We start from the raw sequence: 57208 nt of genomic DNA on the forward strand, positions 1-57208 counted from the left end.
CTGGATCATCGAAGTGGTCGATGGTCTGGCCGCCAATGGCGAAGACGGCAATGGCGCGGTTGAAGCCAAGGTCAAAGCCGAGGTTGCAGAGCTTTGCGCTAAATTCCCGATCTATCCAAACCTGTAAGACGAAGGATCCCAAAACCATGAGCTTTCACAACATCGACCAAGCCCCCGCACGCCTGAACCGCAGCGAGCTGGCCGTTCCGGGCAGCCAGCCCGGAATGTTCGAAAAGGCAGCGAAATCGGATGTGGACGTTATCTTCCTTGATCTGGAAGACGCTGTTGCACCGGACGAAAAGGAACAGGCGCGCAAGAACATCATCGAAGCGCTGAACGATATCGACTGGGGCAACAAGACCATGTCGGTGCGGATCAACGGGCTGGACACGCACTACATGTACCGCGATGTGGTGGATGTGGTCGAACAGGCCGGTGATCGCCTGGACCTGATCATGGTCCCCAAGGTTGGAACCGCAGCTGACGTATATGCGGTCGACATGCTGGTGACGCAGATCGAGGACGCCAAAGGTTACAAGAAACGGATCGGATTCGAACACATCATCGAAACCGCGCTTGGCATGCAGAACGTCAGCGAGATTGCGGCCGCATCCAAACGCAACGAAAGCCTGCATTTCGGGGTCGCCGATTATGCGGCTTCAACCCGTGCCCGGACCACCATCATCGGCGGTGTAAACCCCGACTATTCCGTTCTGACCGATGCGGATGCACATGGCGGACGCATGACGCATTGGGGCGATATGTGGCACTATGCGCTAGCCCGCATGGTTGTCGCCGCCCGAGCCAACGGCCTGCGCCCGATCGACGGGCCCTTCGGTGACTTTCAGGATCCAGACGGGTATCGCGCGGCAGCGAAACGCGCGGCCGTACTGGGATGTGAAGGAAAATGGGCTATCCACCCCAGCCAGATTGTCCTGGCCAATGAGGTCATGTCGCCATCAGATGCCGAAGTCACCAAAGCACAGCGCATACTCGTAGCCATGTCCGAGGCTGAATCGGCTGGCAAAGGCGCTGTGTCTCTGGATGGTCGCCTGATCGACTATGCCTCGATCCGTCAGGCCGAAGTACTGGTCGAAAAGGCTAGTCAGATCGCAGCGGCGTGAACCTGTAGTGCCGGGCCATTCAACGACAACGCTTCGCACCACTGCTTCGGCTATCTTTGCCGAGGCAGTGTCGGCAGCGGACCCAGCTACTGCCCTGCGCCGCAAGTTATGCGTCGCTCCACTGCCAACACCTGCAAGTGGCGGGCGCAGCGTCCTGATTGCGGTCGGGAAGGCTGCGCCCAAAATGCTGTCAGAGGCGTTGCGACGCGTTGAAGGCCCGCATGTAGCTTTGGCTGTAACGCATGCTGAAAACCAGACGGATGTATCCGGCGCGACTGTCTTAACAAGCGGGCATCCCATCCCCGATGAGCGTGGGTTGAAAGCCGGGCGACAGATTGTGTCTTTGCTCAGCGAAGCATGTGAACATGATCAGGTCATTGCGCTAATCTCGGGCGGGGGATCAGCACTTATCCCCGCCCCCGTCAGCGGCCTGACCCTATCGGACAAGATAAGGGTTAACGAAGTGCTTCTATCCTCGGGGTTGGGTATCACTCAGATAAATCTGATACGCCAGCAACTCAGCCAACTTAAGGGCGGCGGGTTTCTGAAACATTCGGCTCCTGCGCCGGTCACGGCTTACATTCTTTCGGATGTAATCAGGGATGACCTGCGGGCTGTTGCCAGTGGCCCGACCGTTTCCCCTATCGGCAGCCATGCAGACGCGCGCAGAACTTGCATCGAAAACGGCCTATGGCATGAGTTGCCCAAAGCAGTCCGCACGTATCTGGAACACAGTATTCCTGATCAGAGGCTTAGTGCTCAAGCCACCAACCACCTGATCGGATCTAATCGGATAAGCCTGCAGGCTGCACACGGCTGCGCGTCTCGATCATTCGACGCCGAGATCGTCTCAGATGCGTTGACCTGCAATGTGGACGATGCCGCAGAACAAATTTTGCATGCGACCCGATCCGTGACCGTGGATCGTCCGAAAACCCTGCTGTTTGGCGGTGAGACAACTGTCCGACTGCGTGGCTCAGGGTGGGGCGGTCGAAATCAGGAAATGGCATTGCGTCTCGCCTATTTGACTCAGGAACAGAAAATACCGGGCAACTGGGTTTTTCTCAGCGGTGGCACGGATGGCCGGGATGGACCAACCACAGCGGCGGGAGCCATAGTAGATGCTGGCACTGTCTGTCGGATACGTAATGCCGGGAAGGATCCAGTGGCTTTACTGTCCAACAATGACAGTAATTCCGCTTTGTCATTAGCAGGTGATCTCCTGCAAACCGGGGCGACCGGAACCAATGTGGCGGACATACAGATTATGCTGCTGGTACCATAAACCTGAGACTATTCGTTACACTCGGTCCCGCGTTTGGATCTGACAAAAGCTGCAGATGTCGGGTTCAGCAGGGAACTGTTACAGGGTTTCTTGCTAGCCGAGGAGATTACGGCGCGGTTGCCGGTTAAGGCGCCAGTTATGCGAATTCCTTGAAGAGGCAGAATCTGGGCTCGAAATAACCCTTGCCCAGCAAGGCCCGTGTGCCGATGAAGTCGTTAACTTATCCGGCGGTGGTGAACAAGTCGAGCGATCCGCCCTGACTAACGCAGAAGGCGTGAAGTTTCGTCTTCATGCCTCCCTTGGTTCGTCCGATCAGATGTCCACGCCCCCTATTTTATGCCCATTCTGCTCGCTGTTTGGTGGACTTTCAGATACTTTGCATCGATCCTAACGGTCTTCTCTTCACTGTGACTGGCAACCAGGCCAACCATCATTTGAGCGAAAACACATTTTTCACTTCAGCGCTTCCACCGAGTGTAGAGCGTCTTGTTAGGGCCGTATTCAACAGGCGCATTACGCCATCTTAAGCCATTACGATTGATAACTACTATTCCGATTAACACACGCCGTCCGTCAACTCGCGGTTTACGGTGGGGCTTCCGGGAGAAAGGGCTAAGTTTGGTCATCTAATCGTCAGCCAGCCGATATAGATCACTCATGTCACCGCTCCATTTGCGAGCGGTGAATCACGCCAAACAGCGGAAATCAATGCATCCTGACACTAGTCACGCGTAGGAGCAAAGCTTCGAGGTCGTAAGCTTGGCTTTCACCAAAGCTTCTGCAAAAGTGACGGAGCAGGCGACACCATCGACGACCGGCAGGCCGAACTCTTCTGAAAGTTGCAACATGAGGTCCCTCATCCCCGCGCAACACAGAAGGATGGCTTCAGCCCTGTCTTCATCAAACGCCGCCCGAATTTCAGCCCGTATCGTGTCGACGGTCTTCGGGTCGTTTTCCTCAAGCTTCAGAACCGGCACGTCCGAAGCCCGCACCCGAACACAACGGCGGTCCAGACCATAGCGCAACAGATTTGCCTCCAACCCTCAAGCGACCGGGACAATGTTGTAACGACGCTGAATGTTGGACTGATCATGGATGCGGCGTGATAGGCCGCTTCACCAACGCCAATCACTGAGGCAGACGTAACGGAGCGCACCACATCAACGCCAGTGTCGTCGAAACAGGCAACCACGATTGCATCCACGTCCGGATATTGCGAAACGACGTCCATTAGGCCCGGCACGCAGGCCGAAACATCTAGGTATCCCTGAATACTGGCCGGGCCATCTTGACAGTTGACGGCCACAATCTCAGTAGCGGCATGCGCGACCGCCCGCGCCGCTGCCTCGATCTTTCGGGTCATGGAATTTGTGGTGTTGGGGTTGACGACAAGCTGCTTCGCAACATCCTCACACTTCTCCGCCCAGATAGGCAGTTTTGATCCTCGGATCGGTCAGAATTTCCTTGGAATTTCCTGATATCACGACATTCCCGGTGGTCAGTTCGCGCGCCCAGTGCAAGATCGACAAAACCATTTGCGAGTTCTGTTCGGCCAGCAGCACTGAAACGCCCTCGTCCCGATTGATAGCCACGATCGAACGAGCGATGTTCTGTACCAGTTTGGGCGCAATGCCCAGCGATGGTTGATCCAGCAATAGTGGGGATCTGTTGCAAACTTTGGCCATTGACCTTCATGGCGTTAGCGCCGGTGTGGCGAACGGCATTTTCCATTTGAAGTTTGGTCCATGATTTCTTTCAAACGTGCGCTGTATCTGAAGGACGTGATCCTGTTCGCAGTTTTTCTATGTTCGATACGGTGTCTCCTATCGGAATCTGGAAGATATCATGCACGAGCGAGGCGTTTCTGTTGATCACACTACGTAGAACCGTTGGGTTACACGATATTCCGGCGCGATCGCCGAAACGGCGCGTCGTTGAAACGCGCCATGTGATTGTTCTTGGAGAACGGACGAAACTTACATCAAAGTTAAACGCGCGTGGGTTCACATCTATCGAGCCGTCGACAAACACGGCAAGATCCTCGATTGCATGCTTTCACGACTTCGAAACAAAACAGCCTCCACCAAGTTCTTCGCCAGGATGTTGAAAGACGAACCCGTCCGATGCTCGGCTTCAAGTCCTTGGCGGCAGCTTCAGCCACCCCCACAGGCTACGAAGTCGCATACATGATCCGCAAGGGCAAATTCACGCCCGGACTCTGTCCCTTTCAACAATTCAAAGGACTGGCCGCTTAACACCGCAAGTCAGAAGCATTTCTCCGAACTGCAGGAAACTTCGCAACAGAACCACCCGAAAGAGCCGCACAGTTTGCGACAAACCCTATGAATGATGCCGCGAAAACATTGGCCTTCGCTCCTCTTTGTGCGCAATAGTCAGCCTTTTTGCGCGTTACTTGCTTCACGCAAGAAAATTGAGATCACATCTGATAAGTATCCCTTATCAAGTGTGATTGATTTCGTCTCGAAATGAACGTAGTTTGGCAACCAAGAAGGTTATGTCGCAAACTTTTACCCACCCAAAGAACATCCTCGCGACCGAGCACAGTTATCCGGCGAGAGCAGCAAACTGCGCAATAGCATAACCCTCCAGTTTGAACTGTTTCCTTCGGGTCATCTGAGCGAACTCGAAGCCTGTGAGAGTGGCTGAAGCTGCCGCCAAGGACTTGAACTCACGCATCTGGCGCGCTGGTCTCTTGATAAAACGATGGTCTTTCTCATTTCGATTACTCAGGTTTTTGGATCTCACTGTCATGATCTTGGCTGGGCAGCCATATCGCTTGAGGATCTTGTTCAATTCCTAGATTCCAACAGCATTTGCTCCACTCCTGTCAATCGCGATCCGTAACGGAATGCTGCTATTGGAGAATGCCTTCGCAAAGAATTGCTTTTCCGCTCCAATGTCGCGACATTCGGATAGCATGAAATCAAGGGTTTTCCCTTCGCGAACAACCGTACGATATAGATACTTCCACTTGCCGTGCAATTTGAGATTAGTTTCTTCCATGCGCCAAGAAACAGCGCAGGGATTCTTTCCCTTGTGCGCTTCGACAGTGACGATGGGGGATTTCACCACCCATCTACTTGGCGTCGCATAGTCAACCACGGAGCCGTGCTCGACGAGGATTTGCTTCAGATCTCGTAGAGGGACCGATTTGCGCAGGTAGAAATTGACTACGTGAAGAGTCGCATGTTTTGGGAACCGGTGCCCTTTGAACGAGATCATACTGGGCACCAGCTCGATAAGTTTCGCTCGTACATCAAATCAACCGAGGGTCTTTCAGGCAATCATGTCAAAATGTTTGCGACACAACCATGTTGACCTGTCATTAGAAAACTTTAACATCGTCCGTCTTTCTCGGTTTCGCCACGAAACTAACATAGGTGGCGTGCAATCTGTTCTATCAGTTCCTGAGCATCCTCCTCTGACAATCCCTGCAACCGTACCCGAATACGAACTTCATCTGGTGAGAGTTCGGCCTGTAGTGTCCCTCCGTCAGCCAACTTAACCGTTGTCAATGGTTTCACTAGCTGGGGGCGTCCCCCACGAGTCTTATTGGCAGTCGGCGACGGAGACGATTTCATCGCATTTTCCAGAGCATCCCATTCGGTTTTAGGGTCAATAACCTCTGCCTCTGCCAGTGCACGACGAAGCTTGCTCTGAGCCCCCCCTCTCAGCGCCGATGCGAGTTTCAAACCCGCCTTCTCCGAAAGCGCCACAGGATGTTGCAGCAGGTCACCGAGAGCTTCATGGACCATAGCAAAGCTGCGAACTTTTGATCTCTTGGCTTTGGAGGCAGCTGCAAACAAAACATCGACTGCTGCCTCGGTAGACTCGAATATCCCCTGCCCTACTGCCAGAACTGCGATACGTCCACGCTCGTATGGGCTTAGGTTAGTGCGTAGCTCATTTTCCTCGACCATCGATACGTAAGCCCCCTGCCCCGAACCGGCACCTCTCACGAAGGCAGGAATGGTTGCAAACCGATCATCAGTTTTGGACAAACGTCTAAAAGCGTCTAAGCGCCTGAACCCCGAAATAAGACCATAGCTTTCGCCTTCACGCGTCACTTCAATAGGTGTACGCAACCCGTTTGTTCTCAAAGACTCCAAAAGCTCCGCCATAGCATCTTCGTCTTCGACCATCCGATCTCGACGAATATACTCAGCATCAATCGACTCAATCGGTAGCATTTCAGCCACCAAACCCGCATCCTTTGCGTCTCGCCACCTTGTTGCGTCGCTTTGATCCTTGGCTAATTCCACACGGTCCGTGACAGTCGCCATTCCGCTTAAGGATGCAGCCTCACCTGCTACTTTCGCAATCGGGGGTGTAGACGTTGTACCTTCAAACGGATTCAATGAAGGTTTCGCCGCGAAACCCGCCTCCAACTTTTCCAATTCTGCAGTGTTTGGAACATCAAGTCTTCTACGCTTAGCCATTCGACTCTCCCCCCAATTGGGCATCACGCCACCAACAACCTATTAGAACTTCTTTGAATTCAGCATAGGTACGATCAAAAGTTTCGCGTCCACGGACATAAGTTTCACGGTTAAAATCGCGGTAGTCGGCCTCATAAATCCCGTTAACCTGTTCTCCTGCCTGCCCTACCAAAGCAGTGAAATCTTGTCGGTAAGCATTCATGAAATCGCCAAAATACGCCTGAATCACGTTCGCCATATCCGTCTGTTGGCTGGCATCAAATCGGGTAATGATTGCCCGCACGACATCCCATTCGAACTTCAACTCTGGCAATCCGGCTGCTCGTTGGGCGGTGTTTTCTCCATCTTCAATACTTGCGAATGTCGTATAAAGCATGTCAAAGAAACGGCCGGTTGAATCGAACTCCAGGAACGACGCTCCAAGCGGAACCAAGAGGATGTCCGCTGCAGCCAATGCGTTGATCGTTAGGTACCCAAGTGCAGGAGGAGTATCAATGAAGACGATATCGTAATCGTTGAGAACACCTTCAGTCTCGAGAAAGTTGGTCAGACCATCCCACAATGGCCAACTTTTTAATCCCATACGCCACACAGGGATTTGGAACTCTGCCCAATACAAATTCAGTTGGGCACCAATAAGGTCGATATTGGGCCAATGCGTTTTCTGAATGACGTCAGTTGAGGTTGTATTTAGCGCCTCTTGCAGTGTTTCATCCAAGGGGATTTCGGCCTGTCCTCCAACCTGCCTGACGCGGTTTTCCTCTTGAACAGCTTTCGCGTAATCTTTGGCTAACAGCGGAAACACGGTTTGCCACTCGTCCGCAACTGTTCCGCCAAGAATTGACGTCATCGATCCTTGGCTATCCAAATCGATTACAAGAACTTTATACCCATCCAAGGCCGCAGACATAGCGAGGTGAGCAGCAGTTGAAGTCTTGCCAACACCTCCCTTGAAATTCGCTACAGATACAACTTTCGCAGGCAAGCCTTCCGGGCGATAAGGTAGGTATTCCTTGGTGCTGACACCCTCTGCTGCGAAGTGTTTTCGAAGGGTCAAAACCTCTTCAAGAGTAAACCACTTCGACCCTGCTTCTCCCTCTCCTTGTGGAAGGTCCATATTTGCCTTTAGGACACGTCTTAGGTGGGCGGGTGCTACTGGAATTAGGTACTTGGTGATTTCCCAGATGGAGAAACGGCGTAATCGTTTTTCCCCATCGGGAGCGTACCCTCTCCGAGCCAAGTCTTCGCGTCCTTTTGCACAGAAAGTGGCAGCTTTAGCGAATCGTGAAGTTCCAATAGGATCAGGTAACTTTGCCGCTGCTTTTTCCGGATCGAGATTAAGATAAGGGGGCAGGGGAGGTTGGTTGGTCTTATTCACTGTCGGTACCTCAGGTAATGTTCGCCTTGGCGGCGTATATAGCGCAATGTAGCGAACATTTGGATGAGAGGCTATCCTTCCTCTTTGTTTTTTCCACTGAAGTTGTAGTTGCCACCAGGTTTCGCGACGAAACTTGAACAATCAATAGAATAGAACGCAACAAATTGTTTAGTTTTTTTGTATAATTTAGAATCTTTGCGGTGGAAAACTGTATTAACTACAATAGTTTACATATTGATGAGTAACCGTTTACAGGGTCGAGGGGACCCGCATACGGGATTATAAGTACCCAAGTACAGGATGTATGGCGCCAAGTTACGGTTAGATGGGTCCCGATTCTCAGGACGCCAGTAATTACCTTGAAAAAGGCTCTAAATTGGGGTTCAGGGCACACGAGTTTGCGTGTTCTTTGCTTCGTGCGAATCTTTCGCATGCGTTTCTGTGGATAACTTTTGGGCCTACTTAGAAAGGTACCCATCCACGGGATTGGCGTCATCCTGTATATAGGCACCTAAAATAGATTGCAACTCAGGTACCTATCATGCAAATAATGAGCAAACGAGCAGCCAGGCAGAATCATGCCGGATACACAAGTTAACATGGACAACCTCTCAGGCGCGTTGCGTCGGGAGACAGTTAAGAAAAACGTCGCCGCGATTCACATCAGCGGGAAGTTGACGCTGTTGCAACGCAAGTTGTCGAACGTTTTGTTGTTGAATGCATATGACGCGCTGACGTCCGCCCCGACCCATACAATTGACGCCCGGACGTTGGCGATGATGGTTGGATATAACTCAAACGACTTTGACACGTTGCGAGCAAGCTTGCGCGCTCTGGCTGAAACGGTCGCTGAATGGGACATGTTGGATGAGCAGGGACGCCAGGAATGGGGTGTTTCATCTTTGTTGAGTTTTGCAAAGTTGAAGAATGGAATCTGTGAATACGCATATTCACCAGCATTGGCGCAGAAACTTTATGATCCGAAAATCTACGCGTTAATAAATGTTCAGATTCAGAGAAATTTTAGTTCAGGTCACGGCTTAGCGCTTTATGAAAATTGCTATCGATTTGTCCGGACAGGATCGACGGGTTGGTGGGCGCTGGATGTCTTCAGAAAGCTCATGGGTGTCGACGGAAGCGATTACTATGGCAGCTTCAAGCACCTAAATGCCAAGATCATTAAACCAGCTGTCGCCGAAGTTAACAAAAGCTCTGATATTCTCATTGAGCCTGAATTCCAGAAGAAAGGCCGCACAGTTACAGATATCCGGTTCCTGATAAAGGGTAACCCGCAGAAAGCGATGTTTGAGATTGATGATGAAGATGGCGTTCGCAATCTGACAATCTACAAGACGCTGCGCCAGCAAGGTGTGTCCGACAGGTTGGCGCGACAGTGGATTTCTGAACATGGCGAAGACTATGTTCGGGAAAAGCTCGAATATGCCAAGGGCAAAGATGGAGTTAAATCGACTCTTGGTTTCCTGTCCGCTGCCTTGCGGGACAACTATCAAGCGCCAGAAAAGAAGACGTCGGCGGTGCCAGGCCCATCAGTGGGTGAAGCTGTAAAACGCAGGACCGCCGAACAAGAGCAGCAGGACAAGGAATACGAAGCAAGAACTGTAGAGCGGACCGAACGTGCGCGGCGATTGGCAATTGTTGAGGACCTGGTTTCGCGGCGAAACCCAACGCAACGCGATGCCGACAAGCGGCTCTTTCTATCGGGCCTTGATAATGATCTCGACCGAGAACATTTCAGAGCTCATGGGTGGCGATCAGGGTTGAACGCCACAAAGATATTTGAATTCTGGGAGGAGCTTGAACCGGAAGCTTTCACCTGAGCGTTGTTTCAATAACGTCCATCCAGGGCTATTGCTTTTTGAGCGCAGATTTTAGGGCATCACCAAGCGCGCTGTGGTGCGCATTTTCTTTAGATTTTGCGTATTGCGCCTGTTTCCCTTTTGGGAAGTATGGACGTTTTTCTGAACCCTTGCCGTTCTGTTCTTGACGCGCCGAGGCTCCGCCATCCTTTCGCATTGTCAGAGCAATACGTTTGCGTTGCACGTCAACCTCGACCACAGTGACTTTGACCACGTGGCCCGTTTTCACCACTTCATGCGGGTCTTTGACAAACCTGTCCGCTAGCTGACTGACATGGACCAAACCGTCCTGATGCACGCCCACGTCGACGAAAGCGCCAAACGCGGCCACATTGGTGACTGTCCCTTCCAGCACCATTCCAGGTTTCAGATCGGTAATCTCTTCGACCCCATCAGTAAACGATGCGGTCACGAAACTAGGGCGGGGATCACGACCTGGCTTTTCCAGCTCTGAGAAAATGTCTTGCACAGTCGGAAGGCCAAAATCTTCATTCACGAACTGTTCTACGCGCAGCCCTTTCAAGGCACCGTCATGCCCCATGATTTGGCGAATATCACGACCACAGGCAGATACGATCCGTTTCGCAATTTTGTATGCTTCTGGATGCACCGAGGACGCGTCCAAGGGTTCCACGCCATCCCGTATCCGCAAAAAACCTGCGCACTGCTCATAGGCGCGCGGCCCAAGACGCGCGACGCGCAGCAACTCCTTGCGGGATTGGAACGCGCCGTTGAGATCACGATGCATAACAATAGCCTCTGCAAGGCCGGGCCCAAGACCAGAAACGTGTGAGAGTAGGGGGGCAGAGGCCGTATTCAGATCCACACCCACAGCATTCACAACGTCTTCGATTACGGAAGCGAGCGACTGTGACAGGCGATGTTGATCAACGTCGTGCTGGTATTGACCGACGCCAATGGATTTTGGTTCGATTTTTACCAGTTCCGCCAGCGGATCCTGCAAGCGGCGGGCAATCGAAACAGCGCCACGCAGCGATACATCCAGGTCTGGAAATTCACGCGCGGCCAATTCTGATGCCGAATAGACCGAAGCTCCGGCTTCTGAAACGACAACCTTGGTTGGGGCTTTGACGCCCTTTGGCAGCAGTTTTATCGTGTCGGCAACCATCTTTTCGGTCTCGCGGCTCGCCGTGCCGTTGCCGATAGCGATGAGGTCAATCTTATGGGCTGAGATCAAGCGCAGGATCGCCGCCTGCGATCCGCGCAAATCATTCTTGGGTTGGAATGGGTACAAGGTTTCGGTCGCAACCACCTTGCCTGTTGCATCAACGACTGCGGCTTTGACGCCGGTTCGGATTCCAGGGTCCAACCCCAAGGTAGCCCGCGCGCCGGCAGGTGCGGAGAATAGTAAGTCTTTGAGGTTGCGGGAAAAAACGTGAATTGCTTCGTCTTGCGCACGGCTACGTAAATCGGCCATCAGCTCGACCATCATCGAAAGGGACAGTTTTACCCGCCACGTCCAGCCGGCAACTTTCCGCAGCCATTTATCACCGGGTGCATCGCTGCGTGTCTTCAGATGAGCAGCCACCATAGCTTCGGCTCGCGCGGCGCCAGCTTCGGGCTCGGGGGCGATGTCCAGCGTCACGATCCCCTCTTTCGAAGCTCGTAACATTGCCAGGGCGCGGTGCGATGGGGTCTTGGCCCAAAGCTCCGAATGATCGAAGTAGTCGCTGAACTTGGCGCCTTCTTGCTGTTTACCCTCGATCACTTTCGAGGTCAGCAAGGCCTCGCGTTGCATGAAATTCCGCAATTCACCCAGAAGGGCGGCGTTTTCAGTCAACCGTTCAGTGATTATGTCCCGAGCGCCATTCAATGCGTCCTTTGTCGTGGGAACCGCTTCACTAATGTAACCCTTTGCCAGCCCTTCGGGATCTGCGGAACGGTTCGATAGAATTGCATCGGCAAGCGGTTCCAGCCCGTTTTCGCGCGCAATCATCGCCTTGGTGCGGCGCTTGGGTTTATAGGGCAGGTAGATGTCTTCCAGTTGGGCTTTGGTGTCTGCCTGCGCGATGGATTTCGCCAACTCGTCGGTCAACTTGTCCTGATCCTTGATTGAACTCAGGATGGTTGCGCGCCGCGCCTCTAGTTCGCGCAGATAGGTCAAACGGTCCGACAAAGTTCGAAGTTGCGTGTCATCCAACCCGCCAGTCACCTCTTTGCGGTAACGCGCCACGAATGGAACCGTGGCCCCTTCGTCCAGCAATTTTACCGCTGCACCGACCTGTTCGGCGCGGGCGTTGATTTCGGTGGCGATGGTGCGGGCGATGCGGTCCAAGGGGGCCTCCTGAATTCAATTGGGAGGAACTTCTTAGCCAGCCGCACCGCTAAGGGAAAGAGAAGATCGCGGGCCTTACACCTATTCGGCCAAAACCAGCAAATCTTCGTACAGGGTTTTCGCGATCTCAACGTGTCCACGGGCGGTGTTGCGTGCGCGAGCAGCGAAACGTCTTTGCGACGGCAGGCGCGCACCCTGATCGACGATGTCGGCAAACAAGCGTTCGGCGCGCTCATCATTTGCTGCGGCACGACCACCGCTGAACTGGGCGGGGTCAAAAGCCAGAATGATCTCGCCGTGATAGGGCGCGCCGCCTTGGCCCTCGGCAAACTCCATGCTTTCCAGGCTGGTCAGGTCGTCGATCAACGGACCGGCCAACAGCTCGATCATGATCGACAAGGCCGAGCCTTTGTAACTGCCGAAGGTGAGCATCGCCCCCTCCATCGCGGTCTGCGGATCAGTGGTCGGATTTCCATATTTGTCTATGGCGACGCCTTCGGGCAGGGGCTTACCCGCCCTGTGATAAAGCTCAATCTCACCACGGGCAAAGGCGCTGGTGGCAAAATCAAACGTGAATGGGTCTTTGCCCTGACGCGGCCAGCTGAAAGCCAGCGGGTTCGTACCCAAACTACCCCGAGTGCCCCCAGCCGGTGCGACCCAGCTGTGGCTGGGCACCATCGCCATCGCGGCCAGACCTTCTGAAGACAGGCTTTCCACTTCGGGCCAAAGGGCCGAGAAGTGAAAACAGCGGTTGATTGCCATTGCAGCGATGCCGTGGGTGCGGGTCTTTTCGATCAGCACAGGCAATGCTTCGCGAAAAGCCAGCAAAGACATGCCTCCGCGCGCATCGACACGAACAATGGCATTATCCGAAGGCGCAACAGCCGGGGCCACATGCCCGTCAATCTTGCCGGTCTTCATGGTGTCATTGCACATGAACAGGCGGAACAACCCATGAGATTGGCAATCGTCGACCTGGCAGGTCGTCAATACATCGGCAATGGCGGCCGCGTGTTCCGGGCCAAACCCCGACTTGGTCAGGATGGACAGGCTGAGGTTTCGGATCTCGTCCAGTGTCAGTTTGACCGTGTCGCTCATGCCGCGCGTCTCCCTTGTCTGAGGTCAGACAAGGGATAGCGTGGCGGTGCGTGTAAAGGGAACCCGCTTTATTGGATTGGTTCAGGTTTAACCCTGTGCTTCGGCTTGCAAATAGGCGATCACATTCACGATATCGGCTTCCTTTTTCAGGCCGCGAAACTGCATCTTGTTGCCCGGAACTGTGCCTTTGGGATCCGCCAGAAAAGCAGTCAGGGTGTCAGTTGTCCAGACGATACCCGACCCCTTTAGAGGTTCCGAGAACTTAAATCCGTCAGCCTGACCCGCCGTAGCGCCGATAATGCGGTGAAGCGATGGGCCCACCGTATGGCGGTTTTCGTCCAACTTGTGGCAAGCGCTGCATTTGCGGAAAACCTTCTTACCTGCTTTGACGTCACCTTCGATAGCAACCGCAGCAGTTACGGCGGTGGCGGAAGGTTCCGCTTGGGCTTTCTTTTCGTCCAGGTTGAATATCAGACGCGCTGTAATGGGTACGGTTCGGGTGATGCCGGGCAGGTCGGCCAATTCCATCAACTTTTCCACACCAGCATCGACGCCTGCATCTTCTGTACTGATGAACACCATGTCATTTGTTGAAACCATGACTGATGTTTCAGACAGGCGCGCCACAAACATCTCGGCATCAAATGCTACATCTGTGCCTGCCAGCGAAAGCATCGCTTCGACATCGACAATCGTGGTTTCGCCAACGCTCAGGGCCGTTACATCTGCCATGTCGAACTGCGCCGTCAGCGATGCGCTGCCAGCTTTGCGGAACACGTATTCAACCATTCGTTCGTTGCGAATGTCGATATTGGTTTCCACCGATGACAGGTCAATTTCAATATCGGCTTTCCCGTCCGGTCCAACCTGACCGGAGAGACCTGTGAAAGAGTTTACCTCACCCACGGTGTCTTTTTTGATCGACCCATAGGCCAGATGCGAGCCTTCAGGGTCCAGCGTCCAAGTTTGCGCAAGAACCGGGGTTGCAACAATTGCCGACGCAATCGTGACTGCCTTCAACAGAAGTTTCATTTCTTTCCTCCTCGGGTTATGTCAGTCCTGACCTCGCGGGCCCGGTCCGTGAATGACAAACACACACAGGTCGCGATTTATTCGATGGGTCCCGATATTTCCTCCGAACAGGCCGTGCGCGGCGCAATCCAGACGCATTCCAAACGGGTCTGGCGGTTTGGTCTTGCACTTTCGGGGGCGTCGGATGTTGCCGATGATTTATTGCAATCGACGTGTCTGCGTGCGTTGGAGCGTCATCATCAGGTTACATCGTATGATCGGCTGGACAGTTGGCTGATGACGATTTGCCGCTCGATCTGGCTGAATGAGGTGCGGGCACGCTCTGTGCGTAAGGCCCAGGCGCTGTCCGTTACACCCGAAGCCGAATTAATTTCGACCGGACCGGATGCAGAAACGAATATTTTCGCCGCTGAGGTGTTTACACAAGTGATGGAGTTGCCAGAAGCGCAGCGGGAGACAGTCATGCTTGTGTTTGTTGAAGGATACAGCTACCGCGAAGCCGCCGCGTTGCTGGAGGTGCCAATAGGCACTATCATGAGCCGGTTGTCCAACGCCCGGCAGAAACTGAAAAACGTGATGCAGCATGATGCGGCAGACACCGTTCGACGGAGTGGCAAATGAAGTTTTCCGACGAGACGCTGAGGGCGTATCTGGAAGGCACTGCGGATGCGGCCGAGGCCGCTGCAATTGAAGCGGCGATCGAAACCGATCTTGCGCTGGAACAACGCCTGATGACACTGGACCCGCTGGCACCTGTGGTGCAATCAGTGTTCGAAAACATTCCTGCGGATGCGCCGCAGCTTGAATTGCCGCAGCCAATGCCGGTCAGTACGGCCGACACCTCAGGCGGTCTCTGGCGCTTGATGGCAGTTGCCGCGTCAGTTTCTGTCGTGGCCGTATCCGCAACTTTCTGGGCGACACGCCCAGAGCCAATGGGTTGGGCCGAACAGGCAGCTATCTATCAGTCTCTTTATTCGCCGGACACGATTGAATCGTTGGACAGTTCTCCGGTTGCGCTGGATGCGCAATTTGCGCGGGCTGAGGCACAGTTGGGTCGGTCGCTTAACCGGGACACACTTGAGACGCTGCCCGGGCTGGAATTGAAGCGCGCTCAGGTACTGTCCTTTAAGGGGAAACCTCTGATCCAGGTGGTTTTTGCGGATGATCAGGGCCAGCCGCTGGCCTTCTGTGTGATCCGCCAGGGGGAAGGTGCGCCGGCAAAGGATGTCAAACTTGCGGCGATAAGTGGTGTTGCCACTGCGACATGGGCGCAGGATGGATATGGCTATATGCTAATCGGCAGCAGCGAGCAGACCGATCTTGACCAGCAACTGCACATTCTGACCACAACATTCGCCGGTTGACCGGGGGCAGGGCGGAATACGTCTTGTGGACCGCACGAAATGTCCGAAATATAGCGGGCATGACGATGAAACCTGTGATGCCGGACCCGGATGAGGACGACGACGCGATCGGTCCTCCCAGCATCTATGACACCGACCCGGTTGAGGAAGATGATCTTTGGTTCCTCCCTCCCGATGAAGGTATGGCACAGGACGTATTTCTGCCCCCCGGTCCGGCGGTCGATCGCCGCCTTCTGTTTGACCCAAGGGATTGGCGCGCGGCCCAGGCCGAGCTGTCTTATGAACTGGCGGAACTGGCGGCCACGTTCGGGGCGTTGGACGAACGTTTGCGCGCAGGGCCGACAGGGTGGGGACACCGGTTGGCGCTGATGGATGTGTCTGATCTGGGTTGGTGGACAGGGGATAGGATCGGTGTCGACCGGCTTGCGTTGTGGGTCGGATTACGGATTGGCGCAACCGGCGATGATGTCCAGGCGATGTTCCGGGCAGGCTGGGCTGTGCGCCGACTAACTGCAGGGGCTGGGCCATCAGAGGGCGGCTGGGCGACTGGCCTGACCGCGTTTCTTGATCGCATGGCACAGGGCATCGAAGACATGCCAGAGGCCGTCGCCGATTTGGCTGAGATTATGCAGAATGCGGAAGGCTTGCATCCCGTCACGCAGGCCGCAATCGGGTTTCATGCCTGGCGCGCCCTTTCGGAAAGCCCTGGTCAGGACACTGAGGCAGCGATCATTGCAGCCCGACATGCTGCGTCGATGGGGCGGGGTGGGGCGATCTTCATGCCGCTGGCGCTGTCGGGTCCGGGGGCGTTGCGCGGGGTTGGCGAACCGCAGGAAAAACTCTCGGCCTGGATCAGGGGGGCAGGGCAGTCGATATTGGCGGCTTTGTTGCACCTGGATCGGGTCAGCGCCTGGGATCAGCGTGCCCGCGAGGCGACAAGTGACCTGAGCGGCCGCACGCCACCGCGCCTGATCGACGCGCTGACCGCATGGCCCATGGTGTCGGCGCCGCTGGCCGAGGACCTGACACAGGCTTCGCGCGCTGCGGTGCAACGCAATATCGACCGATTTATGAACCGGGGTTTGATCCGAGAGGTAACGGGGCAGGGGCGTTATCGGGTCTGGACTGCTGCTCTGTAGTCGGTCAAAAGTGTGTGAAATGCCCGGGTGGCAGAACGTGAATCCCAAATCATGTCGACTTTGCATTTCTGACGGACAACAAAGCCCGCGGTGCCTTTGCCGGGAGGTTGGGGGATTAAGTGGTGAGGCTGGAAGCGGCTCAGACTAATAGGCCGGCTCAGTTTTCACTTTATGCGCAGGCCGATCATGAACGAACATTCAAACTGGCCCACGCAAGTGGGGCTGATCGGGCGGTATCGCGGACCATATCGGCCGCCTGTATCGCCGCCAACTTCCGCCCCACGTATTCCCTTCCATCTAATGAATACCTTTCGCGGGGCGAAATGACCACGAGAAACTGAAACACTCAGTCTGGGCGGTTGCAGTAATGCCCGCATTCAGTGAGTTCACTGGTGTCCAATTCTTGTGCCGACAGGGAATATCGGCAGAGAGCCCAAAACCGATTAGTGTCACATCCAGTCACAATCACACAGCGACCAAAATTTCAAACGTCCGGTCGGTTTCACCACTGCAGCAGGCCCGGTTTTTGGGCCTCGAAGCCTTTTGTGGTTGGGAAAAGCGAGCGCATCCGAGCAATAATTTTGATGTCACCATCCAGCATTGTTTGGACCGTGTTCAACCAGTTCTTAAAAGCTACAGAGTCCCAGTGATCCTGAATGGCTGCTTCGTCCCGGAACACTTCGTAGAAATAGAACCGATTGGGATTTGCCATGTCCACCATGATCTGAAACTGGAAAACCTCTGCCTCTTCGCTTACAACACTTTGCGCTTCGAAGATGCTGGCGTTCAAAAAAGACTGCCGGTGCTCAGGTTTGACATTAACTGCGAAGAATCCTCCGCGCATTCCATCGTCCATACTTATCCTCCTTGGCCGCCCGTAAACCCGCCTAATGGCATCAAACGTTTCGACGCTGCCTGATGACGTGAACCTTCTCCACTGCTTTAGCCAACACTAACCTAGGCGGATTTCATATTCGCGTCTGCGCCATCCCATCCTAGGGCAGATGATAACTCATGCGACATTTCGATGAGTGCTTGGCCGATTTTGACCCGTATTGGAGGCGTAAACACCCGAACGGAAGCTGTGGCGCCAATGGACAACGTCGAACCAACACCTGTTTTGCCCAGTGTTGTTGCAACAGAACTTATACCTCTTTCCAGCTCCTCGATACATTCGGCGTATCCTTTGGCCCGAATGACATCGAGTTCTTTTGCCAGATCTTTTCCGCTGGTAATGGTGTGCTCGGTGTACCGCTTGAGCTGCCCGTTCAATTCGCCATGAGACAGCAGCTCTGGAGAAACGGCGGCAATTGCCTTGGCGCAAGAGCACGCGTGCATAGGCCGTTTGCCCACACCCGGGTGAAGATATGACACGCCCGTTTCTGGCGTGGCCACGTGAATAATCTCGACCCAGTTGCCGCGCAGTCGGGAAAGAAAGAACGCAGCCCCGTAGTTTCTGGCGCCGGTGGCCAGGATCGGCGCAATCACTTCCAGAAGCGCAGGATCAGAATGATCACTCCGGGTGATACGCTTCAATCGGGTTCCAATGGCAAACTCCCCTCGCGCAGATGTCTGCAACAGTCCGGACGAAACAAGATCCTGAACCAACCTATAGGCTGTTGGCTTAGGGAGATCGGATTGTGCACAAATGTCCGCGACAGTCGCATGCCCTTTTTGACCTACGACTTCCAATATCAGCGCTAAGCGTTCTAGATGCATTTTTCTCACTATACGATAATAGTATTTTCGATATACGATACCGTAATCGTGATCAAGGGAGGGTTCAACGATGGATGGTGCATGTTGCGGACCGGGCTACGCCAGCCCGCAAGAGGCAATCCAAGCCCCCCGTGAGAAGCTTCTTTACACGATTGCCATTTATACAGGCACGGGCATTCAGAAGCCCGACTATCTTGCGACAGTGGATGTAGACCCGGAAAGCCCAACTTATTCTCAGGTGATCCACCGGCTGGAAATGCCGGGGATCGGGGATGAGCTTCATCACATGGGCTGGAATGCTTGTTCGTCCTGCCACGACGACGGCTCAATGTCGCGAAAATACCTGATCCTGCCCGGTGTGCGTTCCAACAACCTACATATCGTCGACACGGCCACTGACCCACTCGCACCGCGGCTGCACAAGGTTATCGACGGGGCCGAGATTAAGGCCAAGGCCGATCTGTCAGGGCCGCATACAGTGCATTGTCTGGGTTCGGAGATCATCATTTCCTTCCTTGGAAACGCCAAGGGTGAAGCTCCGGGCGGCTATCTGCATCTCGATAAAGAATTCAACATCGTCGGCCGCTGGGAGAACTCGATGGGCGGCATCAAGTTCGGTTATGATTTCTGGTACCAGCCCCGCCACAACGTGATGGTGAGTTCCGAATGGGCCGCGCCCAACACCTTTATGCCGGGCTTCGATCTGGAAGAAGTGGGCCATCTGAAATACGGGCGCGAACTGCACTTCTGGGACTTTGAAAAGCGCAAACCTGTTGAAAGCTTCTATCTGGGTGAAGACGGGCTATTGCCCTTGGAAGTCAAGTTCCACCATGACCCAGACAGCACGCATGGGTTTTGTGGGGCAGCGCTGTCGACCAACGTCATTCACTGGTGGAAGGACGGCGCTAATAAGTGGCAATGGGAAAAGATCATCGACGTCGATAACGAAATGCATCCCGAATGGCCAATCCCATTGCCGGGAGTGATGTCGGCGATCCTGATCTCGATGGATGACAAATATCTCTATCTCAACAATTGGCTTCATGGCGACATGCGCCAATACGACATCACCGACCCGCATAATCCCAAGCTGACCGGCCAAGTATACATGGGGGGGCTTTTGGGCAAGGCGCCAACCATTAATGGGGTTGAGGTCGCTGGCGGTCCACAGATGTTCCAACTCTCTCTCGACGGACGCAGACTCTATGTCACCACCTCACTGTTTTCGACTTGGGACAACCAGTTCTATCCCGAGATCCGCGAAAAGGGCGGAGTAATGGTCATGATTGATTGCGATCCCGAAAACGGCGGCATGAAGATCAACGAAGACTTTATCGTGGACTTTGGGAAAGAGCCAAATGGCCCCTCGCGCTGCCACGAAAGCCGGTATCCAGGCGGTGATTGCACAAGCGACATTTGGCTATGACAACGCATACTGTGACGATCGCCAACAGGGATGGCGCGACATATGAGGTGGACGCACGACGCCCACTTCTGGACACGTTACGCGAACAGGGTGTTGATCTGCCCTTCGGCTGCAAATACGGCGGCTGCATTACCTGCGCCGCGAAACTTAAAACAGGCACGGTGGATCAGCGCCGACAGGTCGCGCTGAACAATAGGCAGATCGCCAACGGCTACGTAATCCTCTGCGTGGCACGTGCGACGTCAAACATCACGTTGGAGATTGGGGTTGAGAGCCATGACAAGCTTTACCGCAATCCGTTCCTCGATCCGCTCAAACCCCACGAACTCAAGGCAGACATTGCGACGCCGAAGGAAGGTTAACCGATGCCCGAAGCAGATATCGACCGTATGTATGAATACGACCCCAAGTATCTCGCCGAGATCTTGAAGTCGGTCAAAACCATTGCAATGGTTGGTGCAAGCGCCGACAAAACGAAATTTAGCTACGGCGTTCTGCGACAGCTCAGCGAAATTGGCTACGACATTCTGCCGGTAAACCCTAACCCGAACGTCAAGGAAATCAGGGGCCTGAAGGTCTATCATTCACTCGAAGAAATCGACAAACCCGTTGATATGGTGGATGTCTTCCGTCCCAAGGAAGAACTCTTTGGGTTTGCCGAGAAGGCCATTGCGATCGGAGCCAAAGTTCTTTGGGGACAGATTGGCGTCTACGACGACAAAGCAGCACAGCTCGCCGAGGATGCGGGCCTCAAAGTTGTGATGAATCGATGTCCGAAGATTGAACTCTTCCGGCCGTTTTGGAAGCCCCGCCTCGATCTGAAGATATGACGGGTTCTAATGGAATGTGGTTTGCTGAGTAGCCAAACAGGCGACCAGCTAAGCCAGTGCTCTTCCAAAAGATCAGGAAAGAAGTTCTGCACGTCCGCTATGAAGGGGTGTTCGTTCTCAACGTCAATATGGCTGCTTTAGTCTCGCGTTGTGTGAGTTCGTCGAGCCCAGTGTTTTGCCAGTTCCGCGACGTCGGCAAAGCAGGCTTTGCTGCCGTTGGTCACTTGCATTCAAAAGCCGCTCTCGTTGTAAAGCGGAACTTCGGCAAGTTTATTGTACTCAGGCAAATAGCTTAGTTTGAGCCACAAAACGTCTCAATCGGACACCTTTAGATGACTGACGTCACCGGCCCCGAAAATTAGCAAGCTCACTCCAGAACAATTCAAGAGCATCCGATGTATTCTGCGACTTGCGCGCAGCGCAAATGTTCCACGTAAGATTCTGTTTCATTGAAACGGGTTTGACTGTCTTTGCACGGAACAGTTCTGCGAACGTGCCCGGCATCCCTCCCACGATGAAGTCAGGTTCCGCCAACAATCCGGTCAGGAGGTTGTAGTCGTCGCATTCGATATGCGGCTGGGCATTGACCTTTTCGACTGCCTCGGCATCGCCACCAAGTGACTTTACAAGGTTGCTTTCCAGTGCTTGTGAAGATGCGGTGAAGCAAAGGGATATTCGAAAATACCGGCCATCGTTTGCGCGCCGCGCTGATGAATCTCATGATCTCGATGAGCAACAAACAGGATTTCCTGCTTTTCCATCACCATGATCTCGACATCTTCGGCGTCCGGAGTGTAAGTCAGATCGCCAAGGAATACATCGAACTCCCCCGCCTGCAACAAGTCGAGCGGGCGGGCGTAGGCACTCACCAGAATTCGGAAGCGCAGGTCAGGCATTACCTGCCGTACAGCACGCAACACGGGCAGGATCAGGGTTCTCGTGGTCAGCGGCCCGCAACCGACCAGCAACGTGCCCGGCCCGGTTTCGCGCAAACCGGCCACACGCGTCGCATATCGGTCCAGGTCTTCGCGCAGCGCTTGGGCGATTGGTAAGAATTCCTGCCCTGCGCGTGTCAGTGTGCTGCTGTTTCGGCTTCGATGAAACAAAACAAATCCCGTATAGTCCTCGGCCTGCCCGACATAGCGGGACAATGACGCGTTGGACACACCCATCGCACGGGCTGCATTTTGGAAGCTGCCGGTTTCAGCCAATGCAAGAAAGGCGGTCAATACGTTTTCGTTCATCATGTGGTCAATTTCATTTCAGGTTTCGTTTTTTAGATTTCACAATATGAAATCCTGGTAAAGCTCTGTTGCGACGCGAAAGTTTCGACCGCTATCCCTGATGGACCCTTCGAAATTCCCACCATCGTTATCGTCTTGTACGTCCACAGAGGTAAAAATGTTCATTCTTCGATCTGTTGCGGTTTCCGCCACGCTGGTCACAGCTTCGGTCTGTGCCATGCCAGTTTTGGCGGAAACCGACCAACCCAATATCCTTGTCATAATGGCCGACGATGTCGGCTGGGCCAGTCTGGGCAGCTACCATCAGGGTGTGAAGAGTATCAAAACCCCCAACCTTGACCAGCTTGCTGCGGATGGCATGCGCCTGACGGATTACTATGCTCAGCCAAGTTGCACCGCCGGACGGTCTGCCTTTATCACCGGACAATTTCCGGTTCGAACGGGGATGCACACGGTTGGCCTGCCCGGAGACCCGGAAAAAGGTCTGAGCGAAAATGACCCTACACTAGCCAACATGCTAAAATCTCTGGGCTACAGAACTGGTCAATTTGGTAAGAATCATCTGGGCGATATGAACAAGTTTCTGCCGACATTGAAAGGTTTTGACGAATACTGGGGTTGGCTCTATCACCTGAACGCGATGGAATACACATCCGACCCCGACTGGCCGAAAGATCAGAAATTCAACGTCACTTTTGGCCCCCGGAACATCATTCACGCCTACGCAACTGATACCCTAGATGAAACTGTTGATCCGCGCTGGGGTTTGGTCGGAAAGCAACGCATAATCGACGATGGTCCCGCTCCGCCCGAGCGGCAGAAGACGCTCGACGATGAAGTAACAGCGCACACACTGGACTTCATCGACCGCGCGGTTGAAAGTGAAACGCCTTTCTTCGTTTGGATGGCCCCTGCCCGCGCGAATGTCTGGACCCATCTGAGCCCCGAATACGAAGCCATGTTAGGTGGCGGGCGCGGTTTGCTGGATGTGGTCATGAAGGAACTTGACGACAACGTGGGTAAAGTCATGGCTCGGTTGGACGAACTGGGCGTCTCAGAAAACACAATCGTCGTCTTCACCTCGGATAATGGCCCCGAAACCATGACTTGGCCCGACGGGGGAACAACGCCATTCCATGGTGAAAAGGGGACAACCTGGGAAGGTGGTTTCCGCGTCCCCGCCATCATTCGTTGGCCCGGACAAATCCCAGCCGGAACCGTGAGCAATGGTATATTTGCCGGTCTTGACTGGATGCCCACCCTTGTTGCCGCCGCCGGCGGCCCGGACGATCTGCCTGGATCATTGCTCCAAGGCTACGAGGGCTATCAGGTGCATCTGGATGGGTTTAACCAACTGACGTTTTTGACTGGTGACAGCGACAGCAACCGGAATGAGATCATGTACTACGAAGGTCCGGACCTGCAAGCCGTGCGGCATGGTGACTGGAAAGCGCACTTCACGATACAAACCGAAGGTTGGGCGGGGCCCAAAGAAGAACTGAACGCACCCCTGCTGTTCAACCTGCGCCGCGATCCCTACGAAAAAGCTGCCGAGGAATCGGGGATGTATACACGGTGGATGGGCAACAAGATGTGGGCATTTGGTCCTGCCGCCAAAATCGTCCAAAACCACCTGTCTACGTTCAAGGAATATCCTCCACGGGGATCGGACATAACCAATCAAAGCCATGTTGAAGAGCAAATTTCGACCGAAGGCGGGATGTCGCAGTAGAAATCAATCCTTGGGAGGCATCAATCGTTGCCTCCCTATCCATACAAAAGTTTGCGCGAAAGCACCTGCTTACGAGGGTCCGCTTTTACGCCCAAACTTGTAATTTGGACTTAGCGCTAAAGCCGCCAACTTGAGCAGGGTCGGCGGTTCTTTCCTAAATTGGAAACTTGACGACGACGAGCTTCCGCTACATTCCAGAAAGGCCTGCATTGGTGTTTAATAGAAACTGGCGGAAAATCGGGCCGCTTGCCGCCCCAATGCCACGGGCGTTCTCTCCGACTGTTGCGGCTTCCACGACCGGAGGGATCAGGCCGCGTTTGTCCTGATTAATCAGATAGCGGCGAACCCTTGCCACCAGTTCTTCTCTTACGTCCCGCGGAAACGCCCCGTCGATAATAATGGCCTCGAAGTCGATGACGGCACAAATTGAAAGCGCGGCCTTGGCCAATTCCTGTGCAGTAGTGCCAATCCATGGTTCGACATACCTGGAAATGCTGCTCCAATCCTGTGGCGATTTCCAAAGAATACCCGGATCAAGACCCGCTTCGATCAGCCTGTCCTCAAGCAAAAACAGCGAAGCGCTATCGATCAATTGCTGGCTTTCGCCCAATGGACCTGTGGTGCGCATCGCACCCAACGCGCCAGCATTGCCCTGATTGCCTTCGAACACAGTGCCGTTCAATGCAACCCCGCCGCCGATCATCGAACCGATGAAGAAGTAGAAATAATCGCGATATTCAGCCCCGCGGCCATAGAGGTGCTCGGCGTGGCAAGCGGCCGTTGCATCATTGACGACAAAAACCGGTAGGTCGCTGAACTTGGCAACCTCGGAGAAGAAGTTCACGTTTTTCCAAGAGCTGAATTTCTTGGCCGCCAGCCCCGACAAATCATGCCATTTCCAAAGCTCGAATGGAGTTCCAATTCCAATACCGCACACGCGATCGCGAAGTTTTTGGGGTTCATGGGCCAGAAGCGTTTCCAAACCTGTTTCCAGAAACCCGAACACGGCGTCGGGCAGCGGATATTCGTAGGTCGTTGAAATCTGTTGGCGGGGCTTGCCGGTGAAGTCGATCAAAAGCAGATCGGCGCTGCGCCGACCGATCTTCATCCCGACTGACAGGATGCCTTCCGGGTTTAGCTCCATGGGAACCGACGGTTTACCAACCCTTCCACGCAGAGGAGTTCCACGCTTGAGAATCTCGTCCTTTTCGAGCTTGCGCAAAATGATTGATACGGTCTGTGGGGACAGGCCCGTCAGCCGCGCGACGTCGGCACCTGCTGTCGGTCCATGTCGTTGTAAAACCGTCAAAATCAGACGTTCATTGTGATCGCGAACACCGCTTTGGCTTACCCCGCCGGTCAGTATTTTTAGCGCCTCTTTCTCCATATCCCTGAACATAACCACCTTGTTTTCTTATGAAAAGACGCTCGGGCAAATTAATAAATAAACTTTATTTATTTATTGACAGGAAGGCCAGAATCACAGTTTCTTGAACAGGACCTTCATTAAGGGATGGAGGCGAGTCTTGCCGGCGCGCCGCGCGGGGCCACAACAATTTTCTGGGAGGAGAATATGAGAAGTCTACTCAAGCTAGCCGCATCTGCGACCGTTCTCACGTTTGGTGCTGCATCTGCTCACGCTGCCGGGGAAACCGTCTGCCTGATCACTAAGACCGACACCAACCCCTTCTTTGTGAAAATGAAAGAAGGTGCGACAGCCAAGGCCGAAGAGCTTGGCATGACGCTGAAAGCTTTTGCCGGTAAAATCGATGGTGACCACGAGACCCAGGTTCAGGCCATTGAAACCTGCATCCTCGACGGTGCAAAAGGAATTCTGCTTACGGCATCCGACACAAGTTCAATCGTACCCGCCGTTAAACAAGCGCGAGACGCCGGTGTGTTGGTAATCGCGCTGGACACACCCCTCAGCCCGATTGATTCAGCCGACGCCACATTCGCGACGGACAACTACAAGGCCGGGTTGCTTATCGGACAATGGGCAAAGGCCAAAATGGGCGATGCTGCCGCGGACGCAAAGATCGCGACGCTGGACTTGAATGTCAGCCAGCCAACCGTGGACGTTTTGCGCAACCAAGGATTCCTTGAGGGCTTTGGCGTTGAGTTGGCAGATCCCAATGTTATTGGCGACGAAACGGATGCACGTCTGGTCGGCAGTGACGTGACCGACGGCAATGAAGAAGGTGGACGCCGTGCCATGGAAAACCTTCTGGCCAAGGATTCAGCGATCAACGTAGTTCACACGATCAATGAACCCGCAGCGGCGGGCGCATACGAGGCTTTGAAATCCATCGGACGTGAAAATGACGTGCTGATCGTTTCGGTCGACGGCGGCTGCCCCGGCGTACAGAACGTACAGGCCGGAGTCATCGGAGCCACAAGCCAGCAATACCCGCTTTTGATGGCGTCATTGGGGGTTGAGGCCGTCAAAAAATGGGCCGACGAAGGGACGAAGCCGGAAAATACACCCGGAAAAGACTTCTACGACACCGGTGTTGCTCTAATCACCGATCAACCCGTTGACGGCGTGGAGTCAATTTCGGTCGCAGAAGGTTTGGAGCTCTGCTGGGGTTAAACGCAGACCTATCAGGTGAGGCGCGCAAGGGCGCCTTACCATTCCTTTCACCAGCAAACTGAAACTTCCTGTAAGCTGATTTCGTGGTCACGAAGCCAGCCACGAAAAGGGGGAGATATGTCCGAAGCGAACCAAAGCGCCCAAGAATTTGAAACTGCCACCAGTCGAACCGACACTGTGGCAGAGTTTGACGATCCTCGGCGTGGTGTGCTGGGCAAGCTTCAGCATCTGCTTCACGTCAACCCGTCCCTCGTACCTCTGATCGTTCTGGTCGGAGCGATTTTGATCTTTGGGCTGCTTTTGGGGTCAAAATTCTTTTCACCCTTCGCAATGACCTTGATCCTGCAACAAGTTCAGATCGTCGGTATCGTGGCCGCCGCACAGAGCCTTGTCATTCTGACCGCAGGCATTGATTTGAGTGTGGGCGCGATCATGGTTTTTTCTTCTGTTATCATGGGACAATTCTCGTTTCGATACGGCATACCGGTGCCTATCGCAGTCATGTGCGGACTTGGCGTCGGAACCCTGATCGGTGCTCTTAACGGCTGGCTTGTCAGCCGCGTCAAACTTCCTCCATTCATCGTCACGCTTGGAATGTGGCAGATCATTCTCGCAACAAATTTCCTGTATTCCGCAAACGAGACGATACGCAGCCAGGATATCGAGGCAAACGCCCCATTTCTGCAGTTTTTTGGCACCAAATTCAGCATCGGCGGTGCAACATTCACTGTTGGCGTCCTATTCATGCTCGTCCTGATCTTTGTATTGGCCTACGCGCTTAAACACACAGCTTGGGGGCGACACGTCTATGCCGTGGGCGACGATCCGGAAGCAGCCGAGCTATCCGGCGTTAACGTCCACAGAACACTCATGTCTGTTTACATGCTATCCGGTCTGATCTGTGCCTTTGCCGGCTGGGCTTTGATTGGGCGTATTGGGTCAGTCTCACCAACATCTGGCCAATTGGCCAACATCGAAAGCATCACAGCGGTTGTGATCGGCGGCATCTCCCTTTTCGGCGGGCGGGGATCCATTCTGGGGTCGCTGTTTGGCGCACTGATCGTCGGCGTGTTCACCTTAGGTCTGAGGCTGTTGGGCGCGGATGCGCAGTGGACCTTCCTTCTTATCGGACTTCTCATCATCGCAGCGGTCGCGGTCGACCAGTGGATCAGAAAGGTATCGGGCTAATGTCAGACACTACGCCAGTCGTCCAGGGCCGTGGGATCGTCAAACGCTATGGGCATGTGACCGCCATAGACCATTCCGATTTTGAACTGCGTCAGGGTGAAATTCTTGCGGTAATCGGGGACAACGGTGCAGGCAAATCATCCATCGTCAAAGCAATCTGCGGCGCCACGATCCCGGATGAGGGCGATATTCTGATCGAAGGGAAAAAGGTGAATTTCACCTCACCGATCGACGCCCGGAACATGGGGATCGAGATCGTCTATCAGCAACTTGCCATGTCTCCTGCCCTGTCGATTGCGGACAACATGTTCATGGGGCGTGAGATCCGGAAATTGGGATTCATGGGCAAGTATCTACGTCAGCTTGACCGCCCCGCGATGGAAAAGTTCGCCCGTGAAAAACTGACCGAACTTGGCCTGATGACGGTTCAATCCATCAATCAGACGGTCGAGACTCTGTCTGGTGGACAGCGCCAAGGCGTAGCCGTCGCCCGCGCCGCAGCCTTTGCAACCAAGTTCATTATCATGGATGAACCAACGGCTGCGTTGGGGGTGAAGGAGAGCCGGAAAGTTCTCGAACTTATTCAGGATGTGCGGGCACGTGGCATTCCGATCATACTAATCAGCCACAACATGCCGCACGTCTTCGAAGTCGCTGATCGCATCCATGTGCACCGGCTGGGCAAAAGGCTCTGCACGATTGATCCTAAGGATTACACGATGTCCGACGCCGTGGCTTTCATGACCGGAGCCAAAAAACCACCGGAGGAGGACGCCGCTTAAACGAACAGGACGCAATGCGCGTTTGCGAATTGATATTCTCACGGAGGTAGGTTGGGGTTCGGACATTTGTTGCAATATCAGCCTCCCTGCTTCCGGAAATTCGACACCGACAGAAACCATTGTGCAATCAGTAATTGCACAGTAGAGTTCCGAGGTTCCATTGGCCACGCTGGTACCCATGGACGGCTATTATCTGGACAATCGCGTGCTTGAGACGCGCGTTTTGTTTGTGAAAAAAGACGCGTCGGACACCTCCGACGGACTTGGGTTATGCGATGCAATCAGGGGCTGCAGTCTGCGTAACAAGAGCCCTTTTACCCCAAATTCGATCGCTAAATGGATTTCGCCGGTGTTGTCACATTGCGTCTGAGAAGTTGACTTGAACCGGACCACTAAGCGCCTGCATCTCTGGACGAAAGCAACGCAAGACGCCGGTCAAAAACGTCAAGCGCAGATAAAATCGCCAAAACCGTATCGAGATCATGTTTGGCGGGCTCATGGATAGGAGGCGCGTGGCGACCCTCTATGACGATTGCACCAAGGTCTTCCTCGCGACCATCGCAATCGCGGCAACTGTCATCTGCTGGTTATGAATCCTGCTCCTAACGTTCACCGCGCCGGTAGGGTGCCATCAACGCCGCAGGTATTTCGGCTCTGCGGGCGACGAGGACGAGCGCGACGATGGAAAGCACGTAAGGTGCCATCAGGAAGAGCTGGTAGGGTACGCCTTCAATCGCAGTCTGCAGCCGCAGCTGGTATGCATCGAAGAATGCGAACAATACAGCGCCAATTAGCGCCTTGCCGGGTCGCCAGCTGGCGAAGACGACCAGCGCAATGCAAATCCAGCCCCGCCCCTGAACCATACCTGGGAAAAAGCTGTTAAACGCCGTTGTCGTCAGGAAAGCCCCGCCCACCGCCATCAAAGCCGATCCGACAACGACTGCGACGATGCGGATGCGGATGGGGTTCAAACCCTGTGCCTCAACCGCATGCGGGTTTTCGCCAGTCATACGAATGGCCATCCCTAACGGTGTTCGGGCAAGGACATACGCCATTGCAGCCACAGCAAAGAGCGCCAGATAAGTCGGCAGGGCCTGGGAAAACAGGATCGGACCGAGGACAGGTATATCGGAAAGCCCCGGAACATTGAGCGGCTGGAAAGGCTCTATCGTTGGGGGCAAGTCACCCACTTCGACAAGTAGCCTGTAAAGGTAGTAGGCCAAAGCAGATGCAAACAGCGTAATACCAAGCCCCGATACATGTTGCGAAAGCCCAAGCGGAACCGTCAGCATGGCATGCAGCAAGCCCATCACGGCGCCGCAAAGGGCCGCAATCATCAGGCCCACCAGCAAAGGTGCGCCCATGTAGACGGCAAGCCATCCGCTCATCGCGCCCATGGTCATAATCCCCTCGATCCCCAGATTGAGCACGCCCGAACGTTCGCAGAGCAATGCGCCAAGGACGCCGAATATGAGTGGCGTGGCAATACGCAACACGGAAGCCCACAGGCTGGTATTCAGCAGCAGATCAATTGCATCACTCATCGGCGCACCCGGTAGGTTGTGAAAAGAAGGGCCACGATCATGGTAAGCAAACAGAGCGCTACAATCACATCAGCGATGAAACTGGGAACACCGGTCGCGCGGCTCATGGCGTCGGCCCCGACGAAGACTGTGGCAACGAAAACAGCGGCAGCAACGACGCCGGCCGGATGCAAGGCGGCGAGCATGGCGACAACGATGCCTGCATAGCCAAAACCGGGGCTCATGGTGGTGGTGACCCCAGCTGTAACACCCATGACTTCGACAGACCCGGCGAGCCCCGCCAGGGCTCCCGAAAGCAGAGCTACGCCCATGATCGTCCGGGGCAAAGAAATTCCGGCAAAGGCGGCGGCGCTGGCGTTCAAACCGGCGGCGCGCGTTTCAACACCAAAAACGGTGCGCGCCAGGATCAGCCAAACGGCACCTGCTGCTGCGATGGCAAAAAGCAGCCCGATATGCAGACGCGTGCGCGGGATCAGATCCGGCAGACGAAAATCTCCGTCTACGGGTACTGAAGAGGGCCACCCAAAGGCCAACGGATCGCGCATCGGGCCTTCAATCATGAGGCCCACAAAAAGGATTACGATGAAGTTGAGCAGAAGGGTCGTCACCACCTCATCCACCCCGAAACGAAGGCGTAAATATGCAGGTCCCGCCAAAAGAGCCGCGCCCGCAGCCATGCCTGCCAGCATCAAAAGTGGAATACCAATCCATCCCGGAACCCCGAGCGAATGGCCGATCCAAGCGGTGATCAGCGCACCGACAAAGAACTGTCCCTCACCTCCGATGTTCCAAAGTCGCGCGCGGAAGGCGACCGCCGCAGCAAGCCCCGTGAAAATAAGCGGCGTGGCGCGGGTCAGCATCTCGGTGATCGAAAGGCGGGAGCCAAGCGCACCGGTCAGCATTTCGCCATACGCCGTGAGCGGGTTTACCCCCGCAGCTGCGATGAGACCCGCAGCGAGAAGTAACGCAGTAAAGATCGCGGCCAGCGGCGCAATGATCACAAGGTGCAGTGGCACATGTGTGCGTCGTTCAAGCCGCATTTTCACTTTCCTTCCAAACACCCGCCATCATCAGGCCAAGACGTTGCGGGTCAGCCTCGTTGGCGGATATGGGCTCCGACAAGCGCCCTTTAACGATGGCCTGTATACGGTCTGACAGGGCCACGGCTTCTTCCAGTTCTTCAGAGATGAGCAAGATTGCTGCGCCTTCGGCCCGTGCAGCCAAAAGCTCGGCATGAACGGCGGCAATTGCCCCTTCATCGAGGCCTCGCGTCGGCTGGTTGGCGAGCACAAAACGCGGTCCGTTTGTCAGGACCCGACCGAGGATAAGCTTTTGCATATTGCCGCCAGACAACAGCCTTGTTCGCGTGTCGGGACTGGCACCACGGATATCAAAACGTTCGATCAGCCCTGAGGTGTAATCGCGAGCGGCGCCTTGCCGGACAAAGCCGCGGCGCGAAAACTCTGGTGTGCGCAGCCGTTCGAGCACCGCATTTTCCCACAGGCTCAACTCGCCTACTACGCCTTCCGCGTGTCGGTCTTCTGGTACTCTACCAGCCCCCGCACGGATCATGCCGCGCGGCCCCAGATGACCGATATCTTCGTCCAGAAGTGTCAGCTGCCCGGCACTTGGGTGAACCAGCCCAGAAAGCAACCCGCCGAGCGAAGCCTGACCATTGCCTGAAACGCCAACGATACCAAGGATTTCACCAGTATGGACGGTGAATGACACGTCATCCAGACGCAACTCACCGTCCTCTTCCACGCGCACATTTTTTGCAATCAGAACTGGCGCGCCAATCTTATGGTCATGGCGTACGGGCCGTTCCACTTTGCGGCCAACCATCAGTTCCGCCAGCTCTCCGGGGTTGGTTTCAGAGGTTTTGCGTTCTGCAACCATCTTGCCGCCGCGTAGCACTGCCACACGGTCAGAGGCAGCCATGACTTCATGCAGTTTGTGGCTGATGAAGATAAGCGAAAGACCCTCCTTCGTCATGTCGCGCAGGGTCTCGAACAGGCGCATCGCCTCGGGCCGGGCAAGAACGGCAGTAGGTTCATCCAGAATTAATATGCGCGCGTCACGGTAGAGCGCTTTAAGAATTTCAACACGCTGGCGTTCTCCTACGGAAAGCGACCGAACCTTGGCCTCGGGGTTCACGGGCAGGCCAAACCGCTCTGCGATCTGCAACAGCTTTTCGCGCGCCTCACCACGAGCGGATCGCGCGCGCGTCAAGGGTTCGGAGCCAAGCATGACGTTTTCGAGAACGGTGAGGTTGCCCGCAAGCGTGAAGTGCTGGTGAACCATTCCCACACCCACCTCGATCGCTGCGCGTGGAAGGCCCGGAGGCAGCTCTTCGCCGAACACCCTGACAGAACCTGCGTCGGCTGCGTAGTGGCCAAACAGGATATTCATCAGCGTCGTCTTGCCGGCGCCGTTTTCACCCAGAAGCGCAAGGATTTCCCCCTCCGCCAGTGTCAGGGTCACATCATCATTTGCGGTAAGCGTTCCAAAACGCTTGGTGATACCGTGAAGCTCCAGAACCTTGGTCATGCGGGTAGGCCTGCGATTGGGGACGGAAAGGAAAGTGCGGGCGCGCGGGTCTCGATAAGTGCACCGAGTTTTAGCAGTGCGAAATCGGCGCCGGTGGGACCAATCAGTTGCACACCGAGAGGAAGGTCATTTGCCATGCCAAAAGGCAGCGCCAAGGCTGGCAAGCCCGCAACATTGGCAAGCGCGGCGTTTGGGGCAAAAGCTTCCAGCCGCGCCATGTGTTCATCGGGGGAAGTGCCAGACAGATCCAAAGTGCCGACAACGGGCGGAGCAGAGGAGATGACCGGCATCAGGATGGCATCGGCGGATTTGAAAAGCTTGCGGGAGCGATTTGTCAGGCGTGCCAGCTGTCGCGAGGCCGCAAAAAGCGCGGTGGCAGGTGTCGCACGACCCTCAGTAGCCATGGCGGCTGCGAGCGGTGGAACCTGGTCGTCAGAGACCTTGAGTGCGGTCAGCCACTCAGCCAACGAAACAGCCAGTATGGTGCGGGCGATTTCATGAGCCTCAGCTCCAATCCGGTCGGGGGCACGAATATCATGCACTTCACAGCCTGCGTCGCGCAGCGCGTCGGCAGCACCTTCCGCAGCTTTGCGCTGGTTAGGTCCACAACGATCTGGCAATGCCACCGCGACACGGGGACGTTTTGGGAAATGCACCGGGGCCATAGGTTGGACAACAGCATCAAGGGCGGTCTTCACGTCACGGACCGATCGCGCCAGGATCAACTCAGACGCTATGTCCATCAGGTGATTGGCAAAATCAGGGCCTCCGGGCACCGCACCACGAGACGGCTTGAGCCCGGTCAAACCGCAACACGCAGCAGGTACTCTGATGGATCCGGCTGCATCCGTGGCATGAGCAATTGCAACGATACCACCTGCAACGGCAGCTGCAGCGCCGCCAGATGAACCACCGGGTGTTAACGCGGGATTCCATGGATTTCGGGTCGCAGCCATGCCCTCTGGTTCGCATGTCAGGGAAAGGCCGAATGGGGGTGTTGTAGTCAAGCCAAAAGGGATCAAGCCAGTTTGGCGCAAATCCTGTAACAGGCGACTGTCACTTTCAGGTTTACGCGCTTGTGCGCGGATTGCTGCGGATCCTGCCGCAGCAGGTAGCCTTTTTGCGAAACCACCGAGGTCTTTCACCAAAAACGGAACCCCATGAAACGGACCGCGCTGGTCAGATGGCAATGCGTCTGCTGCCCTTGCCCCGGCGAGAGCCATATCTTCGTCCAGAAATGCCACGGCCCCCAAATCCGACTGCGCGTGGCAGGCAGAAAGACTTGCCTCCATTACGTCGACGGCAGTGATCTGCCCTGCCGTAATGGCAGCCGCAAGAGCCGTGGCATCGTTCACGTCAAAGCCCGCGGGATCAGGAGGGCTCGCTTTCGTCGATCGGAACATCCCATTCGCCGGATTGGATCGCGGCCTGTTTAGCCTCCATCGCCGGGATGGCGTCAGCAGGCACTTCATCGGCGACATAGATCAACTCATTGCCACCATGGGCCATGAAGGAATATTCCGTGTAGTTGCGCCCCGTTGGGTTACCGGCCTGAACGTCGGCTACGATGGCCTCGATAGTAGGACCGTAATTCCAGATCGCGTTGGCAAAGACTGTGCCTGGATAGCGAGGCGTATAGTCGATAAGCGAACCGATGGCCTTCACGCCCCGCGCTTGCGCGGCATCCGCGGTGCCAATGCGCTCACCAAACAGGACATCTGCGCCCGCGTCGATCTGGGCAATCGCAGCTTCTTGCGCGCGGGCCGGATCAAACCATGCTCCGATAAAACCGTTGACGAAGGTGGCCTCTGGGTTCACCTCAGTCACTCCCATTCGGAAGGCATTGATCAACAGGTTCACTTCGGGGATCGGATAACCGCCGACCGAACCGAAGACATTGCTTTCTGACATTTGGCCCGCAAGCATCCCGGCCAAATAGGCGGCTTCGTGGTTGCGGGTGCCGAAGACGCCGAAATTATCCCCTTCCGGCCCACCGGAAGAGCCCATGAGGAAAGCGGTATCCGGGTAATCGCCCGCCACTTCTCGTGCTTCGCGTTCCACGGCGTAGGACTCGCCCCAAATGATCTGCGCACCACCTTCGGCATATTCGCGCATCGCGCGGGGATAGTCGGTCGGAGCCACACCTTCCGAAAACTCATATTCGATCAGACCAGCGTCGGCGGCCTCCTGCATCGCAACGTGGATACGACTGTTCCACGCGTTTTCGACAGGAGACATATGCACGCCAGCGACTCGGGTCGCAGATTGTGCGTTCACGCGACGGACATAAGCCGGCAGGGCCAGCGTGGCCGCAGCGCCGACCATCAATTGACGGCGGGTTGTGGTGAGTTTCATTGGTAGATCCTCTTCTGTTGGTGGCGATTGTTCTTGTTCTTAAGCTTCCTGAGTATTGGGCCTGGGCGCGAAATCTGCCGGATCCAGGGTCGTGGGGCGGCCGGGCAACGAAAGCGCGGCCATTCGGGGTTCTGTACGGGCCAACACCTTGCCGTTTTTGATTACGGCAAGGCGGGTGGCTTTCATGCGAACAGCTTCAATCGGATCACGCGCCTGCAGTACAACCATACTGGCAGGGCCGCCCTCGCGGATTGTCGGGTCGGGCAGGCCCATGGCTTTGGCGCCATTTTGGGTTACCGATGTGAATGCCCATTCCATCGCTTCTCGGGATGTCATCGGTACCGCGTGCACACCCATATGAGCCACTTCCAGCATGTCGGCGGACCCGAGCGAATACCACGGGTCCATTGTGCAATCCTGCCCGAAGGCAACGTTTACACCGGCCGCGCGCAGCTCTGGCACGCGGGTCAGGCCTCGGCGGCGCGGATAGGTGTCCGAACGCCCTTGCAGCGTGATATTGATCAGAGGGTTGGGTGCCACGTTCATACCGCTTTCTGCGATGAGTGGGATTAGCTTCGATGCATAGTAATTGTCATAAGAATGCATCGCAGTGACGTGGCTTGCAGTTACACGGCCCCCAAGCCCAAGGCGCGTAGTCTCAAAGGCCAAGGTTTCTACGTGGCGTGACATAGGATCGTCGCTTTCATCGCAATGCAGGTCCAGAATCAGGTCGCGATCTGCCGCTATCTCGGCCAGTCTCGTGACCGATCGTGCCCCTTCCGACATCGTGCGTTCAAAATGCGGGATCCCGCCCACGACATCGACACCCATATCGAGGGCCTGGATCAGGTTTCTCTCTGCGTTTTCTGATCGGTAAAGGCCATCTTGCGGGAATGCCACCAGTTGCAGGTCGATATAGGGGGCAACCTGTTTACGTACCTCCAAGAGCGCTTCAACGCCCACCAACGGGGCGGATGAAACATCCACATGCGAACGGATAGCCAGCAGTCCCTGCGACACGGCAAGATCGCAATAGCGCATGGCCCGTTCAATCACGGCTTCGGGTGTCAACAGGGGCTTTAGTTCCCCCCAAAGCGCGATACCCTCCAAAAGCGTGCCCGAGACATTCATACGCGGCAACCCTAGGCTCAGGGTCGCATCCATATGGAAGTGCGGGTCCGTAAAAGGAGGGGAAACCAAACGCCCAGCCGCCTGTATCTCCTCATGCGCCTCAGCCTTGATATCAGGCGCAATTTCCGCAACGCGGTCTGCCTTGATCGCGATATCCACTGGCCCGCTGCCATCTGGCAGGCTGGCCTGTCTGATGATTAAATCGAGCATCCAATTCCCCCAAATTTGACCGCATGGTAAAAAGTATTCTGCAAGAATGCTAATAGTTTTTGTTGCACTTCCGGGTCCAGTGTTTCCGCTAGTCTCGGTGTGTGCCTATATCCAAGGCTTGTGTTGACCTTTCTTGTCAGCTGAAGCTGACACAACGATCAACTTTCGCTTTTGGGATTTTGCGTTGCAGAACTGCTAATTTTTTCAAAGGTCGGTTCACGCTGGGAATCTGTCCGTTTCAGCAGATTGCCGATCCGGAACCTTGATCCAGCGGATCCGCAGTTTTCTGGCAAGCAGACAAAACTTCGTAACAAAATCAAATCACTGGGAACCGAGATTTCGTAAACTTCGGCTTATAGTTTACAAAACAACCTGCATAAGGATGGCGAAGATCAGTGCAGGCAAATGTCGTTGCATATGAAACAAAGCGGGATTATAGTTTCGTATGCAACTAGATTCCTTCTTTCCCTATCGCCTCGCCGTGGCATCCGAGGCGTTCTCACGAAAACTCACGGAAGTATACCAGCGCGAGTTCGGGCTATCACGGGAGGAGTGGCGCCTGCTTTTTCTACTTGCCAATGCCAAAAGCCTGACCTCTCTGGAACTCTCCCAACGCACCACTCTGGATAAGGTTCAAGTCAGCCGAGCCGCGCAGAGGCTTGACGATAAAGGTTTGATAACCAGAGCAATTTCCGAAGAAGATCGCCGGATAAGGGTTTATCATTGTACGCCGGAAGGCCATCGGTGTTTCGAACAGTTGCTGCCACAAGTCGACGCTTGCGCGCAAGGGATGCTGAATTCCATGTCGTCCGAGGACCGTGCAGCACTGGACCGAGGCGTGACTGCGCTGCTTAAGGCCGCGTCGGTGACATAGGTACATAAGCCAATCTGCGCAACTCAAGCCATCTGGAGCGCTGGCTGTCGACCGGCGTAGAAATCCGTGTAGTCGGTGACGCGGAAGAGCATTGCCTTCTTGGTTGGGCTAAGGCCGTCGACCTAGAATAGAATGAGGTCTGCCAGTGTATTTCTCTCAGGAGGCGTCGGCCTGATTTTCAGGTCGGGCGGCGTCGAAAGCGGGTAGGGTGAATGCGCGTTCTTCGATCTCAAGCAGACGGTCGAATGGAGCCATATCGACGCCCCAGCGATGTGCATTGTAAAGCTGTGCGACAAGGCAGATATCGGCAAGGCCCGGCTTGTCACCAAAACTGAAGGTGGTGTTAGCTGGCAAAAGCGCTTGGTAGGCATGGAAACCTTCGGTCATCCAATGCCGGAACCACTCGATCCCATCCTCAGCCGTAAGCCCGTACCGGGACTTCAGATACGCGGTGACTCTAAGGTTGTTAACCGGATGTATGTCCATCGCGATGGTATGGGCCGCAGCCTGTACCCGCGCACGCTCGAACGGGTCCTCCGGCAGGAACGAAGGTTCGGGTATGGTGGCGTCGAGATAATCGATGATCGCAAGCGATTGGGTGAGTGCACGACCGTCCTCAAGGATCAGCGTCGGGACGCCCTTCCCGGGGTTCAGCGCGACGTAGTCCGGCGCGCGCTGTTCTCCGGCAACAAGGTCGACGGGGATCGTTTTGTAGGAAACACCCTTGAGATTCAATGCGATCCGGACCCGAAAAGAGGTCGTCGAGCGCCAATAGCCGTATAGTTTCATGACTTCCTTGTTTTGTGGTCAACCGTCTCGGATTTTGCCAAAGATAGGTTCCCGCGCCGGAAACCTATCCGGCACGGGATGCCCGTCAGGCAGACTTGTTGAGTTCTTTGGCATGCAGCCAATCGGCATGTTTCGGAGCTTTCTTGGTTTTCGACCACTCGTCCAACATAAGCCATTTCACTTCGTCCATGCGCTCTAGCAGCGCTTCTTCTTCCGGGTCCGGGCAGGCCAGTTCGATACGATGGCCGGAAGGATCAAAGAAGTAGATAGAATGGAAAATCGAATGGTCGGTCACGCCGAGTACTTCGACGCCATTAGCTTCCAGATGGTCCTTGAACTGAAGCAGCGTTTCACGATCCTTCACCTTGAAGGCGATGTGCTGCACCCAGATCGGGGTATTGGGATCCCGGCCCATTTCCGGCTTCGTGGGCAGCTCGAAGAAAGCCAGAACATTACCATTCCCGGCATCCAAAAACAGATGCATGTAGGGGTCCGGCTCATGCGTCGATGGGACATGATCCTCGGCGATGGCCAGGATGAAGTCCATGTTCAGCATTTTTCCATACCATTCGACCGTCTCTTTTGCGTCTTTGCAGCGGTAAGCGACGTGATGGATCTTCTCGATTTTCATCGATTTCTCCTTTCCGAGGGTGCAGTTTTCAAGGCCAAGGCGACCTACGGTCGCCTCAGGCGGTTACATCAACCCCACCAGCCAGAGTGACAGGGAGGGTACAAGGATGAGCAGGGTCAGCCGCAGGATGTCTGCGATCCAGAATGGCAGCACGCCACGAAAGATCGTTCCAAGTGAGACATCTTGCAACACGCCCTTCAGCACGAAGACATTCATACCGACCGGTGGCGTGATCAGGCTGATTTCAGTGGCCACAACAACCACAATGGCGAACCAGATCAGGGCGTTTTCGGGATCGAGCAGGAGTTCATTGGCAAACTCAAGCTCAAACATCAGCGGGTAAAAGACCGGCACTGTTAGCAAGATCATCGACAGGCTTTCAAGCACACAACCAAGCACCATGTAGGTCAGCATGATGAACACAATGACTGCCCAGACCGGCAATTCATTGTCGACAACAAAGCCTGATAGCGCATCCGGCAGTCCGGCGTAGTTTATGAAGTTGGTGAACAGCTCGGCACCGATGATCACAGCAAAGATCATGGCAGTAGCCCGGATCGAATCCAGCGTAGCTGCGAAAAAGCTGCGCCAGGTCATCGTCCTGAGGGCAATGGCGATCAGGATCGAAGCACCTGCACCCATTCCGGCCGCCTCAGTCGGTGTGAAGAACCCACCATAAATGCCAACCATGATGAAGAGAAAAAGGCCCAGCACACAGATCACGCCTATGACGTCAGCCCGGCTCATGGGTTCGGTGTTTTCCTCCTCCGGAGCCAGAGAGGGGTTCAACCGTACCGCAACCATGACCGCGCCAAGATAAAACAGCACACCAATAATACCTGGCACAATTCCCGCGATAAAAAGCTTGGCAATATTGGTTTCGGTCAGCAGGCCGTAGATGATCAGGATCACCGAGGGCGGGATCAAAATGCCCAGTGTCCCACCCGCGGCGATAGAGCCTGTCGCCAGCCGGTCATCATAGCCAAAACGACGCATTGAAGGCATGGCAACTTTTGACATCGTGGCAGCAGTAGCCAGGGACGAGCCACACACTGCAGAGAATCCGCCGCAAGAAAAGACCGAAGCCATGGCAAGTCCGCCGCGCAGTCTGCCAAAAAGCCGATCGGCACCGGCAAACAGCCCGTGTGCCACGCCCGAGCCGGCCAACACGTTGCCCATGAAGATGAACAGAGGGATGACCGAAAGGGAGTAAGACAAAGAGGTGTCAAACGCCACTTGCCCTGTCATAGCCCAGGCAGGTTCCCAACCACGCATATAGGCAAACCCAAAGCCGCCTACAGCCGCCATTGCGAACGCGATAGGCACGCGCAGTAGTATAAGCCCCAGCAGGATAGCAAAGCCGATCAGAGATTCAATCATGGGGCGCCCTCTAGGTGATCTTGATCGGTGTCGTGTTCGATGGGGGGTTGTAATCCGCGCAGGAATGCGATGAACGCCGAAACCATGCAGGAAACCCCAGCCAGATAGCCGAATGGTGCCAGTGGAATCTCAAGCGCGTTGGTCACCGCGCCGTCATGTGCGGCCTTGGCCGCATGGGTGAAAAGCCGCCAAGAAAAGGTGGCTAACAGGGCTGCAGAGAACAGGCCAGCAAACGCAGACAAAAGACGTTGCGTCTTGCGTCCGAGCGCCAGATTCAGCAAGTCGACTTCGACATGTTCGCGGCGCTCTGTCGTCAGTGGTAAGGCAAGGAAAACGAGCGCTGCCAGCAGTATTTCAGTGAGTTCGAAGGCGCCGGATAGCGGTGCGTTGAACAGGTAGCGCCCAACTACATCCACACAGGTGATGAGGACGAGGCTGAACAGGATCAGTGCGGCCCCGACACCCAGAGATCTGTCGAGCAGCAACCCGATGTCCAGCCCCTCATCAGGGGGCTGGTCGGGGAAACGATGGCGAAGCCGCTCCATGGATCAGAAGTCCACGCCAGCTTGTTTGCGCATTTCTTCCAGTGCCGCCGCGCCGTCGTAGCCGTCAGCCGAGATGGCTTCGGACCACGCTGTTTCTGCATCTGCTGCCTGTGATTTGATCGCATCTACGACTTCGGCTGGCGCTTCGTAGATTTCGATCCCGGCCTTTTCGGCCGCGGCGCTGCCTTTCTCGTCTGCGCCGACCCAAGCTTCGCCAACCAGTGCGGCAAAGGCTTCACCGGAAATCGCCTCGATGGCTGCCTGATCCTCTTCAGAGATCTCGTTCCATTTGTCTTCGTTCATGACCATGAACCAAGTGGTGTTGTAGATGCCGCCGGGGACTTGCATCGTGTACTTGACGTCTTCGGTTAGCTTGAACGCAGCAAGAGCATCGTAGGGGAACGTCACGCCATCGATTACTCCGCGCGAGAGTTTTTCATACACCTCACCCGAAGACATGAAGAGCGTTGTGGAGCCGAGACCAGACATAAGGTCTGAGATGTAGCCACCAGGAACGCGGATCTTGAGACCCGAGAAATCGTCTGTCTTTTCGATCTTACGGACATTGTTGTGCAGCATACCGGGGCCGTGCACAAAGAGCCCCAGAAGCTTGGTGCCCTCATGTTCTTTTTGCGCCTCCAGAGGGCCGGAATAGACGTTCCAGAATGCTTTAGAACCAGCAACGGCATCGTCACCAATGAACGAGAACTGACCGATCCGAGAGCGAGTGAAACGGTCATCTGTGGTAAAGGAATGCAAGCCGTAGGTGATGTCAGCGATACCTTCAGCAGCCATGTCGTAATGTGCCGGGGGCGGGCCCATGGGCTTTGCAAGCACACGAACAGTCACGCGGCCGTCGGTGACTTCCTCCACTTGCTTGGCCCAGGGTTTGATTGCCTCAACGACGATCGGATGGCGCGGCGGCAGCCAGCTCGAAAGCGCCAGCTTGGTCTCTGCCGCGGTAGTCGTTGCGATAGACATTGCAGCGGTTGCAATGCCGGCGAGCAGCAGGCTGTTGCCCTTCAGTTTGATATTCATGGTATCCTCCCTTGGATTATGTGATGTCGGCAGCCCTGAGCGCCTGGCTCAGGACGTTCCGGTCGCCAATGTGGTTGGCCAGGATCAGAATTAACCTCGCGTTGATTGTATCGCTCTCGGCCTTGGTCTTGCCCTCATGCGTTGCCAGCAGGTCGGCGTAGAAATCGTCGGTTCCGTCGATATTCGGTGTCAGGGTCAGATCGCTCATTGGCTTACTTCCTTACCGGCCGCACGGCGCAAGGCAGTGCGCATCAGGGTTTCGTTGTATTCCGCTCGGCGGGCAGCGACATGCTGATCTGGTCGGATCAAGTAGACTGCCGAACTGGCTTCGCCGAGATAGCGTTTCCTGAGTTGACCGGTTGGGTCGTCGCGGGTCGAAAGAGCCAGGCGGCGCGCCGTAATCCCGTCCACCTCCAGAACTTCAGGTGCTTCTGCATCGATTGTCAAAAGGATGAACTCATCACCCAGCTTCGACAACAGGTATTCATCGCCCAGCGGTGCATCGGGGCAGGGGGCACCGGGCTGCGTCCTTTCGGGCCCGCCTGACAGCGCGTCGGCCGAATTTAGGCGGGATTCACTGTAGATGCATGGAACCGACAGCCGACCCGAGTTGACCATCGGTCGTGCGAACTCATACGTTCCGCTTAGGCTGAGCACAGCATCGCGAAATATCCGACTGGTTTCTGATTTCGGCGTGATGAAATCGGTGGACCGTGTAGAGTTCATGATGTTTTCGTCCGCGCCATGAACCCGTTCCGTATCGTAGGTATCAAGCAGGCTCTCAGGTGCTTTGCCTTGAATAGCCAACCCTAGTTTCCAGCCAAGATTGTCCACGTCTTGCATGCCGGAATTGGCACCACGCGCACCAAAGGGCGAGACTTGGTGCGCCGCATCACCAGCAAAAAACACGCGACCAGAGCGAAAGCTGTCCATCCGCTTGCACTGGAAGGTGTAGATAGAGGACCAGACCATTTCATAGTCCGCATCCCCAAGCATCGCATCCAATCGGCGACGGATATTCTCTTCTTTAAGTTCTTCTTTGCGGTCAACATCCCAGCCGATCTGGAAGTCGATCCGCCAGACATCATCAGGTTGCTTGTGCAACAAAGCTGAGGCGCCAGAGCCGTGGGTCGGTTCAAACCAGAACCAGCGCTCAGTAGGGAAGTTCAGATCGCCTTTCAGTTTGATATCGGCAATCAGGAAGCTGTCCTGAAAGACGCGACCGCTGAAATCGAGACCAAGCATCCCGCGCAGCGGTGAATTGGCACCGTCGCAACCGACAAGCCAGTCTGCTTCAAGGGTGTAATGCCCATCCGGTGTCATCACCTTCAGGGTGACGTGATCGTCGTGTACTTCGACCGCGTCCACACGGTTCTTGCCACGCAACTGGATCGGGGCACCCTTGTCCTGCAGCTCGCGCAGGCGATCGATCATGTATTGCTCGAAATATGGCTGTTGTAGATTGATGAAGGCGGGGTATTTATGCCCGTCTTCCGGCAACAGGTTAAATTCGAAAACCTTGTCATCGCGATGGAATACCTTACCGAGGTTCCAGACAACGCCTTTTTCGAGCATCGGTTCGCCGCAGCCATAGCGGTCGGCCACTTCCAGGCAGCGCTTTGCGAAACAAATCGCCCGACTGCCCATGCCGATCCCCTCATGATCATCAAGCACAACCACCGGAATACCCTGGCGGCCGAGGTCCAGCGCGGTGGCCACTCCGATCGGCCCGCCGCCCATGACCACAACCGGGTGACGCACCGGCGCGTCAATATCCTGATCGGGCGATTTTTCGTATGGATAGCTCTTGTGGGCGAGCGTGTAACGGTCATCAAACATTGGAAAATCCCCTCCCTTCAGGCTTTCAGCCTTGCAGTTGCTCCCACATTTCCAGATCCCGCTGCGCCGTCCAGATACGTGGTGTGTCGATGCCGCGGGCTTCGTCATAGGCGCGCGCAACATTGAACGGCAGGCAGTGTTCGTAGATCGCGTAGTCAGCGAATTTCGGGTCGCACGCGTCGCGTACAGCTTCCCAGGCATCTTTCAGGGTGCCGCCGCTAGCAGCGACACGAGCAGCCGGGCGATATGTGCTTTCGACAAAATCCCGGGTGGACTCGATTGCTGCTTCAACCATGTCTTTTCCGAGCAGAGCATCACCGCGGCCGGGCGCGATAGCATCGACGTCAAATGCGGCGATATTGTCCAGAGTGCCACCCCAATCGTTGAAATGGCCGTCGCCGCAATAGCAGGCCGAGTGGTACTCGACGATGTCACCGGTAAACATGACGTTCTGGTCGGGGACGTGAATGACGATGTCCCCGGCAGTATGAGCGCGACCAAGATGCATAAGATCGACGCGTCGATTTCCAAGGTAGACGCTCATGCGATCCTTGAAGGTCGTGGTGGGCCAGGTCAGTCCGGGAATGCTTTCATGGCCTTCGAACAGACGTGGAAAACGCTGAAACTCACTGTCCCAATCTTCCTGACCGCGTTCGACAACCTGCGCTCGGGTTGTTTCGGACATGAGAACCTGATCTGCGCCATATGCTGAAGCGCCTAGAACACGAACCGCGTGATAGTGAGTTAGCACCAGATGTGTGATCGGTTTGTCGGTAACTTCTCTGACCTTCTCAATCACCTTTCCAGCCAGACGTGGCGTGGCCTGCGCCTCGACAATCATGACACTATCATCGCCGATGATCACGCCGGAATTGGGATCACCTTCAGCAGTAAAGGCCCAAAGCCCTTCACCCACTTCGGTGAAGCTAATCGTCTTTTCAGCCAAATCTCCCTGAGATGCGAATGCCTTAGCCATTGTGTTCTCCCGAAGTATGTCGCTCGCGTGACTCGTTTTGTTTCATTTGCAACGAATATCGTTACATATGAAACTAAAGTCAATGCCGTTTCGTTTGGAGTTACGTGTTTGAACTATTGTTGCTGAGTGCATTCGAAGATTTTTTGCGAAGTTGCCGGCGTAAAAAATGTTGTCCATTCCAGCTGTTTTTGCAGCCAATCATGCCGACCGCCGTAAAGGACTACTGTTCCATTAAGTGCCTGATAGGCCCAATGGGGTGGTTCAAGGCTTAGCGCTGACGGCGATCATGGTTGAGAAGCTTCTGAAACAGAAACGACACCGGCGACGTTACATTTTTCGCCATGTGAGCAGGAGACTGCCTCAGTGAGTCACAAGTTTCCGCCCACCATCATCCAGTACCCAGCATTTGGTGCCTTCGAACACAGCGGTGGTAAGGGCGTGGCCATAGCCTGCACCTGTATCCAGATTGATACGGTTTCCATGATGTTCAGGTGCGGCCACGTGGCTGTGGCCATGGACTACCAACCATGGATGTGGATCTGTATGGTTCAGGAATTCCTCACGAATCCATATCAGATCGTTGTGGTCTTGATGATCCAGTTTCACCCCGGGTCGAATACCTGCGTGCACGAACAGCAATGCGTCGTCCTGATGGAACGGCTTTAGCCCGTTCAGAAAATCGATATGAGCCTGAGGGACGGCCTCCTTGGCCTTGGCGTGAACTTGATAGATTCTGTCCACGTTGGTGGCTTCAACCCCGTAGGACTGCAGCGTTTCGATCCCGCCGATCCGAGGATGAAGCCAGTGATACCCGACCAGCAGGCGCGCATCATTGCGCGGATAGTCCTCCAGAAACATTGCGCACATCTGGTCATGATTGCCACGTAGAAAGACCCAGTTCTTACCGTCGGCGTTCCCTCGGACCAGCAGATCCAAAACCCCGCAACTTTGCGCACCCCTGTCCGTATAATCGCCAAGAAACACGATCTTGGCGTCTGGTCCTCCATCCCGTGCGATCCGGTCCAGTGCGTCTTCAAGCATCCCCAGTTGGCCATGGATATCGCCGATTGCATAAATCGGATCTGACATGAGTGGTCCTTTTCTTCGTCTTCAGGGTTGGTCGAGGATCAGCCCGCCCAGTCAATGCCGAAGTCTTCGCGAAAAGCGAACCGGACCAGATGCGCTTCGATGACGTCTTGCCAGCGGCCCAGATCACCGCGAGGGCCGGTTTCAGCCGTCAGCGAAAGGCTGGTTTCTCCAGCGGTCATGGTCAGCCGGTTTCTACCCGGAAATACAACGCTGCCGTGCTTGTCGTCGAAAGACACTTGAGCCTTGTGGGACCAGTGCTTGCACAATTGCTGCAGGTACTTGCTGGCCGCTTCCGTTTTGGCAACACCCGAAACGCTTTGGTCAGGTAGCAACGCCAAGGCTTCATCGGCGGCCCGGCGCACCGCCTGCGCGAACAAAGTAACGTCGATGTTTGTGGCCAGGAAGGTTGCCCCCAGATCCAGACATTTGCGCTGCATGGCCGGATCCAGTGTAAGTATCCCAGCAGATTTGCCTGCGGCGACTACCCGAGTTATCGCGTCCAACACAGCCTCTACCACTTCTGTATGACCAGCATCACCGATATGGCCCATGTCAGCGGCCAGATCGGAGGGGCCGAGAAAGACCCCATCAACGTCAGAGGCAAGAATATCGTCTAGTGCCTCTAACCCGGCGCGGTTTTCCACCTGAACAAGCAGGCAGATCTGTTCATAAGCCGTTTTCAGATAGTCCGGGATCGCCGCAAAGCGCGACGCCCTTGCCAACGCCGAACCCACGCCCCGAACTCCGTGGGGCGGGTATCGCACCGCCCGCACCAAATCCCGTGCTTGATCTCCGCTTTCGACCATCGGTACCAGAATATTCTGAGCGCCGGCATCGAGGTATTGCTTGATCATCCAGGTTTCACCGATCGGCAAACGTGCGACTGGTTGGCTGCCGCTTCCTTCGATGACCCGCACCTGTTCCAGAATTGAGCGAAGATCGTTTGGGGCGTGCTCTCCGTCAACAAGCAACCAGTCGAAATGGGACGTGGCCGCGATTTCAGCGGCATAGGTGTCGGCCATTCCAATCCAGCAGCCGACCTGCGGCTGACCAGCCTGCAGCGCGGCCTTGAAAGCGTTTAGTGGCGCAGGCATCCCGGCCTCCTTTAGGCAAAGTTGATATCGACCGAGCCAAATGGTCCGAAATCAGCATGGATTTCGGTGCTCGGCGGGCATTCGACGGGTCGAATAAAGCTACCTGACAAGACCACCTGGCCCGGTTCTATGCTCTGGCCGTACTGCGCCATGCGACGGGCCAGCCAGACGACGCTTTCGACTGGGTCGTTCAGAACACCCGCGCCCAGACCGGTTTCCTCGATCTCACCATTGCGGAAGGTCAGTGCCCCGACCCAACGCAAATCAAATGCATCTATCGAATGACGTTCGGGGCCCAACACGATGCCGGCATTGGCGGCGTTGTCGCTGATTGTGTCATAGACGGTACGTGTTTGTCCGGTCGCGGGGTCGACACGCTGAATACGCGTGTCGAGGATTTCAATCGAAGGCGCGACGTAATCCGTGGCGGCAATGATGTCGTCACGGGTGACGTTCTCTCCGCCTACCGCAGATTTCATGGCAAAAGCAATCTCGGCCTCGATCCGGGGCTGGATGAACCGGCCCGCAGGAACGGTTTCGCCGTGATCGAACTTCATATCATCGAACAAAATTCCGCTGTCGGGAATGTCGATATTCAGCGCATATTGCATCGCTTTTGAGGTCAGCCCGATTTTCCAGCCGATCACCTTGCGCCCTTCGGCCAATTTCTGTCGATAGATGGCGTTCTGCACCTCATAGGCGTCGCTCATCCCCATTTCGGGATGGCGCAGTGTCAGAAGGCCAATCTGTTCGTGCGAACATTCAGCCTGCAACAAGTCGGCTGCGGCACGGGCATGATCTTCGGGGGTCATACCTGTTCGTCCTCGACTGTGTTGCGCAGCGTTCCAATGCCCTCGACTGAGATTTCCACTACGTCACCCGGAGCCAGGTATTTCGGTGGTTCAAACCGCGCGCCCGCACCCGTCGGGGTGCCGGTGACGATGATGTCTCCGGGCAGAAGCGTCATGAAGGTCGAAATATATTCGATCTCGCGCCTTATCGGGAACATCATGCGATTCAGCGTATCGTCCTGGCGCAACTCACCATTCACATGGGTCTGAATTCGGGCATCGTCCAACTGGGCCGCGTCGGTGAATGGCACTAGCCACGGACCGATGGCACCGGAATTGTCCCAGTTCTTTCCCTGTGTGACGTTGAACTTGGCATGGCGGACCCAGTCGCGAATTGTGCCTTCGTTACACAAGGTTAGGGCTGCGATGTGGTCATAGGCATCTTCCTGTGAAATTCGCCGACCGGATTTGCCAATCACGATAACGACCTCGCCCTCGTAATCCAGCGTGTGGTTTTCTGGAGGACGGATCAGCGGGCGGTCGTGCCCGGTGAAACCGCTGGCAAAGCGCGGAAACAACGACATGTATTTCGGTTGTTCGCTGCCGTCTTTGTATTCTGCGTTGCGGTCGGGAAAGTTCACTCCGACGCAGAGGATGCGGCGGACATCCGGCATCACCATTTCGTAAGTGAATTCCTTGTGGGTTACTTCCCGGCCTGCTGCGGCCTCGGTCAACTGTTCAAACGTGCCCGCGGCGATCACCTCATAAAGGCTGGCCTGATCGGGAAAGGCGTCGTTTAGCGCAATTGCACCGTCCTTGGTGATCGCGCCGAAAAAAGTTGCTCCGTTTGCGGTGAAAGTTGCAAAGCGCATCAGGCCTCCTCGGCGGCGTCAATGCCACCCATGCACAAGTATTTGAGTTCCATGAAGTCATCCAGCCCATGGCGCGATCCCTCGCGCCCCAGACCTGACATCTTAACGCCTCCAAAGGGCGCTTCAGCAGTTGAGATCAGGCCGGTGTTGATCCCGACCATGCCATATTCCAATGCTTCGGACACGCGCCAAACACGGGCCATGTCGCGCGAATAGAAATACGAAGCGAGGCCGAATTCGGTATCATTGGCGGCTGCGATAACTTCGCTTTCCCTGTCGAATTTGAACAAAGGCGCGACTGGGCCGAAGGTTTCCTCGGTCGCCACCGCCATGTCTGCGGTCACGCCAGTCAGGATGGTCGGCTCGAAAAAAGTGCCGCCAAGGGCGTGCGGCTTGCCGCCCAGTGTGACTGTTGCACCCTTGGCGGTTGCGTCTTTGATATGCTCAGACACTTTCGCGACTGCGGCTTGATCGATTAGTGGGCCAAAGACGGTGCCCTCGTCAAAGCCGTTTCCAGTCGGCAGTTTTGCGACCTTGGCGGCCAGTTTTTCGGCGAACGTGTCGTAGACCCCGGACTGGACATAGATGCGGTTGGCGCAGACGCAGGTCTGGCCGTTGTTTCGGAACTTGGCGATCACTACCCCTTCGACTGCCGCGTCCAGATCTGCGTCGTCAAAAACGATGAACGGCGCGTTGCCGCCCAATTCCAAACCTAGTTTCTTGATCGTAGGTGCACATTGCGCATAAAGCATCGCGCCGATTTCGGTGGACCCGGTAAAGGTCAGTTTTTGCACGATTTTGCTCGAGGTCATCTCACCTCCGATGGCGCGCGCTGATCCGGTGATGACCGAGAACAATCCCGCAGGCAACCCGGCTCGCTCGGCCAGAACTGCCAGCGCGATAGCCGAGAACGGCGTCTGGCTGGCAGGTTTGAGCACCATGGAACAGCCTGCCGCCAGTGCCGGTCCCGCCTTTCGCGTGATCATGGCATTGGGGAAATTCCACGGCGTGATCGCGGCAACAACCCCAATCGGCTGTTTGATGGTGATGATCCGCTTATCCGGCGCGTGGCCGGGGGTGACGTCGCCATAGGCGCGGCGGGCCTCTTCAGCGAACCATTCGATGAAGCTGGCACCATAAGCGATTTCACCCTTGGCCTCAGCCAGCGGCTTGCCCTGCTCGGCGGTCAGGATAGCGCCAAGATCATCCTGGTTTTCGATCATCAGGTCATACCAGCGGCGCAGAATTTGGCTGCGGTCCTTTGCTGTGAGCTTGGCCCAGCCCTTCTGTGCACGGTGCGCTTCGGCGATTGCTTCGGCCGTTTCGGCCGCCCCAAGATTGGGGACTCGTCCGATTAGATCACCAGTTGCCGGGTTGGTCACTTCCAGAGTGGTGGATACCTCAGTGGCACCGACCCATTTGGAGCCAACCCGTGCCGCTTCAATAAGCAACGTGGGGTCGTTGAGACGTAAGTCTGTCATTTGCAGGTTTCCCGTGTCTCGGCCTCAGACCGAAAAGCTGATATTTGCCTGACCCGTTCCGGAACTACCGAAATACGGGGTGTAGATGTCGATCTCGCCTTTGTAACTGCCCCATCCCAACGCACCGAACAGCAGCGCAGTGTCGTTCATCGCACACTCGCCCGTACATTTCTTGGCGTAGTCAGGCAAAAGGTCCAAGAATTCTTCGAACCGGCCCTGTTCCCACAATTCGAGAACGCGCATATCCATCTGGCGGTTGAACTCGCCATTCACTGCGTTCAGACCCTCGACCGAGCGCTCATTCGGCGTGAAGTCATGACTTAGAGACCCGGAGGCCAGAATAGAAACATTGCGGTTCGAACGCCGGATGCCTTCGGCGATGGCTTCACCCCAAACGCGGTTCTCAGCGATGGACGAGAACTGGTTGACCGCAACTGGCAGCACCCGGGCATTCACATCGTCATTGATAAAATGCATCGGCAAAAGGGTACCGTACTCCATTCCCATGTCGGGATGCGAATGACCCAGTGCCCGTTCCCCACGCTCTCTCAGAACTTCAAGGATGGTTTCACCAAGGTCGTGATCACCGCGATAGTCGAACTCCATATCCGCCAGCATGTGCGGCAGTTCATGGCTAATAAAGCGGCCCTTGTGGCGCTCTTTTGTGTTCAGGTGAAAGCCCTGATTGGTGATCCAATGTGTATCGAATACGATGAAGGTGTCGACCTCGCGGTCAATCGCGTCCTGACGCAGACGTGCGTAACCATCTATCGCAGGTTGCCGGATACCTTTGTATTTCGGCATCGTGTGGGACATCCAGATGCTCGGCACATGTGTGATCTTAGCAGCCTGTACAATCTTTCCCATGTCAGTTCCTCCTCACTTAAGGTGGCGTCTGACCGCTTTGTTAGGGAGAGCGGACGACCAGACGTCATTTGGTCCGACTCTCAAAGAGTTCATGGACCATAGATGTGCGCGCGTATCTTATCTTTTTACGAGCGGCACCTTGTCCAGACGTCGCTCGAGAGGCGTTACTTTCCCAACTGCATAATCTTGTGCTGACCAGTGGCAAAGCCCACGTGTTTCTGCTCCATATAGAAGTCAAAGCTCCAATCACCGCCGTCGCGACCGATACCTGACGCCTTCACTCCGCCAAAAGGCGTGGGCAGGTGACGAACATTTTCCGAGTTCACCCAGATCATCCCAGCTTCCAACCTATCGGTAAAGCGCAGGGCGCGTGTAAGGTCGTTGGTCCAGACATAGCCGGTTAACCCATAGGGCGTGTCATTGGCGATTTGCAGCGCTTCTTCTTCGGTCGAGAAGGGAATGGAAGTTAGCACGGGGCCAAATATTTCCTCTCGCGCGATGCGCATGTCGTTGTTGGCATTGGTAAACAATGTCGGGCGTACGAAAAATCCGCCATCACCAACCTTGACCCCACCGGCCGCGACGGTCGCACCATCCTCTTTTGCGATGTCAAAGTATGAGGTCACCTTGTTGTAATGCTCCTCAGTGACCAGCGGGCCGATCTCTGTCGCAGGGTCCAGGGGGTGCCCGACCTTGATGTTGTTCACACGCTCGACCAGTTTGGCCTCGAACTCTTCCTTGATAGTGTCCTGCACCAGCAGCCGCGAGGACGAGGTGCAGCGCTCACCGTTGATCGAGTAGATCATGAAAATCACCGCATCCAGAGCCCGGTCCAGATCGGCGTCATCAAACACGATAACAGGGTTCTTACCGCCCAGTTCCAGGTGCATCCGCTTGAGCGTATCGGCACCCTGCTTTGTGATGCTGCTGCCTGTCCGGCTTTCTCCGACAAAAGCGATGGCTTTGATCAAGGGATGCTCTGTCAACGCCTTACCGGCATCAGGGCCAAACCCGTTCACAGTATTCAGCACGCCCTTGGGCAAACCCGCCTCTTCGGCAATTTCCACCAACAGGCGGGCAGATAAAGGTGAGTCTTCGGCTGGTTTGTGGACCACGGTGCAGCCCGCGGCCAGAGCGGGCGCGATTTTCCAAGTCGACAGCATGAAGGGCGTGTTCCACGGAGTAATCACGCCAACCGGGCCGATAGGTACACGAGTGGTGATATTCATCAACGTCGGCGATTTCAGGTGTTGCCCGTCGCGAGCCTGCACGACTTGATCCGCAAAGTAGCGAAAATTCTCGGCACCGCGCAGCGCCGCCTTGGACATGAACCGCAATGTCTGACCCGTATCCCAACACTCACACAGCGCAATTTCTTCTGCCCGGGCTTCGATCGCATCGGCAACGTTTATCAGGATCCGGCGGCGTTCGGTGGCGGGCATGTCGCGCCATTCAGTAAAGGCAGCATGGGCCGCTTTGACCGCCGCGTCGATATCGTCGGACGTACCGTGCGCAACGTCGCAGATCACCGATTTATCCACGGGAGAGGAGGATTGGAAAACACCCGCTGCGCCATCCCGGTCTTCGCCTGCGATGCGGTTCTTGATGCCTGTTTCTTTGAACCGGGCCAGAAAGCCTGCCAGTTTCTCGATATTCGTATCCAGTACGCTCATGCGTCAGGTCTCCTGCTTTGTCGCAGCCAAATGATTCCGGATTGTGCCGGTCTTGGGCGAAAGGTCTGGGTCGATGTCACGCATCTCTAGTGAAAGCGCGATAGAGTGTTTCGAGAAGGCCTGTTCCAGATACGCCTCAACCGCGTCAAAGATACGCTGTGTTGCGTCCTTCTTAACGTCGTCAGGACGGCCAGCGCGCAGGCGGATTGAGATGTCCACAAAGCCATGCTTGGGATCTCCATCCGCAATGGCAAAATAGTCAACACGCGTGGCGCGGACGCGAATTCCCGGCATTGGAAAAGCCTCAATCCCCGCAGCGGTGTCTCGTATGCATTCGCACAAGCCACCGATGTCGACCCGATCGTCCAGATTGCCGGAGTATTCGACGTGGAAGTGTGGCATGACCTCTCCTTTACTACTTAACATGTTTAGTAAATTGTATCGCGACCGTCAAGAACTTGCTTTGTTAATCTTTGCAATTCCTGAAATGGCGTTCTAGAAGGCTGGAATGAACCGACAAAGCCATACCACGAGAACCTCTCGCGCTCTTCCGATCGCCCTGCTGCGCGCACGCGAAACCGTTATGGCCCCAATTCGGGATATGCTGCAGGGGATACAGCTGACTGAGCAAAAGTGGCGTATCCTTCGTGTTCTGGACGAAATGGGCGAAGTGGAACAAAGCACTATTGCAAATGAGGCCTGCCTTTTGCTTCCCAGCCTGACGCGAATTCTACGCACGATGGAGACTGATGGGCAGATATCCCGCCGTCAGGGCAGCACGGATAAGCGCCGCACCATGGTGAAGATCACCGATGAGGGGCGTCAAATTCTTGAAGAGAACCTTGCGACCTCGCTGGCGATTCACAATACGATCGAGGCGCAAATGGGGCAGGAAAAAATCGACAACCTACTGGATCTACTTGAGGAACTGCAGGCCGTAAAGGTTTGACCCCGACCTTGAAGACCGGGGCCAGCGTGATCACTACAGTCTCGCTAGTCCTGTATCCAGGGCTGACAGGATCTTGGCTACGTCATCAGACGTGATGACCAGCGGCGGAGACAATATGATGTTGTTTCCAGATACACGGACCATAACGCCATCTTCATAAGTTGCTTTTTGAACCTGCAGCGGAAGATGTTTGGCAATTGGCGCCTTGGTCGCACGGTCCGAAACCAGCTCGAGCGCGCACATTAGACCTTCACCCCCTCGCACGTCACCGACTACGTCATATTTCTCGGCCAGTTTTTTCAACCCGGCAAACATCTCATCCCCCCGTGCAGCTGCGTTTTCCCAAACTCGCAGGCGGTTGATCTCGGCAAGAGTGGCCAAGGCTGCGGCCGCGCCAACCGGGTGCCCGGAATAGGTGTAGCCCTGATCGACAGAAGCTCTGCCGGTAGTGTCGCTTTCGAACACCTCCGCAACCGCGCCAGAGATCATTGCCGCGCCGAATGGGAAATAGCCGTTTGTGATGGCTTTGGCCGTTGTCATGATATCGGGCTGCACCCCCCAATGTCTCGCGCCACTTTCGCTGCCTGTACGCCCAAAGGCAGTAATGATTTCGTCCGAAATTAACAGAATTCCGTGCTTTGAGCAGACCTCACGCACCATGGGCATAAAGCCCTTGTGCGGCGGGATCACTCCGCCTGCGCCCAAGATTGGCTCCATAATAAATGCGGCGACGGTGTTTGCACCCTGGAATGCGATTTCGGCCTCCAGCGCTTTTACGCAAAGCTGCGCAAGACGCTCGGGGTCCGTCTCATCGAACGGATTGCGATAGGTCCAGGGCGCGGGCACGTGGAAACAGCCCGGCATCATCGGCTCATAAGCCGCACGGAACTTCTGATTGCCATTGACCGAGGCAGCCGCGAAGTGGGTGCCGTGATAGCCCTGTTTCAGGCTGATGAACTTGGTACGGCCAGCCTCGCCTTGAACTTTGTGAAACTGACGTGCAAGTTTCAGCGCGATCTCAACCGAATCCGATCCACCCGAAGTAAAGAATGCACGGGTCAATCCGTCAGGCGCAAAGAACTGCGCCAGCTCATAAGACAATTCGATCGCCTTGTCGTTGCTTGTGCCGCGAAAGGTTGAATAATAGGGCAGCGCGTTCAGTTGATCGGTGATGGCCTGCTTTATCGGATCACACGAATAGCCCAGATTGACGTTCCATAAGCCACCCACTGCATCCAGCGCCTTGTGACCATCTACATCAATGATGCTGACCCCTTCACCTCCGGTCAGAATGGTCGGCGGGTTTTTCTGGCTGTCGGCCGGGTGCGCCATTGGTTGCCAGAAATGTCGGGCGTTGTTTTCCTTCAGAAAGTTGGAGTCTTTCATGTAGCGTGTCTCCGGAGATTAAGTCCGCCCGTCAATCATGGGTGGAATTCGGTTGGAAAAGTTTCGGGCATCTGGCCGCCAAAGTTTGCGGTCAGTTCTTTCGAAAGCGTGTGGAGTGAGGTCAAAATCAGCGGCTGCCGCGCGCGGGTTGCACGAATTTCGGGAACGGCAATCGCAATGGTTCCAATCGCGATCTGATCAATACCGAAGATAGGCGCCGCATATCCGAAGACACCATCTTCAAAGCTGCCATTACTATTGGCCCAGCCCGCCTGACCGATTTGTGCAACCCGGTCACGGATAATCTCTGGGTCCGTCATTGTTGCCTCGGTAAATCGGGTGAGTGTGTCGTATTCCAAGCGTTCCAGAAGGAAAGCGGGACCGAAGCTCAGCATGCATAATCCCGAAGCAGTCGCGTTGACCGGAATAATTTCGCTAGGGTCGAGACTTACGCGAACGCTGTGCTGCGTGGTTTCAACCACCAACGCGGTTTGTAGAGTGTCTTTCTCAAGCAGGGTAAGGTGCAGGCTTTCGCCAACCTCATGCATCGCGGCCTGCATTTTCTGGCGTGCACCATCAAGGCCGGGCTTGGCGATTTCGCGCAGGGCGGCCAACCGTAGAGCAGCTGGTCCGATGGCATATGATTTCGTCTGCGGATTCTGCTCGATCAGGCCGAACTCTTCCAGTGCTCGTAAGTGGCGGAGGGCGGTCGCCTTGTTCAAACCAGCCAGGCGCGCAATGTGACTCAGCCCGATTTCCGGCTGAGAGCTTGAAAAGTACTCTAGCATTTTCAAGGCATTAAGTGCGGTGCCCATGTGTTTTGCCTCCTCCCGGTCAGGTAATACTTGACAGAATTAACTTAACAACGCAACATTATTATTGTTAACGCGGTTCATTTATTGAACCACTAACGGGAGGTGTCAATGAAGAAATTTCTAGCAACCGCCGCATTTGTAGCGTCAGCAACCGCTGCACTGGCAGAATATCCAGAGAAGCCGGTAACCTTCGTGGTTCCATGGCCTCCGGGCGATCTTGAGGACGTGCTGACGCGAATGATCGCGGACGAATTTCAAGCCATGTACGACGTCCCGGCCGCGGTCGTGAACAAGCCCGGCGGCGGCGGCGGTCCGTTCCCAGGTGCAGTCGAAGTCGCCACCGCCCCGGCGGACGGATACACTATTGGTTCTTTCGTCATTGGCGTTCCCGTCATTGGACCGGAAATCGGTATCCCTGAACTGAACCCGAACCCGTTCGATCCGATCGGTATTTTTCTGACTTACCCATTCGTAATCGCATCCAGCAAGGATGCGCCGTTCTCGAACTGGGAAGAACTGGCGGAACACGGCAAGGATAACGATTTGGCGCTTGGTCATTTCGGCTCGGTCTTGCCGCCCACGCAGGTCACCTTTGCTGCTGCAGTAAGCAGCGGATTTGATTTTGCAAGTGAAGCAGCCTTTGACGCGTTGGATTGCAACACGCTGGCATCGGGTGACGTGGACGTCATCAACACCACGTTGCAACTTGTTCTACCTTGCCTGGATGACGTGAACATTCTGGCGAGCATTGGTGGCGAGCGGATTTCGCTGATCCCCGATACGCCGACGATCGTCGAGCTCAACCCGGATCTGCCGCTGGCATTGTGGAACGGCCTGTTCGTTCACAAGGATACTCCACCCGAGGCACGCGAAAAAATCACCGCAGCAGCACAAAAGGCGGTGCAGTCGGACAAGGCCAAGCAGCTTGCTGAGGAAACCGGTGCTTTGATCTACTGGCAGGACCCAGACGCATCCAATGCTCAGATTGAGCAAGACAAATCCTCTTTCGCTAAGATTGAAGAAATTCTGGGCGAGTAAGATCCAGATCGGGCGTGGGGCACAGCCTCACGCCTCTTTCAGGTTGGGAGGAAACGATGATTGCAAAGACTTTACAGGACATGTTCAAGAGATATCGCCGACCCGGCGATGTCGTTTTCGCCGTACTGTTTCTGGCATTCGCGGTGTTTCTGTTGTCCCAGCTGGGTGATCAGACCAAGGTCGTCAAACGAACCAAATGGTTCGCGCAGCCGGGTCTTTGGCCCACAATTGCAATCTGGTGCATGGTGGTGTTCGGGTTTCTGCATTGGCTTAGCTCGGCCTTGTCAGACCGGATCAGCGGCCGCTGGACCGAGGTCGGGTTCTGGGTTCGGTCGTTCGAATATGTTGCCTATTTCCTGATCTATGTGCTGGTGGTTCCGCAGCTGGGATATCTGCCCTCAACCATGTTGTTCGCAGTCTTCCTGACCCTTCGTGTAGGGTTTCGTGGTGCAAATGCTATCGGAATAGCTGCGTTGTTCGGCTTCGTCGTCACCATCGTTTTCCGTGGCTTTCTTCAGGTCAAAATCCCCGCCGGAGCGGTCTATGAGTACCTTCCGGATTCCGTGCGCGCCTTTGCGCTGACCTATCTGTAAGGGGCCACTATGGAAACGCTTCTTTCCGGTATTTCAATCCTGCTACAATGGCAGGTAATCGTGGCCCTGCTGATCGGTTCGATCGGCGGCGTCATCATCGGTGCATTGCCCGGCGTGGGTGCGGCGGTGGC

General features: G+C 55.3%; 52 protein-coding genes and 6 pseudogenes (1 of these 58 cut by a window edge). 20 read left to right on the plus strand and 38 right to left on the minus strand.

The window, feature by feature from the left end; genetic code table 11:
- Positions 1-146: 146 nt before the first annotated feature.
- A complete protein-coding gene (locus tag DK510_RS03060) occupies positions 147-1124 on the plus strand; it encodes a CoA ester lyase (RefSeq protein WP_109310864.1) in 978 nt (325 codons plus the stop codon).
- Between the two features lie 7 nt (positions 1125-1131).
- On the plus strand, positions 1132-2409 hold the full coding sequence (locus tag DK510_RS03065) for a glycerate kinase (RefSeq protein WP_234998864.1): 1278 nt from the start codon (positions 1132-1134) through the stop codon (positions 2407-2409).
- A 223-nt stretch (positions 2410-2632) separates the two neighbouring features.
- Here the strand turns inward: DK510_RS03065 and DK510_RS23125 are convergent.
- The 3 genes and pseudogenes from DK510_RS23125 to DK510_RS03080 all read right to left on the minus strand — a co-directional run.
- A pseudogene (locus tag DK510_RS23125) lies at positions 2633-3035 on the minus strand (transposase); the annotation flags it as partial.
- Between the two features lie 99 nt (positions 3036-3134).
- Positions 3135-3772 (minus strand): annotated as a pseudogene (locus DK510_RS03075) (aspartate/glutamate racemase family protein).
- Between the two features lie 46 nt (positions 3773-3818).
- On the minus strand, positions 3819-4094 hold the full coding sequence (locus DK510_RS03080) for a hypothetical protein (protein WP_234998865.1): 276 nt from the start codon (positions 4092-4094) through the stop codon (positions 3819-3821).
- A gap of 60 nt (positions 4095-4154) precedes the next feature.
- Between DK510_RS03080 and DK510_RS03085 the strand changes: the two are divergent.
- A pseudogene (locus DK510_RS03085) lies at positions 4155-4664 on the plus strand (IS6 family transposase).
- 310 nt (positions 4665-4974) lie between these two features.
- On the opposite strand, the pseudogene DK510_RS03090 reads toward DK510_RS03085, so the two are convergent.
- The 3 genes and pseudogenes from DK510_RS03090 to DK510_RS03100 all read right to left on the minus strand — a co-directional run bounded on the left by DK510_RS03090 (position 4975) and on the right by DK510_RS03100 (position 8247).
- A pseudogene (locus DK510_RS03090) lies at positions 4975-5652 on the minus strand (IS6 family transposase).
- Positions 5653-5801: 149 nt separating this feature from the next.
- Positions 5802-6869, minus strand: coding sequence for a ParB/RepB/Spo0J family partition protein (locus tag DK510_RS03095; protein WP_109310867.1), 1068 nt, complete (start codon positions 6867-6869; stop codon positions 5802-5804).
- Positions 6862-8247, minus strand: coding sequence for an AAA family ATPase (locus DK510_RS03100; RefSeq protein ID WP_109310868.1), 1386 nt, complete (start codon positions 8245-8247; stop codon positions 6862-6864). Before DK510_RS03100 ends, DK510_RS03095 begins: the two co-directional genes overlap by 8 nt.
- Before the next feature lie 578 nt (positions 8248-8825).
- On the opposite strand from DK510_RS03100, the gene DK510_RS03105 reads away from it, so the two are divergent.
- Complete coding sequence (locus tag DK510_RS03105) at positions 8826-10085, plus strand: replication initiation protein (protein WP_109310869.1); 1260 nt, start codon at positions 8826-8828, stop codon at positions 10083-10085.
- A gap of 28 nt (positions 10086-10113) precedes the next feature.
- Here the strand turns inward: DK510_RS03105 and DK510_RS03110 are convergent, their stop codons facing one another.
- The 3 genes from DK510_RS03110 to DK510_RS03120 all read right to left on the minus strand — a co-directional run bounded on the left by DK510_RS03110 (position 10114) and on the right by DK510_RS03120 (position 14550).
- Positions 10114-12420 carry a Tex family protein gene (locus DK510_RS03110; RefSeq protein ID WP_109310870.1) on the minus strand — a complete coding sequence of 769 codons (2307 nt, stop codon included), beginning with the start codon at positions 12418-12420 and terminating at the stop codon, positions 10114-10116.
- Positions 12421-12501: 81 nt separating this feature from the next.
- On the minus strand, positions 12502-13518 hold the full coding sequence (locus DK510_RS03115) for an Ldh family oxidoreductase (protein WP_109310871.1): 1017 nt from the start codon (positions 13516-13518) through the stop codon (positions 12502-12504).
- An 87-nt stretch (positions 13519-13605) separates the two neighbouring features.
- Complete coding sequence (locus DK510_RS03120) at positions 13606-14550, minus strand: c-type cytochrome (RefSeq protein ID WP_109310872.1); 945 nt, start codon at positions 14548-14550, stop codon at positions 13606-13608.
- A gap of 48 nt (positions 14551-14598) precedes the next feature.
- Between DK510_RS03120 and DK510_RS03125 the strand changes: the two genes are divergently transcribed.
- Genes DK510_RS03125 through DK510_RS03135 form a run of 3 tightly spaced genes read left to right on the plus strand, consistent with a single transcriptional unit; the run spans position 14599 to position 17053 of the window.
- Complete coding sequence (locus DK510_RS03125) at positions 14599-15171, plus strand: RNA polymerase sigma factor (RefSeq protein ID WP_234998866.1); 573 nt, start codon at positions 14599-14601, stop codon at positions 15169-15171.
- On the plus strand, positions 15168-15914 hold the full coding sequence (locus DK510_RS03130; protein WP_109310873.1) for a hypothetical protein: 747 nt from the start codon (positions 15168-15170) through the stop codon (positions 15912-15914). The genes DK510_RS03125 and DK510_RS03130 overlap by 4 nt, the downstream gene beginning before the upstream one ends.
- 59 nt (positions 15915-15973) lie before the next feature.
- Entirely contained in the window at positions 15974-17053 is a 1080-nt protein-coding gene (locus tag DK510_RS03135) for a helix-turn-helix domain-containing protein (RefSeq protein WP_200833201.1), read from the plus strand.
- 502 nt (positions 17054-17555) lie between these two features.
- On the opposite strand, the gene DK510_RS03140 is transcribed toward DK510_RS03135, so the two are convergent.
- The 3 genes and pseudogenes from DK510_RS03140 to DK510_RS23130 form a co-directional block, all read right to left on the minus strand.
- The gene (locus DK510_RS03140) at positions 17556-17909 is read right to left on the minus strand and encodes a putative quinol monooxygenase (protein WP_109310874.1); all 354 of its coding nucleotides are present in this window, start codon (positions 17907-17909) and stop codon (positions 17556-17558) included.
- 101 nt (positions 17910-18010) lie between these two features.
- Positions 18011-18589, minus strand: coding sequence for an IclR family transcriptional regulator C-terminal domain-containing protein (locus DK510_RS03145; RefSeq protein ID WP_234998906.1), 579 nt, complete (start codon positions 18587-18589; stop codon positions 18011-18013).
- A 45-nt stretch (positions 18590-18634) separates the two neighbouring features.
- Positions 18635-18772: pseudogene (locus DK510_RS23130) on the minus strand (helix-turn-helix domain-containing protein); the annotation flags it as partial.
- A gap of 70 nt (positions 18773-18842) precedes the next feature.
- Between DK510_RS23130 and DK510_RS03150 the strand changes: the two are divergent.
- Genes DK510_RS03150 through DK510_RS03160 form a run of 3 tightly spaced genes read left to right on the plus strand, consistent with a single transcriptional unit; the run spans position 18843 to position 21028 of the window.
- The gene (locus DK510_RS03150) at positions 18843-20198 is read left to right on the plus strand and encodes a selenium-binding family protein (protein ID WP_109310876.1); all 1356 of its coding nucleotides are present in this window, start codon (positions 18843-18845) and stop codon (positions 20196-20198) included.
- A complete protein-coding gene (locus DK510_RS03155) occupies positions 20195-20560 on the plus strand; it encodes a 2Fe-2S iron-sulfur cluster-binding protein (protein ID WP_109310877.1) in 366 nt (121 codons plus the stop codon). Before DK510_RS03150 ends, DK510_RS03155 begins: the two co-directional genes overlap by 4 nt.
- Positions 20561-20563: 3 nt before the next feature.
- On the plus strand, positions 20564-21028 hold the full coding sequence (locus DK510_RS03160; RefSeq protein WP_109310878.1) for a CoA-binding protein: 465 nt from the start codon (positions 20564-20566) through the stop codon (positions 21026-21028).
- A 623-nt stretch (positions 21029-21651) separates the two neighbouring features.
- Here DK510_RS03160 and DK510_RS03170 read toward each other — a convergent pair.
- Positions 21652-22275, minus strand: coding sequence for a LysR family transcriptional regulator (locus tag DK510_RS03170; RefSeq protein ID WP_109310880.1), 624 nt, complete (start codon positions 22273-22275; stop codon positions 21652-21654).
- Positions 22276-22429: 154 nt separating this feature from the next.
- Between DK510_RS03170 and DK510_RS03180 the strand changes: the two genes are divergently transcribed.
- Positions 22430-24004 (plus strand): arylsulfatase, encoded by a 1575-nt coding sequence (locus DK510_RS03180; RefSeq protein ID WP_200833202.1) that lies wholly within the window; start codon positions 22430-22432, stop codon positions 24002-24004.
- A 187-nt stretch (positions 24005-24191) separates the two neighbouring features.
- On the opposite strand, the gene DK510_RS03185 is transcribed toward DK510_RS03180, so the two are convergent.
- A complete protein-coding gene (locus DK510_RS03185) occupies positions 24192-25391 on the minus strand; it encodes an ROK family transcriptional regulator (RefSeq protein ID WP_109310883.1) in 1200 nt (399 codons plus the stop codon).
- A 186-nt stretch (positions 25392-25577) separates the two neighbouring features.
- Here DK510_RS03185 and DK510_RS03190 point away from each other — a divergent pair, with 186 nt between their 5' ends.
- The 4 genes and pseudogenes from DK510_RS03190 to DK510_RS22925 form a co-directional block, all read left to right on the plus strand.
- Positions 25578-26597, plus strand: coding sequence for a sugar ABC transporter substrate-binding protein (locus DK510_RS03190; RefSeq protein ID WP_109311180.1), 1020 nt, complete (start codon positions 25578-25580; stop codon positions 26595-26597).
- A 117-nt stretch (positions 26598-26714) separates the two neighbouring features.
- Positions 26715-27785 carry an ABC transporter permease gene (locus tag DK510_RS03195; protein WP_109310884.1) on the plus strand — a complete coding sequence of 357 codons (1071 nt, stop codon included), beginning with the start codon at positions 26715-26717 and terminating at the stop codon, positions 27783-27785.
- Complete coding sequence (locus DK510_RS03200; RefSeq protein ID WP_109310885.1) at positions 27785-28567, plus strand: ATP-binding cassette domain-containing protein; 783 nt, start codon at positions 27785-27787, stop codon at positions 28565-28567. The genes DK510_RS03195 and DK510_RS03200 overlap by 1 nt, the downstream gene beginning before the upstream one ends.
- 392 nt (positions 28568-28959) lie before the next feature.
- Positions 28960-29160, plus strand: a pseudogene (locus tag DK510_RS22925) (IS5/IS1182 family transposase); the annotation flags it as partial.
- A gap of 9 nt (positions 29161-29169) precedes the next feature.
- Here DK510_RS22925 and DK510_RS03215 read toward each other — a convergent pair.
- Genes DK510_RS03215 through DK510_RS03240 form a run of 6 tightly spaced genes read right to left on the minus strand, consistent with a single transcriptional unit; the run spans position 29170 to position 36357 of the window.
- Entirely contained in the window at positions 29170-30111 is a 942-nt protein-coding gene (locus DK510_RS03215) for an ABC transporter permease (protein ID WP_109310887.1), read from the minus strand.
- Entirely contained in the window at positions 30108-31151 is a 1044-nt protein-coding gene (locus DK510_RS03220; RefSeq protein ID WP_109310888.1) for an ABC transporter permease, read from the minus strand. The genes DK510_RS03215 and DK510_RS03220 overlap by 4 nt, the downstream gene beginning before the upstream one ends.
- The gene (locus DK510_RS03225) at positions 31141-32661 is read right to left on the minus strand and encodes an ABC transporter ATP-binding protein (protein ID WP_109310889.1); all 1521 of its coding nucleotides are present in this window, start codon (positions 32659-32661) and stop codon (positions 31141-31143) included. Before DK510_RS03225 ends, DK510_RS03220 begins: the two co-directional genes overlap by 11 nt.
- Entirely contained in the window at positions 32658-34064 is a 1407-nt protein-coding gene (locus DK510_RS03230) for an amidase (RefSeq protein WP_160116437.1), read from the minus strand. Before DK510_RS03230 ends, DK510_RS03225 begins: the two co-directional genes overlap by 4 nt.
- A complete protein-coding gene (locus tag DK510_RS03235) occupies positions 34033-35016 on the minus strand; it encodes a BMP family protein (protein WP_109310891.1) in 984 nt (327 codons plus the stop codon). The genes DK510_RS03230 and DK510_RS03235 overlap by 32 nt, the downstream gene beginning before the upstream one ends.
- A gap of 39 nt (positions 35017-35055) precedes the next feature.
- Entirely contained in the window at positions 35056-36357 is a 1302-nt protein-coding gene (locus DK510_RS03240; RefSeq protein WP_109310892.1) for an amidohydrolase family protein, read from the minus strand.
- Positions 36358-36802: 445 nt separating this feature from the next.
- Between DK510_RS03240 and DK510_RS03245 the strand changes: the two genes are divergently transcribed.
- Positions 36803-37231: a MarR family winged helix-turn-helix transcriptional regulator gene (locus DK510_RS03245; protein ID WP_109310893.1), complete on the plus strand. Its 429-nt coding sequence runs from the start codon at positions 36803-36805 to the stop codon at positions 37229-37231.
- Between the two features lie 156 nt (positions 37232-37387).
- Here DK510_RS03245 and maiA read toward each other — a convergent pair whose 3' ends face one another.
- From maiA to DK510_RS03325, 16 genes are all read right to left on the minus strand, one after another.
- Positions 37388-38020: a maleylacetoacetate isomerase gene (gene maiA / locus DK510_RS03250; RefSeq protein ID WP_109310894.1), complete on the minus strand. Its 633-nt coding sequence runs from the start codon at positions 38018-38020 to the stop codon at positions 37388-37390.
- An 85-nt stretch (positions 38021-38105) separates the two neighbouring features.
- On the minus strand, positions 38106-38651 hold the full coding sequence (locus DK510_RS03255; protein WP_058274548.1) for a VOC family protein: 546 nt from the start codon (positions 38649-38651) through the stop codon (positions 38106-38108).
- Between the two features lie 63 nt (positions 38652-38714).
- The gene (locus tag DK510_RS03260) at positions 38715-40031 is read right to left on the minus strand and encodes a TRAP transporter large permease (RefSeq protein ID WP_058278629.1); all 1317 of its coding nucleotides are present in this window, start codon (positions 40029-40031) and stop codon (positions 38715-38717) included.
- Positions 40028-40576, minus strand: a complete 549-nt coding sequence (locus DK510_RS03265) for a TRAP transporter small permease (RefSeq protein ID WP_082637164.1) — start codon at positions 40574-40576, stop codon at positions 40028-40030. The genes DK510_RS03260 and DK510_RS03265 overlap by 4 nt, the downstream gene beginning before the upstream one ends.
- Before the next feature lie 3 nt (positions 40577-40579).
- Positions 40580-41614 carry a TRAP transporter substrate-binding protein gene (locus DK510_RS03270; protein WP_109310895.1) on the minus strand — a complete coding sequence of 345 codons (1035 nt, stop codon included), beginning with the start codon at positions 41612-41614 and terminating at the stop codon, positions 40580-40582.
- 16 nt (positions 41615-41630) lie between these two features.
- Complete coding sequence (locus tag DK510_RS03275) at positions 41631-41822, minus strand: DUF2783 domain-containing protein (RefSeq protein WP_109310896.1); 192 nt, start codon at positions 41820-41822, stop codon at positions 41631-41633.
- Complete coding sequence (locus DK510_RS03280) at positions 41819-43453, minus strand: FAD-dependent oxidoreductase (RefSeq protein ID WP_109310897.1); 1635 nt, start codon at positions 43451-43453, stop codon at positions 41819-41821. The genes DK510_RS03275 and DK510_RS03280 overlap by 4 nt, the downstream gene beginning before the upstream one ends.
- A gap of 25 nt (positions 43454-43478) precedes the next feature.
- Positions 43479-44429, minus strand: coding sequence for an MBL fold metallo-hydrolase (locus tag DK510_RS03285; RefSeq protein WP_109310898.1), 951 nt, complete (start codon positions 44427-44429; stop codon positions 43479-43481).
- Between the two features lie 360 nt (positions 44430-44789).
- The gene (locus DK510_RS03290; protein WP_109310899.1) at positions 44790-45518 is read right to left on the minus strand and encodes a metallophosphoesterase family protein; all 729 of its coding nucleotides are present in this window, start codon (positions 45516-45518) and stop codon (positions 44790-44792) included.
- A gap of 38 nt (positions 45519-45556) precedes the next feature.
- Complete coding sequence (locus tag DK510_RS03295; protein ID WP_109310900.1) at positions 45557-46612, minus strand: aldolase/citrate lyase family protein; 1056 nt, start codon at positions 46610-46612, stop codon at positions 45557-45559.
- A gap of 11 nt (positions 46613-46623) precedes the next feature.
- Positions 46624-47424 carry a 2-oxo-hept-4-ene-1,7-dioate hydratase gene (hpaH, locus tag DK510_RS03300; protein WP_109310901.1) on the minus strand — a complete coding sequence of 267 codons (801 nt, stop codon included), beginning with the start codon at positions 47422-47424 and terminating at the stop codon, positions 46624-46626.
- Positions 47421-48275, minus strand: a complete 855-nt coding sequence (locus DK510_RS03305; protein WP_109310902.1) for a fumarylacetoacetate hydrolase family protein — start codon at positions 48273-48275, stop codon at positions 47421-47423. The genes hpaH and DK510_RS03305 overlap by 4 nt, the downstream gene beginning before the upstream one ends.
- A complete protein-coding gene (locus DK510_RS03310; protein WP_109310903.1) occupies positions 48275-49756 on the minus strand; it encodes an NAD-dependent succinate-semialdehyde dehydrogenase in 1482 nt (493 codons plus the stop codon). The genes DK510_RS03305 and DK510_RS03310 overlap by 1 nt, the downstream gene beginning before the upstream one ends.
- A gap of 24 nt (positions 49757-49780) precedes the next feature.
- Positions 49781-50623, minus strand: a complete 843-nt coding sequence (hpaD, locus tag DK510_RS03315) for a 3,4-dihydroxyphenylacetate 2,3-dioxygenase (protein ID WP_109310904.1) — start codon at positions 50621-50623, stop codon at positions 49781-49783.
- A gap of 164 nt (positions 50624-50787) precedes the next feature.
- Complete coding sequence (hpaE, locus tag DK510_RS03320; protein ID WP_109310905.1) at positions 50788-52296, minus strand: 5-carboxymethyl-2-hydroxymuconate semialdehyde dehydrogenase; 1509 nt, start codon at positions 52294-52296, stop codon at positions 50788-50790.
- Positions 52297-52299: 3 nt separating this feature from the next.
- A complete protein-coding gene (locus DK510_RS03325) occupies positions 52300-52698 on the minus strand; it encodes a 5-carboxymethyl-2-hydroxymuconate Delta-isomerase (RefSeq protein ID WP_058274537.1) in 399 nt (132 codons plus the stop codon).
- Positions 52699-52804: 106 nt separating this feature from the next.
- Here DK510_RS03325 and hpaR point away from each other — a divergent pair, with 106 nt between their 5' ends.
- Positions 52805-53245 carry a homoprotocatechuate degradation operon regulator HpaR gene (gene hpaR / locus DK510_RS03330; protein WP_058281156.1) on the plus strand — a complete coding sequence of 147 codons (441 nt, stop codon included), beginning with the start codon at positions 52805-52807 and terminating at the stop codon, positions 53243-53245.
- A gap of 33 nt (positions 53246-53278) precedes the next feature.
- On the opposite strand, the gene DK510_RS03335 is transcribed toward hpaR, so the two are convergent.
- Both DK510_RS03335 and DK510_RS03340 read right to left on the minus strand, forming a co-directional pair.
- Positions 53279-54631 (minus strand): aminotransferase class III-fold pyridoxal phosphate-dependent enzyme, encoded by a 1353-nt coding sequence (locus tag DK510_RS03335; RefSeq protein WP_109310906.1) that lies wholly within the window; start codon positions 54629-54631, stop codon positions 53279-53281.
- Between the two features lie 35 nt (positions 54632-54666).
- Positions 54667-55446, minus strand: coding sequence for an IclR family transcriptional regulator (locus tag DK510_RS03340; RefSeq protein WP_109310907.1), 780 nt, complete (start codon positions 55444-55446; stop codon positions 54667-54669).
- Between the two features lie 108 nt (positions 55447-55554).
- Between DK510_RS03340 and DK510_RS03345 the strand changes: the two genes are divergently transcribed.
- The 3 genes in view from DK510_RS03345 to DK510_RS03355 are tightly spaced (at most 56 nt apart) and all read left to right on the plus strand, a layout consistent with a single transcriptional unit that may run on beyond the window.
- A complete protein-coding gene (locus DK510_RS03345; protein WP_058274540.1) occupies positions 55555-56484 on the plus strand; it encodes a tripartite tricarboxylate transporter substrate binding protein in 930 nt (309 codons plus the stop codon).
- Positions 56485-56540: 56 nt separating this feature from the next.
- The gene (locus DK510_RS03350) at positions 56541-57077 is read left to right on the plus strand and encodes a tripartite tricarboxylate transporter TctB family protein (protein ID WP_108859824.1); all 537 of its coding nucleotides are present in this window, start codon (positions 56541-56543) and stop codon (positions 57075-57077) included.
- A gap of 9 nt (positions 57078-57086) precedes the next feature.
- Positions 57087-57208, plus strand: partial view of a tripartite tricarboxylate transporter permease gene (locus tag DK510_RS03355; RefSeq protein WP_109310908.1) — the beginning only. It continues 1411 nt past the right edge of the window; only the first 122 of its 1533 coding nucleotides appear in the window; it begins with the start codon at positions 57087-57089; its stop codon lies beyond the right edge, outside the window.

The organism is Ruegeria sp. AU67 (assembly GCF_900312795.1).
Lineage (GTDB): Bacteria > Pseudomonadota > Alphaproteobacteria > Rhodobacterales > Rhodobacteraceae > Ruegeria > Ruegeria atlantica.

Coding starts and splice junctions, on each gene's coding strand:
- DK510_RS03270 (WP_109310895.1), bottom strand. CDS start 41,614: ATGAATATCAAACTGAAGGGCAACAGCCTGCTGCTCGCCGGCATTGCA.
- DK510_RS03155 (WP_109310877.1), top strand. CDS start 20,195: ATGACAACGCATACTGTGACGATCGCCAACAGGGATGGCGCGACATAT.
- DK510_RS03340 (WP_109310907.1), bottom strand. CDS start 55,446: ATGGGCACCGCACTTAATGCCTTGAAAATGCTAGAGTACTTTTCAAGC.
- DK510_RS03095 (WP_109310867.1), bottom strand. CDS start 6,869: ATGGCTAAGCGTAGAAGACTTGATGTTCCAAACACTGCAGAATTGGAA.
- DK510_RS03220 (WP_109310888.1), bottom strand. CDS start 31,151: ATGCGGCTTGAACGACGCACACATGTGCCACTGCACCTTGTGATCATT.
- DK510_RS03260 (WP_058278629.1), bottom strand. CDS start 40,031: ATGATTGAATCTCTGATCGGCTTTGCTATCCTGCTGGGGCTTATACTA.
- DK510_RS03060 (WP_109310864.1), top strand. CDS start 147: ATGAGCTTTCACAACATCGACCAAGCCCCCGCACGCCTGAACCGCAGC.
- DK510_RS03105 (WP_109310869.1), top strand. CDS start 8,826: ATGCCGGATACACAAGTTAACATGGACAACCTCTCAGGCGCGTTGCGT.
- DK510_RS03080 (WP_234998865.1), bottom strand. CDS start 4,094: ATGGCCAAAGTTTGCAACAGATCCCCACTATTGCTGGATCAACCATCG.
- DK510_RS03225 (WP_109310889.1), bottom strand. CDS start 32,661: ATGACCAAGGTTCTGGAGCTTCACGGTATCACCAAGCGTTTTGGAACG.
- DK510_RS03195 (WP_109310884.1), top strand. CDS start 26,715: ATGTCCGAAGCGAACCAAAGCGCCCAAGAATTTGAAACTGCCACCAGT.
- DK510_RS03235 (WP_109310891.1), bottom strand. CDS start 35,016: ATGAAACTCACCACAACCCGCCGTCAATTGATGGTCGGCGCTGCGGCC.
- DK510_RS03160 (WP_109310878.1), top strand. CDS start 20,564: ATGCCCGAAGCAGATATCGACCGTATGTATGAATACGACCCCAAGTAT.
- DK510_RS03185 (WP_109310883.1), bottom strand. CDS start 25,391: ATGGAGAAAGAGGCGCTAAAAATACTGACCGGCGGGGTAAGCCAAAGC.
- DK510_RS03200 (WP_109310885.1), top strand. CDS start 27,785: ATGTCAGACACTACGCCAGTCGTCCAGGGCCGTGGGATCGTCAAACGC.
- maiA (WP_109310894.1), bottom strand. CDS start 38,020: ATGAAACTATACGGCTATTGGCGCTCGACGACCTCTTTTCGGGTCCGG.
- DK510_RS03215 (WP_109310887.1), bottom strand. CDS start 30,111: ATGAGTGATGCAATTGATCTGCTGCTGAATACCAGCCTGTGGGCTTCC.
- DK510_RS03275 (WP_109310896.1), bottom strand. CDS start 41,822: ATGAGCGATCTGACCCTGACACCGAATATCGACGGAACCGACGATTTC.
- DK510_RS03140 (WP_109310874.1), bottom strand. CDS start 17,909: ATGGACGATGGAATGCGCGGAGGATTCTTCGCAGTTAATGTCAAACCT.
- DK510_RS03285 (WP_109310898.1), bottom strand. CDS start 44,429: ATGGCTAAGGCATTCGCATCTCAGGGAGATTTGGCTGAAAAGACGATT.
- DK510_RS03240 (WP_109310892.1), bottom strand. CDS start 36,357: ATGCTCGATTTAATCATCAGACAGGCCAGCCTGCCAGATGGCAGCGGG.
- DK510_RS03280 (WP_109310897.1), bottom strand. CDS start 43,453: ATGTTTGATGACCGTTACACGCTCGCCCACAAGAGCTATCCATACGAA.
- DK510_RS03230 (WP_160116437.1), bottom strand. CDS start 34,064: ATGTTCCGATCGACGAAAGCGAGCCCTCCTGATCCCGCGGGCTTTGAC.
- hpaE (WP_109310905.1), bottom strand. CDS start 52,296: ATGAGCGTACTGGATACGAATATCGAGAAACTGGCAGGCTTTCTGGCC.
- DK510_RS03130 (WP_109310873.1), top strand. CDS start 15,168: ATGAAGTTTTCCGACGAGACGCTGAGGGCGTATCTGGAAGGCACTGCG.
- DK510_RS03150 (WP_109310876.1), top strand. CDS start 18,843: ATGGATGGTGCATGTTGCGGACCGGGCTACGCCAGCCCGCAAGAGGCA.
- DK510_RS03325 (WP_058274537.1), bottom strand. CDS start 52,698: ATGCCACACTTCCACGTCGAATACTCCGGCAATCTGGACGATCGGGTC.
- DK510_RS03310 (WP_109310903.1), bottom strand. CDS start 49,756: ATGACAGACTTACGTCTCAACGACCCCACGTTGCTTATTGAAGCGGCA.
- hpaD (WP_109310904.1), bottom strand. CDS start 50,623: ATGGGAAAGATTGTACAGGCTGCTAAGATCACACATGTGCCGAGCATC.
- DK510_RS03345 (WP_058274540.1), top strand. CDS start 55,555: ATGAAGAAATTTCTAGCAACCGCCGCATTTGTAGCGTCAGCAACCGCT.
- DK510_RS03135 (WP_200833201.1), top strand. CDS start 15,974: ATGACGATGAAACCTGTGATGCCGGACCCGGATGAGGACGACGACGCG.
- DK510_RS03245 (WP_109310893.1), top strand. CDS start 36,803: ATGCAACTAGATTCCTTCTTTCCCTATCGCCTCGCCGTGGCATCCGAG.
- DK510_RS03305 (WP_109310902.1), bottom strand. CDS start 48,275: ATGCGCTTTGCAACTTTCACCGCAAACGGAGCAACTTTTTTCGGCGCG.
- DK510_RS03265 (WP_082637164.1), bottom strand. CDS start 40,576: ATGGAGCGGCTTCGCCATCGTTTCCCCGACCAGCCCCCTGATGAGGGG.
- DK510_RS03255 (WP_058274548.1), bottom strand. CDS start 38,651: ATGAAAATCGAGAAGATCCATCACGTCGCTTACCGCTGCAAAGACGCA.
- hpaR (WP_058281156.1), top strand. CDS start 52,805: ATGAACCGACAAAGCCATACCACGAGAACCTCTCGCGCTCTTCCGATC.
- DK510_RS03350 (WP_108859824.1), top strand. CDS start 56,541: ATGATTGCAAAGACTTTACAGGACATGTTCAAGAGATATCGCCGACCC.
- DK510_RS03120 (WP_109310872.1), bottom strand. CDS start 14,550: ATGAAACTTCTGTTGAAGGCAGTCACGATTGCGTCGGCAATTGTTGCA.
- hpaH (WP_109310901.1), bottom strand. CDS start 47,424: ATGACCCCCGAAGATCATGCCCGTGCCGCAGCCGACTTGTTGCAGGCT.
- DK510_RS03290 (WP_109310899.1), bottom strand. CDS start 45,518: ATGTCAGATCCGATTTATGCAATCGGCGATATCCATGGCCAACTGGGG.
- DK510_RS03335 (WP_109310906.1), bottom strand. CDS start 54,631: ATGAAAGACTCCAACTTTCTGAAGGAAAACAACGCCCGACATTTCTGG.
- DK510_RS03295 (WP_109310900.1), bottom strand. CDS start 46,612: ATGCCTGCGCCACTAAACGCTTTCAAGGCCGCGCTGCAGGCTGGTCAG.
- DK510_RS03180 (WP_200833202.1), top strand. CDS start 22,430: ATGTTCATTCTTCGATCTGTTGCGGTTTCCGCCACGCTGGTCACAGCT.
- DK510_RS03115 (WP_109310871.1), bottom strand. CDS start 13,518: ATGAGCGACACGGTCAAACTGACACTGGACGAGATCCGAAACCTCAGC.
- DK510_RS03170 (WP_109310880.1), bottom strand. CDS start 22,275: ATGATGAACGAAAACGTATTGACCGCCTTTCTTGCATTGGCTGAAACC.
- DK510_RS03190 (WP_109311180.1), top strand. CDS start 25,578: ATGAGAAGTCTACTCAAGCTAGCCGCATCTGCGACCGTTCTCACGTTT.